Source organism: Sunxiuqinia sp. (assembly GCF_055140945.1).
On record NZ_JBSQYS010000013.1, the window covers coordinates 1 to 57,671 of the forward strand.

Annotated in this window: 50 protein-coding genes, 3 tRNA genes and 1 other RNA gene (1 of these 54 running past the window's edge); 31 read left to right on the forward strand and 23 right to left on the reverse strand. The window is 40.6% G+C overall.

The features are described from left to right. Positions 1–314 (reverse strand): hypothetical protein (locus ACTB00_RS07965; RefSeq protein WP_463299384.1); only part of this gene is annotated, 314 nt, incomplete at its 3' end. A 200-nt stretch (positions 315–514) separates the two neighbouring features. On the opposite strand from ACTB00_RS07965, the gene ACTB00_RS07970 reads away from it, so the two are divergent. The 3 genes from ACTB00_RS07970 (at position 515) to ACTB00_RS07980 (ending at position 3,083) form a co-directional block, all read left to right on the forward strand. Further along, positions 515–1,033 (forward strand): YybH family protein, encoded by a 519-nt coding sequence (locus ACTB00_RS07970; RefSeq protein ID WP_463299385.1) that lies wholly within the window; start codon positions 515–517, stop codon positions 1,031–1,033. Between the two features lie 415 nt (positions 1,034–1,448). Beyond that, positions 1,449–1,634 (forward strand): hypothetical protein, encoded by a 186-nt coding sequence (locus ACTB00_RS07975; protein WP_463299386.1) that lies wholly within the window; start codon positions 1,449–1,451, stop codon positions 1,632–1,634. A 117-nt stretch (positions 1,635–1,751) separates the two neighbouring features. Further along, a complete protein-coding gene (locus ACTB00_RS07980) occupies positions 1,752–3,083 on the forward strand; it encodes a sensor histidine kinase (protein ID WP_463299387.1) in 1,332 nt (443 codons plus the stop codon). A gap of 20 nt (positions 3,084–3,103) precedes the next feature. Here ACTB00_RS07980 and ACTB00_RS07985 read toward each other — a convergent pair whose 3' ends face one another. Further along, entirely contained in the window at positions 3,104–3,382 is a 279-nt protein-coding gene (locus tag ACTB00_RS07985; RefSeq protein ID WP_463299388.1) for a tetratricopeptide repeat protein, read from the reverse strand. Between the two features lie 185 nt (positions 3,383–3,567). Between ACTB00_RS07985 and ACTB00_RS07990 the strand changes: the two genes are divergently transcribed. Next, the gene (locus ACTB00_RS07990) at positions 3,568–4,161 is read left to right on the forward strand and encodes a nitroreductase family protein (protein WP_463299389.1); all 594 of its coding nucleotides are present in this window, start codon (positions 3,568–3,570) and stop codon (positions 4,159–4,161) included. 219 nt (positions 4,162–4,380) lie between these two features. Here ACTB00_RS07990 and ACTB00_RS07995 read toward each other — a convergent pair whose 3' ends face one another. Continuing rightward, positions 4,381–4,860: a glutathione peroxidase gene (locus tag ACTB00_RS07995; protein ID WP_463299390.1), complete on the reverse strand. Its 480-nt coding sequence runs from the start codon at positions 4,858–4,860 to the stop codon at positions 4,381–4,383. Between the two features lie 135 nt (positions 4,861–4,995). On the opposite strand from ACTB00_RS07995, the gene ACTB00_RS08000 reads away from it, so the two are divergent. Further along, a complete protein-coding gene (locus ACTB00_RS08000) occupies positions 4,996–6,021 on the forward strand; it encodes an aldo/keto reductase (RefSeq protein WP_463299391.1) in 1,026 nt (341 codons plus the stop codon). Positions 6,022–6,104: 83 nt separating this feature from the next. On the opposite strand, the gene ACTB00_RS08005 is transcribed toward ACTB00_RS08000, so the two are convergent. Continuing rightward, positions 6,105–8,735 carry a glycoside hydrolase family 3 C-terminal domain-containing protein gene (locus ACTB00_RS08005; RefSeq protein ID WP_463299392.1) on the reverse strand — a complete coding sequence of 877 codons (2,631 nt, stop codon included), beginning with the start codon at positions 8,733–8,735 and terminating at the stop codon, positions 6,105–6,107. A 90-nt stretch (positions 8,736–8,825) separates the two neighbouring features. Beyond that, positions 8,826–9,857 carry a hypothetical protein gene (locus ACTB00_RS08010; protein ID WP_463299393.1) on the reverse strand — a complete coding sequence of 344 codons (1,032 nt, stop codon included), beginning with the start codon at positions 9,855–9,857 and terminating at the stop codon, positions 8,826–8,828. Between the two features lie 567 nt (positions 9,858–10,424). On the opposite strand from ACTB00_RS08010, the gene ACTB00_RS08015 reads away from it, so the two are divergent. Both ACTB00_RS08015 and ACTB00_RS08020 read left to right on the forward strand, forming a co-directional pair. Beyond that, the gene (locus ACTB00_RS08015; RefSeq protein ID WP_463299394.1) at positions 10,425–11,726 is read left to right on the forward strand and encodes an acetylxylan esterase; all 1,302 of its coding nucleotides are present in this window, start codon (positions 10,425–10,427) and stop codon (positions 11,724–11,726) included. 251 nt (positions 11,727–11,977) lie between these two features. Next, entirely contained in the window at positions 11,978–12,349 is a 372-nt protein-coding gene (locus ACTB00_RS08020) for a YccF domain-containing protein (RefSeq protein WP_463299395.1), read from the forward strand. A gap of 51 nt (positions 12,350–12,400) precedes the next feature. Here ACTB00_RS08020 and ACTB00_RS08025 read toward each other — a convergent pair whose 3' ends face one another. Next, positions 12,401–13,111: a phosphoadenylyl-sulfate reductase gene (locus ACTB00_RS08025; protein ID WP_463299396.1), complete on the reverse strand. Its 711-nt coding sequence runs from the start codon at positions 13,109–13,111 to the stop codon at positions 12,401–12,403. Positions 13,112–13,424: 313 nt separating this feature from the next. Here ACTB00_RS08025 and ACTB00_RS08030 point away from each other — a divergent pair, with 313 nt between their 5' ends. Continuing rightward, complete coding sequence (locus ACTB00_RS08030; RefSeq protein WP_159518864.1) at positions 13,425–14,624, forward strand: saccharopine dehydrogenase family protein; 1,200 nt, start codon at positions 13,425–13,427, stop codon at positions 14,622–14,624. Positions 14,625–14,795: 171 nt separating this feature from the next. On the opposite strand, the gene ACTB00_RS08035 is transcribed toward ACTB00_RS08030, so the two are convergent. The 4 genes from ACTB00_RS08035 to ACTB00_RS08050 all read right to left on the reverse strand — a co-directional run bounded on the left by ACTB00_RS08035 (position 14,796) and on the right by ACTB00_RS08050 (position 17,682). After that, positions 14,796–15,215 carry an RrF2 family transcriptional regulator gene (locus ACTB00_RS08035; protein ID WP_463299397.1) on the reverse strand — a complete coding sequence of 140 codons (420 nt, stop codon included), beginning with the start codon at positions 15,213–15,215 and terminating at the stop codon, positions 14,796–14,798. Between the two features lie 18 nt (positions 15,216–15,233). Then, positions 15,234–15,770 carry a hypothetical protein gene (locus tag ACTB00_RS08040; RefSeq protein WP_463299398.1) on the reverse strand — a complete coding sequence of 179 codons (537 nt, stop codon included), beginning with the start codon at positions 15,768–15,770 and terminating at the stop codon, positions 15,234–15,236. Between the two features lie 109 nt (positions 15,771–15,879). Then, entirely contained in the window at positions 15,880–17,043 is a 1,164-nt protein-coding gene (locus ACTB00_RS08045) for a hypothetical protein (RefSeq protein WP_463299399.1), read from the reverse strand. A gap of 60 nt (positions 17,044–17,103) precedes the next feature. Beyond that, positions 17,104–17,682, reverse strand: coding sequence for a YceI family protein (locus tag ACTB00_RS08050; RefSeq protein WP_463299400.1), 579 nt, complete (start codon positions 17,680–17,682; stop codon positions 17,104–17,106). Between the two features lie 351 nt (positions 17,683–18,033). On the opposite strand from ACTB00_RS08050, the gene ACTB00_RS08055 reads away from it, so the two are divergent. Beyond that, positions 18,034–18,399 (forward strand): hypothetical protein, encoded by a 366-nt coding sequence (locus tag ACTB00_RS08055; RefSeq protein WP_463299401.1) that lies wholly within the window; start codon positions 18,034–18,036, stop codon positions 18,397–18,399. Positions 18,400–18,412: 13 nt separating this feature from the next. On the opposite strand, the gene ACTB00_RS08060 is transcribed toward ACTB00_RS08055, so the two are convergent. Further along, the gene (locus ACTB00_RS08060) at positions 18,413–19,867 is read right to left on the reverse strand and encodes an aminoacyl-histidine dipeptidase (RefSeq protein WP_463299402.1); all 1,455 of its coding nucleotides are present in this window, start codon (positions 19,865–19,867) and stop codon (positions 18,413–18,415) included. A 205-nt stretch (positions 19,868–20,072) separates the two neighbouring features. Between ACTB00_RS08060 and ACTB00_RS08065 the strand changes: the two genes are divergently transcribed. After that, entirely contained in the window at positions 20,073–21,278 is a 1,206-nt protein-coding gene (locus ACTB00_RS08065; protein ID WP_463299403.1) for an L-serine ammonia-lyase, read from the forward strand. Here ACTB00_RS08065 and ACTB00_RS08070 read toward each other — a convergent pair. Together ACTB00_RS08070 and ACTB00_RS08075 are read right to left on the reverse strand one after the other, a co-directional pair. Then, entirely contained in the window at positions 21,275–22,426 is a 1,152-nt protein-coding gene (locus ACTB00_RS08070) for a hypothetical protein (protein WP_463299404.1), read from the reverse strand. The two genes, ACTB00_RS08065 and ACTB00_RS08070, sit on opposite strands and share 4 nt — an antisense overlap. 84 nt (positions 22,427–22,510) lie before the next feature. After that, a complete protein-coding gene (locus tag ACTB00_RS08075) occupies positions 22,511–23,314 on the reverse strand; it encodes a phosphatase PAP2 family protein (protein ID WP_463299405.1) in 804 nt (267 codons plus the stop codon). A gap of 195 nt (positions 23,315–23,509) precedes the next feature. Between ACTB00_RS08075 and ACTB00_RS08080 the strand changes: the two genes are divergently transcribed. From ACTB00_RS08080 to ACTB00_RS08090, 3 genes are all read left to right on the forward strand, one after another. Further along, positions 23,510–23,941 carry a MarR family winged helix-turn-helix transcriptional regulator gene (locus ACTB00_RS08080; RefSeq protein ID WP_463299406.1) on the forward strand — a complete coding sequence of 144 codons (432 nt, stop codon included), beginning with the start codon at positions 23,510–23,512 and terminating at the stop codon, positions 23,939–23,941. A 185-nt stretch (positions 23,942–24,126) separates the two neighbouring features. Next, positions 24,127–24,759, forward strand: a complete 633-nt coding sequence (locus tag ACTB00_RS08085; RefSeq protein WP_463299407.1) for an NAD(P)H-dependent oxidoreductase — start codon at positions 24,127–24,129, stop codon at positions 24,757–24,759. 152 nt (positions 24,760–24,911) lie between these two features. Then, a complete protein-coding gene (locus tag ACTB00_RS08090; protein ID WP_463299408.1) occupies positions 24,912–25,490 on the forward strand; it encodes a pentapeptide repeat-containing protein in 579 nt (192 codons plus the stop codon). 36 nt (positions 25,491–25,526) lie between these two features. On the opposite strand, the gene mazG is transcribed toward ACTB00_RS08090, so the two are convergent. Next, positions 25,527–26,333, reverse strand: a complete 807-nt coding sequence (gene mazG / locus ACTB00_RS08095) for a nucleoside triphosphate pyrophosphohydrolase (protein WP_463299409.1) — start codon at positions 26,331–26,333, stop codon at positions 25,527–25,529. Positions 26,334–26,607: 274 nt separating this feature from the next. On the opposite strand from mazG, the gene ACTB00_RS08100 reads away from it, so the two are divergent. Then, positions 26,608–27,243, forward strand: a complete 636-nt coding sequence (locus ACTB00_RS08100) for a trimeric intracellular cation channel family protein (protein WP_463299410.1) — start codon at positions 26,608–26,610, stop codon at positions 27,241–27,243. A gap of 124 nt (positions 27,244–27,367) precedes the next feature. On the opposite strand, the gene malQ is transcribed toward ACTB00_RS08100, so the two are convergent. Continuing rightward, positions 27,368–28,918: a 4-alpha-glucanotransferase gene (gene malQ / locus ACTB00_RS08105; protein ID WP_463299411.1), complete on the reverse strand. Its 1,551-nt coding sequence runs from the start codon at positions 28,916–28,918 to the stop codon at positions 27,368–27,370. A 72-nt stretch (positions 28,919–28,990) separates the two neighbouring features. On the opposite strand from malQ, the gene ACTB00_RS08110 reads away from it, so the two are divergent. After that, positions 28,991–29,821 carry a CvfB family protein gene (locus ACTB00_RS08110; RefSeq protein WP_463299412.1) on the forward strand — a complete coding sequence of 277 codons (831 nt, stop codon included), beginning with the start codon at positions 28,991–28,993 and terminating at the stop codon, positions 29,819–29,821. A gap of 34 nt (positions 29,822–29,855) precedes the next feature. Beyond that, positions 29,856–32,087 (forward strand): type IA DNA topoisomerase, encoded by a 2,232-nt coding sequence (locus ACTB00_RS08115; RefSeq protein WP_463299413.1) that lies wholly within the window; start codon positions 29,856–29,858, stop codon positions 32,085–32,087. 58 nt (positions 32,088–32,145) lie between these two features. Here the strand turns inward: ACTB00_RS08115 and ACTB00_RS08120 are convergent, their stop codons facing one another. Beyond that, entirely contained in the window at positions 32,146–33,354 is a 1,209-nt protein-coding gene (locus ACTB00_RS08120) for an aminotransferase-like domain-containing protein (protein WP_463299414.1), read from the reverse strand. Positions 33,355–33,913: 559 nt separating this feature from the next. On the opposite strand from ACTB00_RS08120, the gene ACTB00_RS08125 reads away from it, so the two are divergent. The 8 genes from ACTB00_RS08125 (at position 33,914) to ACTB00_RS08160 (ending at position 41,523) form a co-directional block, all read left to right on the forward strand. Further along, on the forward strand, positions 33,914–34,465 hold the full coding sequence (locus tag ACTB00_RS08125) for an RNA polymerase sigma factor (protein WP_463299415.1): 552 nt from the start codon (positions 33,914–33,916) through the stop codon (positions 34,463–34,465). Then, positions 34,462–34,977, forward strand: a complete 516-nt coding sequence (locus ACTB00_RS08130) for a hypothetical protein (protein WP_463299416.1) — start codon at positions 34,462–34,464, stop codon at positions 34,975–34,977. Before ACTB00_RS08125 ends, ACTB00_RS08130 begins: the two co-directional genes overlap by 4 nt. A gap of 12 nt (positions 34,978–34,989) precedes the next feature. Beyond that, positions 34,990–36,087 (forward strand): hypothetical protein, encoded by a 1,098-nt coding sequence (locus ACTB00_RS08135; RefSeq protein ID WP_463299417.1) that lies wholly within the window; start codon positions 34,990–34,992, stop codon positions 36,085–36,087. Positions 36,088–36,382: 295 nt separating this feature from the next. Further along, positions 36,383–37,105, forward strand: coding sequence for a head GIN domain-containing protein (locus tag ACTB00_RS08140; protein WP_463299418.1), 723 nt, complete (start codon positions 36,383–36,385; stop codon positions 37,103–37,105). Between the two features lie 13 nt (positions 37,106–37,118). Continuing rightward, complete coding sequence (locus ACTB00_RS08145) at positions 37,119–37,622, forward strand: hypothetical protein (protein ID WP_463299419.1); 504 nt, start codon at positions 37,119–37,121, stop codon at positions 37,620–37,622. A 21-nt stretch (positions 37,623–37,643) separates the two neighbouring features. Then, the gene (locus ACTB00_RS08150) at positions 37,644–38,276 is read left to right on the forward strand and encodes a hypothetical protein (protein ID WP_463299420.1); all 633 of its coding nucleotides are present in this window, start codon (positions 37,644–37,646) and stop codon (positions 38,274–38,276) included. A gap of 166 nt (positions 38,277–38,442) precedes the next feature. After that, on the forward strand, positions 38,443–40,083 hold the full coding sequence (locus ACTB00_RS08155) for a SulP family inorganic anion transporter (RefSeq protein ID WP_463299421.1): 1,641 nt from the start codon (positions 38,443–38,445) through the stop codon (positions 40,081–40,083). Positions 40,084–40,233: 150 nt separating this feature from the next. Beyond that, the gene (locus ACTB00_RS08160; protein WP_463299422.1) at positions 40,234–41,523 is read left to right on the forward strand and encodes an NAD(P)/FAD-dependent oxidoreductase; all 1,290 of its coding nucleotides are present in this window, start codon (positions 40,234–40,236) and stop codon (positions 41,521–41,523) included. On the opposite strand, the gene ACTB00_RS08165 is transcribed toward ACTB00_RS08160, so the two are convergent. Both ACTB00_RS08165 and ACTB00_RS08170 read right to left on the reverse strand, forming a co-directional pair. Further along, entirely contained in the window at positions 41,520–42,647 is a 1,128-nt protein-coding gene (locus tag ACTB00_RS08165) for a sensor histidine kinase (protein ID WP_463299423.1), read from the reverse strand. The two genes, ACTB00_RS08160 and ACTB00_RS08165, sit on opposite strands and share 4 nt — an antisense overlap. Before the next feature lie 111 nt (positions 42,648–42,758). Then, positions 42,759–44,156 (reverse strand): aminopeptidase P family protein, encoded by a 1,398-nt coding sequence (locus tag ACTB00_RS08170; RefSeq protein WP_463299424.1) that lies wholly within the window; start codon positions 44,154–44,156, stop codon positions 42,759–42,761. Between the two features lie 178 nt (positions 44,157–44,334). On the opposite strand from ACTB00_RS08170, the gene ACTB00_RS08175 reads away from it, so the two are divergent. Next, the gene (locus ACTB00_RS08175) at positions 44,335–45,051 is read left to right on the forward strand and encodes a cytidylate kinase-like family protein (protein WP_463299425.1); all 717 of its coding nucleotides are present in this window, start codon (positions 44,335–44,337) and stop codon (positions 45,049–45,051) included. Between the two features lie 2 nt (positions 45,052–45,053). On the opposite strand, the gene ACTB00_RS08180 is transcribed toward ACTB00_RS08175, so the two are convergent. The 4 genes from ACTB00_RS08180 to ACTB00_RS08195 form a co-directional block, all read right to left on the reverse strand. Continuing rightward, positions 45,054–46,535 (reverse strand): 3-keto-alpha-glucoside-1,2-lyase-like domain-containing protein, encoded by a 1,482-nt coding sequence (locus tag ACTB00_RS08180; RefSeq protein WP_463299426.1) that lies wholly within the window; start codon positions 46,533–46,535, stop codon positions 45,054–45,056. Between the two features lie 60 nt (positions 46,536–46,595). Beyond that, entirely contained in the window at positions 46,596–47,933 is a 1,338-nt protein-coding gene (locus tag ACTB00_RS08185) for an MFS transporter (protein WP_463299427.1), read from the reverse strand. A gap of 87 nt (positions 47,934–48,020) precedes the next feature. Beyond that, entirely contained in the window at positions 48,021–48,974 is a 954-nt protein-coding gene (locus ACTB00_RS08190) for a glycosyltransferase family 2 protein (RefSeq protein WP_463299428.1), read from the reverse strand. Between the two features lie 14 nt (positions 48,975–48,988). After that, positions 48,989–49,540, reverse strand: a complete 552-nt coding sequence (locus ACTB00_RS08195; RefSeq protein ID WP_463299429.1) for a DUF4199 domain-containing protein — start codon at positions 49,538–49,540, stop codon at positions 48,989–48,991. A 200-nt stretch (positions 49,541–49,740) separates the two neighbouring features. Here ACTB00_RS08195 and ffs point away from each other — a divergent pair. The 5 genes from ffs to trxA all read left to right on the forward strand — a co-directional run bounded on the left by ffs (position 49,741) and on the right by trxA (position 50,796). After that, positions 49,741–49,840: signal recognition particle sRNA small type (gene ffs / locus ACTB00_RS08200), an RNA gene on the forward strand. A 2-nt stretch (positions 49,841–49,842) separates the two neighbouring features. After that, a tRNA-Thr gene (locus ACTB00_RS08205) sits at positions 49,843–49,916 on the forward strand. 27 nt (positions 49,917–49,943) lie between these two features. Beyond that, positions 49,944–50,026 (forward strand) — tRNA-Tyr (locus ACTB00_RS08210). A 66-nt stretch (positions 50,027–50,092) separates the two neighbouring features. Continuing rightward, positions 50,093–50,165, forward strand: a tRNA-Gly gene (locus ACTB00_RS08215). Positions 50,166–50,475: 310 nt separating this feature from the next. Beyond that, positions 50,476–50,796 carry a thioredoxin gene (gene trxA / locus ACTB00_RS08220; protein ID WP_463299430.1) on the forward strand — a complete coding sequence of 107 codons (321 nt, stop codon included), beginning with the start codon at positions 50,476–50,478 and terminating at the stop codon, positions 50,794–50,796. A gap of 35 nt (positions 50,797–50,831) precedes the next feature. Here the strand turns inward: trxA and ACTB00_RS08225 are convergent, their stop codons facing one another. Continuing rightward, positions 50,832–56,153 (reverse strand): hypothetical protein, encoded by a 5,322-nt coding sequence (locus ACTB00_RS08225; RefSeq protein WP_463299431.1) that lies wholly within the window; start codon positions 56,151–56,153, stop codon positions 50,832–50,834. Between the two features lie 214 nt (positions 56,154–56,367). On the opposite strand from ACTB00_RS08225, the gene nhaC reads away from it, so the two are divergent. Further along, positions 56,368–57,671 carry the 5' portion of a Na+/H+ antiporter NhaC gene (gene nhaC, locus ACTB00_RS08230; RefSeq protein WP_463299432.1) on the forward strand. 160 nt of this gene lie beyond the right edge of the window, so the window shows 1,304 of its 1,464 coding nt (coding positions 1–1,304); the start codon lies at positions 56,368–56,370; the stop codon falls past the right edge of the window.

Genomic DNA, 57,671 nt, shown 5'->3' on the forward strand with positions numbered 1-57,671 from the left:
GAGACAACATCGTCAGCAATATGCAAGACATCGCCAAGAGTAGAGACAACATCGCCGGCAATATGCAAGACATCGCCACGAGTAGGGACAACATCGCCGGCAATATGCAAGACATCGCCAAGGATAGAGACAACATGGTCAGCAATAAGCAGAACATCGCCGGAAATAGGGACCACCTGGTCAGCAATAAGCAGGACATCGCCGGGAATAGGGATCACCTGGTCAGCAATGAGTAAGACATCGCTGCAGATCGGAATCACCTGGTCATCAAAGCCGATTAAGCTGACAAAAATCCGTGTGCTCAAATAATCCATACTGTAAAATTCATTAACTTGTGCAACTGTGCTAAAAGCCTAGCGGAGAACCCACTCTCACCACCATTTAACACCGAAAATTTGAATTTTTAAGATTTTTCCTGTACTTTAAGTAGCCGTTGTAGCACATTCTCAAAACTTCAACTCGTTTTAATTTTGTAGCTTCAATCTACTATTATTAACCAATAAAATATAAGATTATGAAAGCAAAAATGATTTTTACACTTGTTATGATTTATGGAATTGTAATTACAGGATGCAAACAAAAAGAGGGAAAAGTGGAAATTGAGGAGGTTAAAATTGACCTCTTAAACGATGAATTTTCAGAAGCAAAGCAAGAAGTTAAATTGACTATGGATAGTATAGCTCAAAGTGTAAAAGATGGAGATTTAGACAAACTTATTTCCTTTCATGCATATAGTCCAAAATTTACTGAGTTTAAGAATGGAGAAGTTAGGAATAACGGAGAAGAAAACGAAAAGTATGAACGTGGCGTTTTTGGTTCAGTAACAGAAGTATTGAAATTCGATATGAATGATATGAAAATTGCAGTATATGATAATGTAGCAAATGTAACTCTTCATTCTGATTTCCATCTAAAATTTGGAGAAGACCTTGCCATTATAAATGAGCAGATGTCATTGCTGTTCCTTAAAACAGACAATGGTTGGAGAATTGTTCACGAACATCATTCACCTCTGAATAAACCTGAGGAGTAAAAAACGTACCGCCAGTCGAGTAAGCTAGGGGAATTTCACTCCTAACTTCTCACCGAACCGTACGTGAACCTCTAAATTCATACGGCTCTTATGATGCAGTCAACTTTTATCAGACTAATTGATAGCCTAAACTCCAATGATAAAAGAGGTTTAGATACGATTCATATAGCAGTAACCTCCCATTCGTGAGCAACGGTTTATAAGCTGCGCAGGATAATCAACCTGATCGGGATGAAGAAACTGTAGGAATATCTGGCAGTATTTTCCCTTATTTATGTTCATTATTTGATTCGTTTAAGCTATTTTTAGAGCTGCATTTAAAACCTTCCAAAAGTTTACAACTAACTTTCAGCCAAACCGGTTTTTAGACAGGCTGCCGTTATGGGCTATGCATCCAAAGAAAATTATAGATAGTATGGATAACCTAAGTACACTTGATATTGAATTATTGTATGCATTTCTTAAATCGGCCAATCACTTAATTATTGTCTCAAAAAGAGAAAGGCAGGCCGGATTACTGATCGACAGTTATGAAGTGCTGATTGCAAACCAGCATCAAGCTGATCCTATTATTGTTTTAAAACACATTAAACACCTTTAATAATCAGTACTATTGTAGATGTACAAATCAGTTGTCCAATAACAAGCAGCAATAATGACGGGAAGAGTATTTGCGTAAAGCTTACTAATTGCGCAAAACCAATGAAAGGGAAAGGATATGATTAATGCAGCAAAACAAAACACAACGCAGTACCCAACGACTGAATGGTCTGCAGAGTTCAATGAATTAAATGATAAATTCTTCCCCATTTTCGTTTACGGAAGCATCATCGGGGATATGGGCTTTAGTGTTTTCGACTATTATATGATTCCCGAACACTGGCAAAGCTTTCTAGTCATGAGATCGATAGTCTGCCTGACTGGTCTCGTTTTATTGTTTTTAAACAAAGCGAAAAAGCTATCCAATCAAACTGCATTCATTGCGTTTATGAGTGTTTTCTACCTGTTCTTTGCATATGGTGCTTCGGTACTTAAAACCGAGTTTCTATTGATATCCTGGAATTTGAATATCGTAGTAGCAAGCCTTTTCTGGCCATACTTTATAATGCTCGTCCGACAAAAAACTATTCTTCTTTTAAACCTGATTCTTATTAGTGAATACATTTTATTTTACTCTCTCTACAGTATTTTTGATATCGAAACCTTACTTGCTCAAGGTGGATTATTTTTTCTTTTCGGAATAGTCGTATCATTTCTGCTGGGCTATTCGCGATATTCAATCCATTATTCAAATTTTAAGTTGAAGCAAAATCTGTTAACGTCGAAAAAGAAACTAGAACACCTTAACGACGAGCTTCAGGAAGCAAATCGAATCAAGGATCGATTCTTTTCGATCGTCGCTCATGATTTGAAATCTCCATTCAATAATATTCTTGGATTTAGCGAATTACTGGTTGAATCGATACAGAGCAAGAACATGAAGGATAGTGAAGAGTACGCAAAAACATTGAATCAATCCGCCCAAGAAGTATACAAATTTATTATAAGTCTATTGGAGTGGGCCCGGGCTCATACCAACAGAACACTTTTTAAACCAGAACAGATTTACCTGAGAGATTCATGCGAAACAGTTATTGAACTCTACAAATCGACTGCTAAAGAAAAGCAAATATCAATAATCAACAAGGCAGATGAACAACTTGAGGTATTTGCCGACAAGCAAATGATAGCGACTGTTTTACGAAATTTAATTTCAAACGCCATTAAATTTTCTCATCATAATTCGGAAATTGTTGTGCATACAAAAAGAAACGATAAGGCTGTGGTGGTTTCTGTAAGCGATAGCGGAGTTGGTATTTCAAAAGACAACTTAACTAAAATACTGAAGATCGACCATTCCATAACAACAGCCGGAACGCAGGGAGAAAAAGGCACAGGCTTAGGATTACTGATTTGCAAAGAGTTTATCGATAGACACCATGGCGAAATATGGGCTGAAAGTGACATGAAAAACGGAACAACAATCGCTTTTTCCATTCCTATAGCCTAAGCCATAAGAAAAAATCATGATTAAGGATTAAACATATCGGGCGTGAAATACCCTAAGATATTTTTTGCCATCTCGATATTGGATTGTGCTTCCTTGTGGTCCGGGTTCAACTCCAACACTTGGTGATACGCATTGATTGCTTCACCCCATTTTTGTTGTCTGTAGTAAATCTGTCCAAGATAAAAATACAATGCTTCCGACGAGGAATCCACATCCAACGATTTCTGAATCAGCTTCTGTGCTTCATCTAATTTGTTTGATTCAATAAGATCTTTAACCTGTTCGAGTGAGCCATTCATAATTTTCTATCACTATAAGAGTTGCTCACAAAAATAGAGAAATTCTGCACTTAAATGGAAAGTCGTATTCAGATTGACGAAACTTCAGCGATTAACCCAACACCCGGTTTCATTGAAAGAGCTTTTTGTACTAAACCTGAAGGACGATTGCTTGTTTACTAAAACAAATCAGAAAAGCTACAAGCATGAAAGATTCACAAGAAATATCAGCATGGATAAAAAACCGGAAATCAACCTTTGTAAATGGATTAAAAGAAGGTGGTAAAATTGCCGATTCAATTATTGAGAAACTACTGGAAAATGCCACCTGGGCTCCATCGCATGGATTGGTGCAAGCCTGGCAGTTTAAAGTATTTGCCGATGAAGGGGTGAAGCGCTTTTTCAATGTCCAACAACAAATTTACAAAGAGATCACCCCAGCCGATAAGTTTTTCGATTTCAAGTATGCTGCATACAGCGAAAAGTGGAAACGGGTTTCCCATATCATTGCCATCATTGCAAAAAGAGATCCGTACAAACGCTTCCCGGTACAAGAGGATATCGTTTCGGTGGCCTGTGCAGTTGAGAACATCTATTTAAGTTTGGAGGCATTCAACATTGGCGGGTACCTGAGCACCGGAGATATTTGCTATTCGGAACAAATGCATAATTTTCTGGCATTGGAAAAAGAAGATACTCCAATTGGCTTTTTTATTTTAGGAGAGCCCGATGAAACTTTTAAACGCCCACCACGAACACGTATTCCAGTAGAAGAGAAAACAGAGTGGATTCGCAAGTAAAAAAAACCGTTAATTGCTACTCCAATTCGTCAACTAAGCAGTGCGAATAATTTAGTGTCATGTTTCGAGTCTTTAACAATTTGTGATAGAAGCGAAACCGAAAATATCAAATAGGTCCGTGACCTTAGCTTTTTCTTGATAGCTGAATTTCAGCTACCAAAACTATGTTCGCTTTTTCTGTCATTAGATCAGACTCTTGACAAGTCACCACAGAATAAGCTACAGTAATGCTTTTATGTCTTCTTCCATCTTCTCGGGCTTTGTAACCGGGGCAAATCGTTTTACGGGATTTCCGTTTCTGTCAATCAAAAATTTGGTGAAATTCCATTTTATACGGCTTCCTAAAACTCCGTTTAATTTATGTTTCAGAAACTTAAAAACCGGATGTGCCTGATTGCCATTCACCTCAACCTTTTTAAACATCTGAAATGTTACACCATAGTTTGCCAGACAGCCTTCTGCAATGTCCTTTTCAGTTCCGGGCTCTTGATTGCCAAACTGGTTGCAAGGAAAACCTAAAATGACCAAGCCTTGATCCTTAAACTTTTTATGGAGTTTCTCTAATCCTCCGTATTGAGGAGTAAATCCGCACTTGCTCGCTGTATTTACAACTAAAATAACATTCCCTGCATAGCTTGAAAAGTCAACTTCCTTTCCGCTCAACGAAATAGCCTCAAACTCATAAAAATTTGTTCCCATACCTCAATGATTTGTGTCTATTACATTACAACCAAAATATTAACGATTAGTTGAGTAGACTCCTCTTTTAACATCTTTTGATCAACCATCGTCCTGCTGAAATGTTGTACTAAAAAAACTATTAAAAGAAGTATTATGGAATACAATCAATTAGGAAATACCGGAATTTTAGTTTCTGAGTTATGCCTTGGAACAATGACATTTGGTGGAAAAGGTTTTTGGGAATCGATTGGCAAAGTACCGCAAGACGAAGTCAATAAATTAATGAAAACTGCGCTAGATGGCGGTATTAATTTTATTGATACTGCGAATGCTTATTCGGAAGGGCTATCGGAAAAGATGCTTGGAAAATCGCTTAACGATCTTGGAGTCAACAGGCAACAAGTTGTTGTTGCTACCAAAGTCAGGATTCGAATGGGCCCCGGGGCAAACCAAGTGGGGTTAACCAGGTCTCACATGATTGATTCGGTGAATGAAAGTCTGGAGCGAATGGGTTTATCGTATATTGACTTACTTTATATCCATGGGGTCGACCCGCTGACGCCACTTGAAGAAACAATGCGTGGTTTGGAAGATGTTGTCAGAGCCGGGAAAGTTCGATACCTGGGAATCAGCAATCATCCGGCTTGGATGGTTGCCAAGGCAAATGCCATTGCCGAAAGAAATGGATGGACACCGTTTTGCGCCGGTCAATATTACTACAGTTTGGCATCACGGGATATCGAACGTGAAGTAATTCCGATGATCGAGGATCAAGGTATGGGGCTTATGCCGTGGAGTCCACTCGCTGGTGGATTTCTGTCGGGGAAATATTCCCGGGAAAAAGAAAAAGCCGGAAATAGCCGACGAGATGATTTTGATTTCCCTCCACTAAATAAAGAAAAAGCCTATGACATTATTGATGTCATGCTAGAGATTGCGGAAAACCATCAAGTTTCGGCAGCTCAAGTTGCTTTAGCCTGGATGCTTCGTAAACCAGCAGTAACGAGCGTTATTATCGGAGCAAAAAAACTGGATCAATTGAATGATAACTTGGCTTCAACGAAGCTTCAACTTACAGGAGATGAAATCAATCAACTTGATGAGATTAGTGCATTAACACCTGAATACCCGGGATGGATGGTTCAGCGCCAGATGCATGATAGATTCATGAATCAATAGAGAAAGCGGACGAAAAAATCCCCATTAAAATAAATCCCGGTAATTCACAACTCCCGGGATTTTTTATTGTGTTAAAAATTTGTCTATTGTATTGACTTCACTTTTCCTTTCACCTGAAAACGACCCGAAATCGTTGATGTTGTTTCGGCATCGGTGTTCCCCTCAAACCCGGGTTGCTCGCCACCTACTGCAATGGTGAACCAACCAGGCTCAATAACCCGCTGATCTTTTTTATTGATTATTGACAATTGGCGAGGCTCCAAAGTAAATTGAACAGTCTGCGTTTCTCCTTTTTTCAGATGAATTCGTTTAAAACCTTCCAACTGGCGAATTGGCCTTGGTGTTGATGCTTTCTCATCTGTCAAATACAACTGAACTACTTCGTCTCCATCCATGTCTCCGGTATTGGTCACGTCCACGGTAATAGTAAAAGGTTCGTCTGCGTCGACCATATCGGACAAACTCAAATTACGATACTCAAAAGAGGTGTAACTTAATCCGTAGCCAAACGGGTACAAAGGTTCGCCCTTAAAATAACGGTAGGTACGGCCTTCCATCTCATAGTTTTCAAAAGCTGGTAATTGCTCAACCGATTTATAATAGGTAACCGGAAGCTTCCCCGCCGGATTATAATCGCCAAATAACACATCGGCAACGGCATTTCCGCCCTGCTGACCCGGATAACCGGCTGTTAAAATTGCGGGGACGTGCTCTGCTGCCCAGTTAATGGAAAGCGCACTTCCATTGATCAACACCAACACCACAGGTTTGCCGGTTGCCACAACTGCTTTCATCAAATCAACCTGTGTTTGAGGCAAGTTGAGATTTGTACGGTCTCCTTTATAAAATCCTTCCAACTCTACCGACATTTCTTCCCCCTCCAAACGTTCATTCAAACCCAAAGTCAAAACAACTGCATCAGCTTGTTGAGCAATACTCACAGCTTCTTCTAAGCGGTTTTCTTCCGGCACCGACCAGAGAAGTTGTGCGGTCGCATCGCCATAGTAATTTTGATATTCAACCAAAATTTTATAACGCTCACCTGCATTCATTTGAACAGTTACCGGCTTGATGTTCGCGTGATGAACATGATTACCCCCGGTTACTTCCGTTCCATTCAAGGTAATCTTCATATAAGGTTTTCCCCAATCACTAAAATGATATGATCCGGTTTTGGGAGCAACGACATAACCAGTCCAACGAATACTAAATTGTCCCGTTTCTAAACGAGGGTCGGGTGTTCCTAAATCCCACATAAAATCTACGTTATCATCAAGTTGTGTAAACAATGGCTCACCTTCCCAACTGCTGTTATCAAAATATTCACCTTTCAAACCTTGTTCACCATCCTTCGTTTGTAAATATATTGATGGGATAACCTCCATCGTAGGAATTCCTTCAGCCAAATCACTTCCCGGAGCATATAAGACTGTCGTACGTGGTTCCACTTTATTTTTGATGCCCTGTAAGACTGTGATGGGGTTAGATGGAATCCCATTGTAATTTCCCCAGAGTGATTGTACTTCATCTGCATTTGGTCCTATTACCGCTATGGTATTTAACGATTTTGACAAGGGAAGCGTATTTTTGTTTTTGAGCAGTACAATACTTGCTTGTGCAGCTTCACGGGCTAACCGATCATGAGCCGGATTATTATTTACCGCGTATGGAATTTGTGCGTACTCCACTCGTTCCACGGGATCGAACATACCTAATTTAAAACGGGCTTCAAATAAGCGTTTCACAGCAACATCTAAATCGTCTTCTGTTAAAATTCCTGACTCAACAGCATCTGTTAATGCTTCGTAAGTACTTCCGCAGTTTAAATCACACCCTCTTTTGATTGCAAGAGCCGCCGCAGAAGCAGCATCAGGCACAAGCTTATGATACTTCCAGATATCAGAGATCGCCCCACAATCGGACACCACATAGCCGTCAAAATTCCATTCGTTACGCAAAATATCAAAAAGCTCGGTGTTGGCGCAAGCCGCTTCTCCACGAAATCGGTTGTAGGCACCCATCACCGAATGCACTTCTCCATCAACTACTAAAGTTCGAAAAGCCGGCAAATATGTTTCCCGCAAATCTCGTTCACTAACACGAGCATCAAACACATGGCGTGAGGGTTCGGGACCCGAATGAACCGCATAATGCTTCGCCGTTGCCACCACTTTCAGATAATCGGAATCATCTCCTTGCAGACCAAGAACAAATTCTTTTCCCATCTGCCCTGTTAGATACGGATCTTCGCCGTAAGTTTCGTGACCCCTTCCCCACCGGGGATCACGAAATATATTGATATTAGGCGACCAAAATGTCAACCCCTGATATATGCCACGTTCCCCTTTACGGATAAACTCGTGATGCTTAGCCCGAGCTTCATCAGAAATAACCGAAGCAACCTTTTGCATCAATTCCTTATCCCACGAAGCAGCGATGGATATTGATTGCGGAAAGACCGTAGCATAACCAGCTCGTGCAACTCCATGCAAACATTCATTCCACCAATTGTATTTAGGAATACTCAGACGCTCAATAGCCGGAGATTCGTATAGTGTTTGATCTATTTTCTCCTGAATTGTTAATCGGGAAACTAAATCATCTACTCGCTTTGCAACCGGAAGATCTGGATTTTGAAAAGGATACTCATATTGAGCAAAAGAATTAAGAAACAAGCCTATAGCAAAGGCCAGCATTAAAGTTAGATTTTTCATCTTAGTTGGTTTTATCTGTTCTGTTCTGGTATGCAAATATAGCTATTTGCTTTGATTTATTCTAACAAGAAAAGCTAGCATGATACAGAATCACTTTTGTCTGATCCAAGCCGTTCGGCCAACCGTATCATATTCTTCTGAAAAATAAGGCTGAAAAACCAAGGTGGTATCTTCAATTCCGGTAAAAGTAAAAGTTGGCATTTTACCGACCGGCGAGACCATTTTTAAATAATCGATAGGATTTTCTTTACGAAATGTGAGCTGCTTTATTGATGAATTAAGATGAGTTAGAAATAAAGACCCATAAGTTAGTGCAAAAGCAGAATCATTATTTTCGATAACTTCCGGTTCAATTCCTATTATTATTTCGACCTCTTCTCCATTTTTCCATTTTTTCGCAATCTCGGTATATTGCCCCGGAATAACATTATACTTCACTCCTTTTGACGTTACAGAGGAGTTTGTTGCCCACTCAGGTATCCGGATATAAAGATCAAGATAGCGGGTATCCTGCAATTCAACTTTTATCGAAATCCGGTTATCGAACGGATAATCAGTTGCCTGAACCAAGCGCACACTTCCGCCTGTAGTATGCTCGTATTGAAGGCTGGAACTTCCGAACACATTGAAATAAATGCGGTCGTACAAACGGGTATAGTAAAATGATTTTAATTGCATTTTGGATATTTGATTATTGCCAACCGGATTGTAAGCGATGCGTTCCAAAGCATCGGCAAAGCGAACTTCCTGCGTATATTTCAATAAACTGTCATTTAACGTTACCCAGGCATTCACTTCGTCTTTCGACAAACGTTCAAAGCTCTGTGTTATCTTCTGATTCAGGATATTCCATTCATCCAACAACGCTTCATCCAGTTCCTTCTGCTCTTTCTTTATTACCTCCAAATTGGATTGCAGACTACGAATACTATCAGTAAAAAGCAATGAACTCGAATGAGCATGCTGATCGACCTGTTTCAGGTTAACAAACTCTGCGAGTACGCCTCCCAGCGATATCTGATCCGGGGGAATGGTTTGGGATTTGTTTATCGGGTCTTCGGTTGTTCTGAGAGTACAAGAAGCAATAATAAATACCAACGAAAGGGCAGCCAATTTTCTCATTTCTAATTTTTTTCTCTGTTGTAATGAACAGTAAAAAGCCTGTCAAGTTCATTCAAATTGAATTGATGTCGACATAAAAGCACAAAAATGAAATGTTTTCAAAAGGTTGGAGCATCGATGATAAACGCTGTCATTTTGATTTTCAACAAAAGAAGACTTTTCATGATGACTATTGTTCCCGCGCCGATCGTTGTTTATGCGCCCAAAAGCTGCTAAGGAAACTCTATCCGATCAGATTAGAACCATTATTTAAAAAATACAATAGTAAATTGCCTTTTTATCAAAAGTGAAAAGCAAGTAAAGCCAGATCTTTGTATCCCTATTTTTCGATAAGCGCACCATGAAATGAACCGTAAATATATAACCTCTAGCTCATATCTTCGCGTTTCAAATGCCTGGTTTTTAACAAAATGGTGTTGACACAATCATCTACACACACCTAAAAACCGCCTGTTTTGATCTTTTGATCAGAGCAGGCGCAGGTGAATCAAAATAAAAAAATAACATCCTCGCTTTTATATCAACACAGACACGCTATCTTCATTCAATATTGTATTTTTGTCTATTATGAAAAAGATATCGTTTCTCAGCCTCCTTTTGCTTATTATCTGCTCCGGATATGCAGAAAACTACCCTTATCGTAGTAACGTGTTATGGGTAACCACACCTAGCAACTCCAACTGGCTTTATCAATTAAATGAAGAAGCCAGAATAACCGTATCCCTGTACGAATATGGTGTATTGCAAGACAATATTGAAATTGGATACCACGTTGGCCCGGAACTTTTTCCGAGCGAAAAAAGCGGGACAGTCACGCTGAGAAACGGAGAAGCTGAAATACCAATAGGATCCATGTCAAAACCGGGATTTAGAGACTGTAAACTTGAGATAGAGCTGAATGGTGTGGAATATAAACATCATATCAAAGTAGGTTTTGCACCGGAGAAGCTAAAGCCTTACACTCAATTTCCAGATGATTTTGTCAGCTTTTGGAATGAAGCCAAAGACGAAGCAGCAAAATGCCCCATGGTATATGAGAAAACGTTTGTACCCGAATATTCAAGCAATAAGGTTGACTGCTATCTTATAAAACTGCAGGCCTTCAAAAAAAAGGAATATGTTTACGGATACCTTACTTTGCCTAAAAAAGAAGGGAAATTCCCAGTCGTATTTTCACCTCCGGGTGCTGGAATCAAACCCATGAATCCAATGAAAGATATTTTTTATGCTGAAGGAGGCTGTATTCGTTTCGATATGGAAATTCACGGTATTCGCCCGAATTTAGACCGTGAAACCTATCGCGAAATTAGTCAGGCTTTTGGCCAGGGGAATAATAGTTATTTGGTTAATGGCCTAGACAACAAAGATTCGTATTACATGAAAAAAGTGTACCTGTCCTGCGTTCGGGCTTTAGATTTTTTAATCAGCCTACCTGAATGGGATGGTAAAAACCTAATTGCTCAGGGAGGAAGTCAGGGCGGAGCGCTAGCCTTGATTACAACTGCACTTGACTCCCGAGTGACAGCATGTGCAGCCAATCATCCGGCGCTAAGCGACATGGCCGGATTTAAAGCCGGACGTGCAGGTGGGTATCCTCATTTCTCACTTTATTTTGATGGAATGGACACACCCGAAAAAATCAATACGATGGCTTATTATGATGTGGTCAATTTCGCGAAGCTGATTAATGTTCCTGTTTTTATGACCTGGGGTTACAATGATAATGTTTGTCCTCCTACAACCAGCTACATCATTTATAATACATTGAATTGCGATAAAGAAGCGTTAATCACTCCTATAAATGAACACTGGATTTCAACAACTACCCGTCATCAGATTTTAGACTGGATTAAAACTCAACTTCACTAAAAGCTAGTCCCGGATCAGTAAAAAAATGGCAACCAGTAAATATGAACCACAACTCCAAAATATAAAAAGACAGCTGTCCGCAAAGGTCGTTCATTTTTTGTAGAGAACTCTATTGCCTGGTCGAAAGCAAAAAAAGTAGCATGTAATTCATTCATCCAGAAATTTTCCCTGTTCACCGAAAAACTAATACTGGATCGAAGCAAAAAAACTACATTCGAATCAACAAAAAACCAAACATTCAAACAAAAAAGATGAGCACACTAGGTAATGTTATTTGGATTGTATTTGGAGGTTTCTTTATTTTTCTGGAATACCTGATTGGAGGACTTTTACTCTGCCTGACAATTGTTGGTATCCCGTTCGGATTGCAAAGCATTAAATTATCGTTGCTGGCTTTATGGCCTTTTGGCAAACGCATAGAATATATGGACTATGCTCCGGGCTGCCTTTCAACCGTTATGAATATACTATGGTTTTTTGTTGGTGGTATTTGGATTACCCTAACTCATTTGGCATTCGGGTTACTTTTTGCAATCACCATTGTCGGGCTTCCATTCGCCAAACAACATTTTAAATTGATGAGTCTGGCCTTGACCCCTTTCGGTCGTAGGATTATAGACTAAAAAAAGCAGGTCATCATAACCTGCTTGCAATATTTTAGTTGTTCACCATTTTTATTGATGTGTATGTAGTCCACATTCTTTCTTGGAGTTACTTTCCCACCACCAGCGTCCGGCTCTGAAATCTTCTCCTGGTTGAATTGCACGCGTACAAGGCGAGCAACCAATACTCACAAATCCACGATCGTGTAAAACATTATATGGCACTTGGTTTTCCTTCACATATGCTTTGCAATCTTCCAAACTCCAGTCCCGTAAAGGATTGTATTTTACAATTTCGTGCCCGCCATCCCACTCAAAAAGCAGCATCTCTTCGCGGTTATTCGATTGAGAGGCACGAATCCCGGTAATCCAGCATTCCATCCCATCAAGGGCACGGCCAAGTGGTTCTACCTTACGGATAAAACAACATTGCTTCCGATTTTCTACGGAAAGATAAAAGCTATTGGGTCCTTTTTCGCCAACAAAACTCTCCAATTCATCATGTTTTGGATAATACGGTTGAATGGGCTTTTGATACTTTTCCAGCGTTCGGTTATACACCTTGTAGGTTTCTTCAAACAAACGTCCGGTATCTAAAGTTACGACCTTAATATCAATTTCGTTTTTGAAAACATAATCGGTAATTACCTGATCTTCAATTCCAAAACTAGTCGTAAATACTACTTTCCCCGGAAACTGACTTGCTATATGTTTCAGTGTTTCAACAATTTTCTTTTCATTAAACTCAGCGTTCAGCTGATCTGCGGTCTGCTTTGTAACCATGCTTTGTCCTCTTTTTTTATTTCTTCTTTCTCGCTACAAAAATAATCATTTTCAAACAAGTTTAAATTTGAATCGTTACTCTAATAGCAAATCGCACTTAATTCGTTACAAAGAAATAGAATTAAATGCCTTATAAAATACGTTTTAACGCCCATTTTGTTTGAAGGTAAATAATGCATTCAAACAGAAAACACTAAAAAATAAGAATTTATAAAATCACTGTTTTAAAATAATTCGAATAAAAAGGGCTTTATTGATTTTAAAAAATTTAGTTCCTTTGAAAAGAATAACTTCATATAAAAAGAACATATTAATGGGAAAAGTTTTGATAATTGGTGCAGGAGGAGTGGCAACTGTTGTTGCTCACAAGATGGCTGCACTTCCAGAGGTTTTTACAGACATCATGATGGCTAGTCGCACAAAATCCAAATGCGATGAAATTGCAAATAAAATCGGCGGAAACCGGATTAAAACAGCTCAGGTTGATGCTGAAAACGTTCCACAACTCGTTGAACTGATCAGAAGTTTTAAGCCTGATTTAGTGGTGAATGTAGCACTTCCATACCAGGATCTACCAATTATGGATGCCTGCCTTGAAACTAAAGTTAGCTACATGGATACTGCTAACTACGAACCGAAAGACGAAGCAAAATATGAATACAAATGGCAATGGGCTTATCAAAACCGGTTTAAAGAGGCGGGAATTACAGCCATTTTAGGTTGTGGTTTCGACCCGGGTGTAACAAGTATTTACACTGCTCATGCGGCTAAGCATCATTTCGACGAAATACAATACCTGGATATTGTAGACTGTAATGCCGGCGACCACGGAAAAGCTTTTGCAACCAATTTCAACCCGGAAATCAATATTCGCGAGGTCACCCAAAAAGGGAAATACTGGAAAGATGGCAAATGGGTAGAAACAGAACCCCATGAAATTCACAAGCCTCTGGATTATCCAAACATTGGCCCAAAAGAATCGTATTTGATCTTTCATGAGGAATTGGAATCATTGGTTAAGAATTTCCCAACCATTAAACAAGCTCGCTTTTGGATGACCTTTGGGCAGGAGTACCTGACTCACTTGCGCGTGATCCAAAACATTGGAATGGCTGGAATTGAACCGGTGATGTATGAAGGGAAAGAGATTGTTCCGATCCAATTCCTAAAAGCTGTTTTGCCAAATCCGGGCGATCTGGGTGAAAACTATAAAGGACAAACATCAATTGGCTGCCGTATTAAAGGCTTAAAAGACGGAAAGGAAAAAACCTACTACGTGTATAACAACTGTGATCACGAAGTTGCGTTTGCTGAGACCGGAACACAAGCGGTTAGCTACACCACCGGGGTGCCTGCAATGATTGGTGCAATGATGTACCTGAAAGGACTTTGGAAGAAAGACGGCGTATACAATGTCGAAGAATTTGATCCGGATCCGTTTATGGAAGCGCTAAACCAACACGGACTTCCATGGCACGAAATTCACGATACTGATTTAGAAATGGAATACTAACAACAATAAAAGCTCAGCCTTATTTGGACTGGGCTTTCTTTTTCAAGAAGCAATGAACCAAGTCAATCATCGACTCAAGTTGCTACACACGGTAATTTGGATATTTTGTATGTCGGCGGTGTTCTTTTGGTACTGATTCGCTATTTCTATTTTTGAGCCAGCAATAGAAGTTTATTGGTCCAGATTTATGCGCCCTTTGCATAAATCTTCGAGGGTAACGCCTTTGAAATAGTCTACAACCATTCGATTCAGTTCTCCCCAGAAACCTTTAACGCGACAAGTAGTTTCGCGGTCGCAATGAAAGCTTTGAGCCAAGCAATCGATCACACAAATTCCAGGTTCAAAAGCGTTGTGAATATCCAGTATCGTAATTTCTGAAGGTTGGCGGGTTAAGATGTAACCACTCTTTTTTCCACGCAAATTGATAATCAGACCAGAAGCCTTTAAGGCATGAATAATTTGGTCTAAGTATTTGACAGAAATCTTCTGATTTGCGGCTATGTCTTTCTGGAAGACACCGCTTTGGGATTCGTCTTTCGCAATTTCAAGCATAGCGCGAATACCATACCGGGTTTTGGTACTGAATTTCAAAAGTTAGTTTTTTTGGTTCTACGAAAACAAGATTCTAAAACTAATAAATATTTCATTCCGAACCTTTACCAAACCTAAAAACTTATGAGGCGGCTCAATATTAAAATCGGTTAGTTTAAGCTTCAATTGTCCTGTCAGGCACCATTGATCTACAAAACAAGACGCTGAAACAGTTTCACATTGATACTTCTTCGTAAGTCCATTCATACTTAATTCGATGGTCTTCTTTCCCTCAGTATCTGGTGAAGCAAAGTCAATTTCATCCTTTGCAATTTCAATCGTGATGTTTGGATATTCGTCGGAGTTAATCAAATCAAGGAAGTCTTTCAGCATGATTTTAGAATCGGCTTCGACTTCTTCTGCCGGAATATTAATTTCTATCGTTGCCTCATCTGAACTAAATGTACTGGGCATCCTGCAGAATTCATCCTCCCGATACTCCATATGAAAATCGTTCACATTTGTTTTTCCGGTAATGTGAACCTGATCAAACATATACCGACTAAAAGTCTCTTTTCTGGCAGCCATCTGTCCGTCAACAGTTTGGATCACCATAAGTAAAAAGACTATGAAATATGTTGATCGAATTTTCATTAAATATGAAATAAAAAAGTGAAAAGCTGCCCTTTTTACCGGGGCAGCTTGATCTAACTAAACCAATTATTTAAAAGGATATGGCTGCTTCCAGCACTAATCCATTAAAGTTTCCACCGTCAATCGCTCCATGGGCAGGTCCTTCATACTCTTGATTCACGTAGTCAAGTTTAACCAACACGTTGTTAGTCATGTACCAACCACCACCAATGTTCGTGCGAGTTACCTTTGAGTCTTCATTGTCAGATACTTTATTCAAACGAGTACCAACATAGAAGCTTCCGATCCGGTAAATGGCTTGCAGTGCAGTTTGTGTGTAATGCTGATCCTCATCTCTTTTAACGCCCTTCATGTTTTCATAAATCCCAAATACTTCCAAACCATGAAATTTCACAAAAAGGTTAGCCATGTAGCTGTTCATTTCTGACTGCCCGCTGCCTGGACTCCAACGTCCTGAGCGGAAATTATCACCTTCGGCATCGGCTGTTTGCATCACATTGTAGTAACGCGCACCAGCACGGTCGCCATCCCACAAGTAAGATCCGCTGTGTCCTTCGCCAACGTGGTACCCAGAAAAGGATGCACGTATTCTTAGGTCTTCGTTGATATCAGTATCATAAGCCAGTTTCCAGTTGAAAACCAAGTCTTCACCAATATCATTACCACGTCCATAGTTCATACGGCCATTGTTGGTTCCAACCAATGCGAGGAAGCCTTTGTTACGGTACATGAACTCAATTCCAGGGTTAGTAGTGAAGTTGTCCATGATCCAGTTCCCTACGAATGGGTTGTTCAAAACTGCTGCATTGTTACTGCGGTAGAAATGAGCATCACCATAGTTTGGGTTCATTACACCTGCTTTAATGGTTAGGTATTCCATAATACTGTTGGCTGCAGGCAAGAATGGCAATTGATCAATTGTCAGGTAACCACCTTCAACCCACGCTTCGTTGTGGTGGCGAGAAGACAAATAGTTGTTCATGTACAACTGAATTCCAGGAGCCAATTTTGCAGTCAAACTCAAATTTGCAGTTGGTAAATTGAAATTATGATTAAGTTCGACTAATTCTACAGACGCCTCATGATCCAATGACTGAAGTTGAATAGCAAAATCTCCCCCTACTTTCACTTTAACACCGTCAAAATCCTTGGCAACCTTAGGTTGTTCGAAATTTTGACCAGACGCTATCACTGCCATAAATAATACGGCAAAAATCAAAGAAACCTTTTTCATTTTGATATAATTAAATTGATTAAATAATACTCGAAGCGGATTCGTTTTCAGAGCCCCGAGTTATTGCTGTTTAAAAACTAAATTGTAGTCAATTTTAACTTCGTCTCCCGTTTTTATGGTTCCCATTAAGGCAACAGGAGGTTCAACGTCATAGCTTGACATCTTTAAATCTAATTCGCCTTTAATCCTCATTTGTCCATCAGCTAGGCTTTCCAGCGTGAAGTCGTCAGATATTTGCTGTTTTTTTCCCGCAATGCTCAATGTGAATTTGGCAACCCCTTTTTCTCCTGTTACATTCACCTCATCTATCGACACTGTAATGGTTGGGTTTTTCTTAGACTTTAACGCTTCGTAAGTCTTTTTATTCATCAAACTACGATCACTTTTGATCGATTCTACTTCAACGCTGACTCGTCCATTTTTCAATGCCTGAAGAGAGCCAGCTTCGGCTAACTCAAAGCTCGCCTGAAGCTGCTCAACTTTCATTTCCCAATCATGTATTGTTGAAGTACCACTAACAAATACCGAACTTTTATTCCACTCAACTTTATATGTAACCTGAGCAAATGCCAGGCTATGAATAACCATTAAAAGCACAATTAAAGTGCTTACTCTCAACCTTTTAAATGTTGTTTTCATCTTATCCTACCTTTCCTACTGTTTTAGTAGTACAAACATAGGAACATTTTAATTTCTTCCAAACAACAAATGCAACAAAGGAATTAATTTAGAAACAGACCAAATTGTCTGTTTTTCATAACATTATAAACAACAGCCGAATAGCTCTTAAGCAAGAAGGGGCTAACGAACAATAATAGTTGTGAAAATATCTCACATTCCAAAGATTTAACTTTTTTTAGCTTTCCATCAACCTTCTAATATTCTCAGAGTTACCTCACATTAATAACATATATTCTATACATTTCTTTTTCATTCTAATGATTTTTACAAAAAATAGATACTTTTGCAATGCTTGAAACCGCGCAAAAAATGAATGTATTTAGTTTAGAAGAGAAAATGGGCATCATACATGCCTCTTTCTACGGGAAAACACCTTTAAGTGTATTTGAGGAATATCTTCAACATTTAAAAAAGATGGAGCTTTCGAGTAAGATTAAAATCTTGCACGACCATCAGCAATCGACCCCTGTTCTAAAACCGACAGAACTGGATTCACTTGCCGAGATCTATAATCACTATCTCGCAGAATTTAAGGAAATAAAATTAGCTTACGTCAGTTCCGACCCACTGGGAATTGCGTTGGCCATGCTCCTGAAAGACATCATGAAAGCACCCAAGTATAACATTAAAATATTCTCGGAGAAAGAAACTGCCATCAAATGGCTGAATACCTAAATTAAAAAAACCATCAGGATATATTCTCAAGAATATTGACCAAGTGTTCCCAAAATTTATCGACCGTTTTGATATTGATTTTCTCATCGGGAGAATGGGCTCCTTTTATTGTTGGACCAATAGAAACCATATCTAATTCCGGATATTTTTCCAAAAACAAGCCGCATTCCAAACCGGCATGAATAGAGCGAACAATTGGTTTCTCATTAAATAATTTGACATAGGAATCGACAGCCACTTTCACAATCGGGCTGGCAGGATTTGGAGCCCACCCCGGATAACCATCTGATGTTTTCACCTCAGCACCAGCCAATTCGAAAACAGATCGAACCATTTCCGATGCATAATACTTCCGACTTTCGATTTCACTGCGTTGGCTTGTTGTGATCAACAACCAGGTATCATCCAAAAACTTTACCGATGCCAAATTGGTAGATGTTTCAACCATGTCGTTCATTCGGGTACTCATTTCCAACACCCCGTGCGGACATGCGTATAGCAAATTGAGTAACTTTTGCTGACTGCCTTGTGTTAGTACTTTTGCAGGCAAAACCGTTGAACTTTGATCAACCACCAGGTTAGGCTCTGTGCGTTCGTACTCAAATTCAACATCGGTCGAAAACATATTGATTTCAGCCACCAACTGTTCTTTTTGCACATTCGGAACAATCACGGTTGCTGTTGCCTCACGAGCAATTGCATTGCGCAAATTCCCGCCATCGAAATCAGCAATTCGAACACCAAATTGACGAACAGCCTGCCACAAAAACCGCGTTAAAATTTTAATGGCATTTCCTCGTCCTTTATGAATATCATCGCCTGAATGTCCTCCCATCAATCCCTTCACCATAATTTTCATGGCAAATGATTTACCCGGAGTTTTTTCCCTTTCAACAGTAAAAGTACCCAGAGTATCAATTCCTCCGGCACAACCGATAAATAATTCACCGTCGTCTTCCGAATCCAGATTAAGCAGAATTTTCCCGGTCAAAAACCCGGGTTGCAAGGCAAATGCTCCGCTTAGCCCTGTTTCTTCATCAACCGTAATCAAACACTCTATCGGACCATGCGAAATATCCTTTGATGTTAAAATCGCAAGTTGAGCGGCAATACCAATTCCATCGTCAGCCCCCAGCGTTGTTCCATCAGCTTTCACCCATTCGCCATCAACGACAGGCACAATCGCATCGGTTTCAAAATTGAAAACTTTATCACTATTCTTCTCACAAACCATATCCATGTGAGATTGAAGAATAACCGTCGGAACACTCTCTTTCCCCGGAGACGCCAATTTACTAATCAATACATTTCCGATTGAATCAGTCTTTGCCGATAATCCATTTGCAGCTGCAAACTCAAGCAAAAACCTCCGAATTTTTTCTTCTTTTTTTGACGGACGTGGAACTTGACAAATTTCCTCAAAATAATTCCAAAGTGGTTGTGGCCTCAGGCCTTCCAGTTTCTTCATAGCTCAATTCTATTTTGATGTTGAAAAAAGCGATTTTCAATTTTAAAAACAATGACCAAAGTTAATAGATATTCACCAGACCTATTTTTAATCAATGAATAACTTGTAAAACAATTGTAATTTCGTCGAAACACTGACATTTATATAGTTCTATATTTTGAAAAAGGTTATTCTTTTGACACAAATTGACACAAACGAAAATCGCATGCATTCAATTCAGGATATATACAGAATAGGCTATGGCCCGTCGAGTAGTCACACGATGGGACCCCGCAAAGCAGCAGAAAAATTTCTCTCGGCCAATAAAACAGCAAAGCATTTTAAATGTACACTTTACGGCAGCTTGGCGGCCACCGGAAAGGGGCACCTTACCGATTTTGTTGTTGATGAAGTCTTTAAACAATACCCGCTCGAAATTACCTGGAAACCGGATGTGTTTCTCCCCACCCATCCGAATGCACTAAGCCTCGAAGCTTATTCCGAAGAAGGCAAAAAGCTCAACGAAAAAACCTACTACAGTGTTGGAGGTGGGGCTATTATTGAAGAAGGAGAGAATTTGGACACACAACGTTTTTATCCTCATGATAAACTGGATGATATTTTGAGTTGGTGCCGTCAGAATGGGAAACAGCTGTGGGAGTATGTTGAGATTCACGAGGGCAAAAAAATATGGGATCATTTGGCTGTCGTTTGGAAAACGATGGACGACTCGATAAAACGGGGAATGAAAACCGAAGGCACATTACCCGGAGGTCTGATGCTACCGCGTAAATCACCTTCATTTAAGTTGAAGGCTGCGAATTTCACCGGACCGTTTAAAAAGCGATCACAGCTATTTTCATTTGCACTGGCCGTTTCCGAGGAGAATGCCGGAGGTGGACTAATCGTAACAGCTCCAACTTGTGGGGCGTGCGGGGTTGTTCCTGCTATTTTAAAGTATTACCGAAAAGTGTACCGAACCGACTTAAAACAACTCTATCATGCACTTGCGACAGCCGGACTGATTGGAAATCTGGTGAAACACAATGCCTCCATTTCGGGAGCTGAAGTTGGCTGTCAGGGAGAAGTTGGAACGGCATGCGCGATGGCTTCGGCGGCGGCAACTCAGCTGATGGGTGGCAATTTAAAACAAATAGAATACGCGGCAGAAATGGGCTTGGAGCACCACCTGGGACTAACCTGCGATCCCGTTGCCGGTCTTGTTCAAATTCCTTGTATTGAGCGAAATGCATTAGCTGCCGAACGCGCTCTGGCTCACAATACCTATGCTTTAATGAGCGACGGCGATCATCGAATAAGTTTTGATGAAGTCGTGGAAACCATGTTTCAAACAGGTAAAGACCTCTCCTCTAATTACAAAGAAACCAGTAAAGGGGGGCTGGCTCGCTACCGTGCATTACCAAAATACTAGTTATATTTTTTGAAATAATTGGTCAGCCGACTTGTTAGCTGCTCGAAAATGGGTTGCGTAAACTCGACGAACAAATCTTGCGGAGCAGGAGGTGGAACTGCACGGTTATTTAAAATGTGAATCTGCTGATCCGTTAGCACACCTTCGTCTCCGACAAAAACGCCATATTGGTTTCGCCAAATAAACTCTCCGGGCACCTGTTCATTCAAAATAGTTCGTTGCGTCTGAAACTCTTCTATCCGAACATTTAAAGTTCCCTGGGAAGATACTTCGTCTGTAATTATTTTTATTTTCCCATTCAGGCGTTCTTGCCGTTTCTCAATCCGGGTTGAATCACGACTAACTTTCACTTCCACATTGCGCTCAACAACCCGGCTTAGTTTCTCAACATTTTCAAAATGAAGTGGCTTCCCGATAAAAAAATCGTAGAACTCCATTCGCACTACCATGTCAGGATATTTCAAGCCATTATCTTCAGCTTCATCCGGTGTGTAAAATGAAACAAAACCTGAGTTTGGAAAACTTTGTTTCATACGATTGATTAGCTGCTCGTAAAAAAACTCGGATGATAACTGATATCGTCTTGAAGGCAAAGGAATCGTTTCCAAAATCACATTCAATGTTGCCAACTCTTTTGCCTCATCAATCTTGCTCACAACATCTTTATACGATGAAATCAAATCATCAACCTGCCTAAATTGAAAATAGGCTTCCCGTGCATCTTCTCGTGAGCCGCGCTCCAATAGCTGCAAACCTGCCTGGTAGTGTTCTTCCGCAGCTCGCTTCTTTACATCTTCTAATTCTGACGTGTAAATCTTCAACGAACTAACCAACTTTCGCGCTGCCGGTATTCTGCGAATTTCTTCACTTAAATGATTGACTCGATACATCACATCTAAGGTATTGCTCCACTTTAACGGATCATTCCCACTCAAAGCCATATCAATTTCTTCCTGGTAATACTGAATCGCCAATGGATAACCTTCTTTGATCACCCGTTTCGCCTTTTTGTTATCCGAATCGTTGCTGAGCCGATTAGCTGCCTTTTCAATTGCAGAAATATAATCTCCTTTTTCCAACGCCCTTTGTCCCGACGAACATGCCATCGCAAACGAAGCAAGTGCAATTAAATAAATCCATTTTTTCATCTGATCAAATTGTTTGTTTTTAATGTATCACATGGAATATTATTGAGTCAATAGACCTTTCTGTCTAACTAATTTCAGTTGATCTTACAAGTTATATGCCAACTTAACTCCCTGCAGTCTGCCGGTCGAAAATGGAATCACGGCAAGTTTCTTATCTTTATTTTTTCGCCCACTAACCAAGTTGCCAACAGTTATTCCAATAGCCGCACCTGCCACCACATCGCTAAACCAATGCTTATTGTCGTAAATGCGCGATAAACCGGTTGCTGTTGCAATAGAATACGAAATAATTGGAACAATTAGATGATCACGATACTGATTAGCAATAACCGATGCCACTGCAAAAACAGCTGTTGTATGGCCCGACGGTAAACTGGTTCCATTAATCGGCCCTTCAAACTTAAATGCTGAAATATCAGGTTCTGCATCGGGTCGGGCTCGACCAATTAGCGTTTTGGGAACACGCACAATTAAGCTAGCCAAAATGAAACTCTCGGTTGCCAACAAAGCTGTCGATTGGCTTTTCTGATCCTTAGCTAACAAACCATACCCCATAAAACCACCGATTAAAGCAAGTGAATATTCTCCACCCCAAGGTTCCAAAAAATTAGCGGTGAACTTGTCGCCCGAACTCCCCCACTCATCATGCCAATCTTGAAAAACATCGCGCATGGGTTCATCAACCAAAAATAAACTGGCCGTTGAAGCGGTAACCACACCAAATGTCGTCCAATCGCGGCTATCCCAGTGAGCCGGAGCCGTAAACGCTGTTTTGGTATCTTGCCAGCACTTGCCGGCAAAGGAGCGATTGATACGCAATGTGTCAATTTGAGCCGACAAAACAAACGGCAAAAACATCAACAATAGAATAGATTGACTTTTCTTCACGGATGAATTATAATTGAGCTACAAGTATCTTAACTTTTAGCGACCTAAACAAGTCTATCATTACGAACGTAGCTAATTTCTTTTGCGCGATTTATTAAAGCAAGGTTAAATTATTCTTTATTTCATTTAATTTTTCACTATTATATTGTGCGCAATTTATATTCATATTATATTTGTCGCCTAAAGTACTCGGCCATGGATGAAATTTTAAATTTAAAAAGTCAGGTTTGTTTTCCTATTTATACCTTGTCTCGCGAGATTATTCACCAATACCGCCCGTTTCTTGATGAGCTTGACATTACTTATTCACAGTATCTGGTACTCATGGTGCTGTGGGAACAAGAACCTCAAACGGTGAACCAGATCGGCAAAAAGCTCTATCTCGACAGTGGCACACTCACGCCATTATTAAAGAGGTTGGAATTAAAAAAAATTATTACCAGAACACGTAAGCCTAGCGACGAGCGCGTGGTAGAAATCGGGCTTACTGAAAATGGTCATGAGTTAAAATCAAAAGCAATGCTTATTCCTCAAAAAGTAGCTGAAGCCATGGGAGTTAGCGGTGAAGAATTATTAGAGTTGAAGGAAATTGTAATGAAGATTTTAAATAAAACCAAGTGCTCGTAATACAACTTTTAGCCAGTGTGCTAACTGCAGCTGCTGGAGTACTATCACTCCTTTTTTAAGGATGTGTTAGCATTACCGGAATACATGGTGGATTAACGTGTTAAAAGAAAACTTTTGCTTGTGCAGGCAACACCTACTATTACATGCATAATTTTAGTTTTAGTATATAAAAAAAAGAGAAGAAAATGTCATTATTAGAGAATTTACAGTGGCGTTACGCCACCAAAAAGTACGACCCTACAAAAAAGGTTGCCCAAGAAGACGTCGATAAAATTGTTGAAGCTGCTCGTTTAGCTCCAACTTCATCAGGCCTGCAACAGTTCAGGGTTATTGTAATTACAGATCAGGAATTAAAGGAAAAAATCGTTCCGATTGCTTGGGGTCAGGACATTGTAGCCGAATGTTCGCATTTATTGGTTTTTGCTGCCTGGGATCGGTATACAGAAGAACGAATAGACAAGGTATACAATTACACAACTGATGAAAGAGGCCTGCCTCGTGGACGGTTTAGCTCATATACAGACAAGCTAAAAGCATCCTACTTGCCCCAAACCGCTGAGGAAAACTTTGTACACACCGCACGTCAGGCATATATTGGGTTTGGTCTATCAATGGCGCAAGCAGCTGAACTAAAAGTAGACTGTACGCCAATGGAAGGCTTCACTCCCGAAGAGCTGGACAAACTACTTGGCTTAGATAAAAAAGGACTGAAAAGTGTGACTTTATTGCCATTGGGGTATCGTGACGACAAATCTGACTGGCTGTCAAGCATGAAAAAAGTCCGGAATCCAAAAGAAGAATTTGTATTAGAGGTTTAATTTTTGCTCAGTCAAAATAAAAAGAGACTGTTCCTGTATTTCAGGGAATAGTCTCTTTTTCAATTTAGCAGGAGTAGTACACAACTATTTTGATTAAAAATCGAATATTGGTTTTATTGTTATCTAAATTTGCAGAAAAAAGGAAGACAAGCATGATTGACATTTCGAATGACGACAAAACATACAAACAAGTAGATTTTTCGCAGGAAAACCTTGCTGGTAAAGAATTTCAAAGCTGCCAGTTTGTTGAGTGTTCATTTGCGAATTGCGATCTTTCAGATTGTGAGTTCATTGAGTGCAAGTTTGAAAACTGCAACCTGGCAATGGTACAAACCACGAACACCGGCTTAAAAGATGTAAGATTTAAACAATGCAAATTGGTTGGTTTCGATTTTAGTCTTTGCCAGAATTTTTTGTTTGAAGTTGCATTTGACAATTGCCAGCTTGACTACGCTTTGTTTACTCAAAAGAAAATGAAAAAAGTACAATTTCGCGGTGGCTCATTAATTCAAGTTGATTTTTCAGAATGTGATTTAACCGAAGCCATTTTTGACAATTGCACACTTACGGGAGCTACCTTTTTTCGAACCAATCTTGAAAAAGCTGATTTTAGAACCGCTGTTGATTTTTCGTTTGATCCCGATCAGAACAGAGTCAAAAAAGCTCGTTTTAATGAAATTGGTTTGGCTGGGCTACTTCAAAAATACAACCTCCGAATAGAGCGGCATTAACCTGACGAAGTATACCAAAAGTACGTTTGGATGTCGTTAAGATTCCAGTTTTTTAGCTTCTTCCCAATATTTATCCATTTCGGCTAAGGGCATTTCTTTTAAGTCCTTCCCTTTTTTCAGGGTCTGACTTTCGAGATAATTAAACCGCTTAATAAACTTCAGGTTGGTGCGTTCCAGGGCAGCCTCCGGATCGACACCATACAGCCGGGCAGCATTTACCAATGAAAAAAACAGATCGCCAAACTCAGCTTCTATTTTATCCTTATCATTCGCCGTAATTTCATCCTGAAGCTCGTTCACTTCCTCTTTTACCTTATCCCAAACCTGCTCCGGACGCTCCCAATCAAACCCAACACCACTCACTTTTTCCTGCACACGATCAGCTTTTACCAAAGCAGGTAACGACGATGGCACTCCTTCCAGGACGGTTTTCTTTTTCCGGCCTTTCTCCTTCAGTTTCAAGCGTTCCCAGTTTTGCTCAACCTCGCGGGCATCATCCACATCAACATTTCCATAAATATGTGGATGACGATAAATCAATTTTTCATTCAATCCGGAAATAACATCTTGAATATCGAATGCATTTTTCTCTGACCCGATCTTAGCATAAAACACAATGTGCAGCAGCAGGTCGCCCAATTCCTTTTTAATCTCCTGCGAGTCAGCCTGCAAAATAGCATCGCCCAATTCGTAGGTTTCTTCAATCGTTAATTTGCGTAACGACTCAAAAGTTTGCTCACGATCCCACGGACACTTCTCCCGAAGTTCATCCATGATTTCTAACAACTTGCCAAAAGCTTCCAGTTTTTCATTCATCTGCATGGGGTAAATTTTTGAATCCATCAAAATTACAATCTTTATTGAAAGCAGCCAGAAGAATGCTCTAAAATGAAGTTCTTCAATTTGCTGCTTTAAACCGACTATATAAACCGATTCAAATTGAAAAACAATCAAGTTTTCACCCTTAATTCCCAAAAGGGAAGCATTGATTTTTCGGAATTCGGCCTTCAAAATCAAGATAAACAGGCTGGATAAAATTCATTTTCCGAAATCGCTCATAAGGGTTTTAGTAGTCAATTTTAAAATGCTTATCATTGTCTCCGAAAAAATAGATTTCATGGAACTTGCAGTCAACTACATCAGTTTTATTGGTTCGTTTGTTTTGGCTATTTCGGGTGCACTTACAGCCATGCACAAGCGTTTCGACCCTTTTGGAGTGCTAATTATTGCTTTTGCTACAGCTGTTGGTGGCGGAACAATTCGTGATATTTTACTAACCGGAAAATCAGTTTTTTGGTTAGAGCAAACTTCCTATATCTACTTTATTTTAGCTGGAACTATTTTCGCCATTGCGTTCAAATCACGTCTTTACAACATTAGCCGTCCGCTGCTATTTTTCGATGCCATTGGTTTAGGGCTCTACACAATTACGGGCGTACAAATCGGGCTTGAATATGATTTGGAGTCCATAAATTGTATTATTCTTGGAACAATAACCGGAGTATTTGGAGGTATTCTGCGTGACATTCTGGTCAATGAAGTGCCTGTTATTTTCAAAAAAGAAGTTTATGCAACTGTCTGCATTTTAGGTGCAAGCCTATATCTCGTTTTATTTCGATTAAATGTTGTGGATCCAATTCTTCAAATCATCCCGGTGTTATTCATCATTGCCCTGAGGTTAATTGTCATTCATTTCAACATTTCGCTTCCATCACTATATGCCAATGAAGGCAGAAAAAACCCTGCAAACTAACCAGTCGTGCTCTTTCGCCCGCCGAATGCACGCTCCAAGCAAAATAATATCATCAAAAAAAGGAGCCATTCCAAAATCGAATTAGAAATTTGGAATGGCTCCTTTATTTTTTAATATCTTCCAATTATGATCGGTTGTACCTTTTCGTTAACTCTTTTAAGTATTCCTTTTTCGAACTTTTCAACTGCTCCCACTTAAAACGCCATTCCCAATTGCCAACTGCGGTTCCCGGCACATTCATGCGGCCTTTCGAATCAAGAGCCAACAAATCCTGCATCGGAACAATTGCCATTTTTGCAACCGACGCCCATGCCGCCTCAATAATCCGATCCGACAGTTTTGCGATTCCCACATTAAAATAGTATTTGAGATTCTGGCGTTCGTCAATCGTGGCAGATTTTATCCATCCTACTGTTGTATCATTATCGTGCGTTCCGGTGTAAACCACAAAGTTTTCACCAAAGTTATGCGGTAAATGCTCGTTTGTCTCGTCCGACGCATAAGCAAACTGAAGGACTTTCATTCCAACTAATTCAAATTCATCCCGAAGATTTTCAACTTCAGGTGTTATAACCCCCAAATCTTCGGCAATAACCGGAAGTTCTCCAATCTGAGATTTCAGAAGTTTCAACAATTCTAAACCTTTCGCCGGCACCCATTCGCCCTTTATCGCTGTCTTCTCGTCGGCTTCTACTGACCAAAACGACTCCAAACCACGAAAATGGTCGATCCGGATTAAATCATACATTTTAAAGCTGAAGTGCAAACGTGCCATCCACCAGTCGAAATCACGCTCTGCCAATCGCTCCCAGTCAAATACCGGATTGCCCCACAGTTGACCAGTCTCGCTAAAATAATCTGGCGGTACTCCTCCAACATGAGTTGGGTTGCCCTTATCATCCAACAGAAAAATATCCTGATTTCCCCATACGTCTGCACTATCGAGCGACACATACAAAGGCATGTCGCCAAATAACTGCACATCATGATTGTTCGCATATTCTTTCAAATCAAACCATTGCTTGAAGAATATAAATTGAATAAAACGTTGGTAATTGATTGCCTCAGCGAACTCAAGGTGAGCCTTGTCAATAGCAAGCTGATCTCGTTGTTTTACCGGCTTTTTCCATTTATTCCAGATCAAATCCGGATCTTGTTCTTTCAAAGACTGAAAAAGAGAATAATCATCCAACCACCACGAGTGCTCGCCCAAAAAATTGAAGTAATCCTCTTTGTACAGATCAAATTTCTCATTGAACCGCTTAAAAGCCTTTTTCAACAAGGCGGTTTTAACCGGAGCAACTTGCTCGTATTCCACTTTCTTATCCGAAAATTTTGTCAAGTCAGCAAGCTCACTTTTCTTCAACAAATTATCTTTTACCAATCGATCCACTCCAATCAGCAGGTCACTTCCGGCAAATGCTGAATAACTCTGGTAGGGCGAATTTCCGAATCCTGTCGGTCCTAACGGCAAAATCTGCCAAAGTTTTTGATCTGTCTCTCGCAAGAAATCCACAAAGTCATATGCTTCTTCTCCTAAGGTTCCAACTCCGTACTTTCCCGGCAACGAACTGATATGTAATAAAATACCACTGCTTCTCGTCATATTACTTCTGACTTTTTCCAAATTAGGGTCAAAAATAAACCTTTTCTTCTGAACGCTATAGATTTCCATATTAAATCGAAAAGAAATTACTAATATTTCCTTTGAAAACGTACCTTTGCGACTAACTAAAAACACGGAGAAATGGCAGCGATTGGTTTAATGAACGAACTGGAAATTGTAAAAGAAGTTGATTTTGGTATTTATCTCGATGGTGGCCCACATGGAGAGATCCTGATGCCCAAACGCTATGTCCCTGAGGGTTCAAAGCCTGGAGATGTGCTGAATGTATTCATATATCTTGACTCTGAAGACCGACTTGTTGCGACCAATGAAACTCCCAAAGCAATGGTGGGAGAGTTTGCATTATTGAAAGTCGTTTCAGTAACAACTGTTGGGGCATTTTTGGATTGGGGCTTACCAAAAGATTTACTAGTTCCCTTTCGCGAGCAGCAACACCCCATGGAAGCCGGGCGTTCGTACTTGGTTTTCGTTTACTTAGACGATGAAAGTCAACGCATTGCGGCCTCTTCAAAATTGGATAAAAGCGTTGACAATATTCCGGTTGATTATGAAGTAGGCGAAGAAGTAGACCTAATTATAGCGGGCCAAACCGATTTGGGATATAAAGCCATCATCGACAACAGCCATTGGGGCATGATATACAAAAATGAAGTTTTTCAAAACCTAAAAGTCGGGCAAAAACTAAAAGGATTTATTAAGTCCGTTCGCGAAGATGAGAAAATTGACCTCTCGCTTCAAAAAGAAGGCTACGAAAAAATTGATGAGATTTCACAGGGAATTTTAAACAAGCTGGCTGCCAACGAGGGTTTTCTTCCTTTAACCGATAAAAGTTCGCCTGAGCTGATTAAAAGCACCTTTCAAATCAGCAAAAAGAATTTTAAAAAAGCCATTGGTGCGTTATACAAACATCGCTTGATCAGCCTGGAAGACGATGGCATAAGATTGCTCTAACAAATGGCTAACACCTAACAACCAACCACTTTTCATGAAACTTTGTATTGCTGAGAAACCAAGCGTTGCCAAAGAAATTGCTCAAATTATTGGAGCAAAAAGTCGGCGCGATGGTTATTTCGAAGGAAATGGCTACCAGGTGAGCTGGACCTTTGGCCATTTGTGTACACTCAAAGAACCACATGACTATACGGCGCGCTGGAAATACTGGAACATCAACGAACTACCGATGATCCCCAAACGGTTCGGAATAAAGGTAATTGATGACGCAGGGGTAAAAAAGCAGTTTTCTATTTTAGAAAATTTGATTGGCAAAGCTGATGAAATTATTAATTGTGGTGATGCCGGGCAAGAAGGAGAATTAATCCAGCGCTGGGTGCTGACAAAAGCCGGAAACAAAGCACCCATCAAACGACTCTGGATTTCATCGCTAACAGAAGAAGCTATTCGCGAAGGTTTTGAGAAGCTGCTTCCCAGTGAGGAATTTCAAAAGCTCTATGAAGCAGGTAGTGCTCGTGCAATTGGCGACTGGCTTTTAGGCATGAATGCCACTCGACTGTACACGCTAAAATACGGACAAAACAAACAGGTACTTTCCATCGGCAGAGTACAAACTCCCACCCTCGCGCTAATTGTAGAACGACAAATTGAAATTGAAAATTTCAAACCAAAACCCTTTTGGGAAATTAAAACCAATTACCGCGATGCCATTTTCGCCTCAACAACCGGGCGATTTGAAAACAAAGAGGAAGCACAAAAGGTACTGCAAGATATTTCGGAAAAGGATTTACACATCGGCAAAATTGCTACCAAAAAGAGCAAAGAACACCCGCCACGTTTGTTCGACCTAACCTCATTACAAATTGAATGTAACCGAAAGTTAAACCTCAGTGCCGACGAAACCTTGCGAACCATTCAGTCGCTCTACGAAAAAAAAGTAACCACGTATCCGCGCGTTGACACCACTTTCCTTTCGGACGATATTTATAAAAAAGTTCCCGCCACTTTAAAAAACCTGAAAGGTTACGAAGAACTAACCCAGCCATTATTAAGTGCCGGAAAAATCCGAAAATCGAAAAAAGTTTTCGACAACAAAAAAATTACTGATCACCACGCTATTATTCCAACCGGAGTGCATCGAATTGATTTAGCCGAAGCAGAACGAAAAGTGTATGATATGGTTGTGAAACGCTTTATTTCTGTCTTTTATCCTGATTGCGAAATTGCCAATACCACCGTTGAAGCAAGCATCGAAAAACACCAGTTTAAAGCAACAGGCAAACTGATTTTGAAACCAGGTTGGCGAGAAGTGTACAAGAATGATAAAAAAGGAGGCCAGTCGGACGATAATATTCTGCCTGCATTTACCACAGGCGAACACGGACCGCACAAGCCCGAGTTGCAGGAAAAACAAACCCAGCCCCCCAATTACTTTACGGAGGCAACACTGCTACGGGCAATGGAAACTGCCGGCAAAAACATGGACGACGACGAATTGCGCGAACTGATGAAAGAAAATGGAATCGGACGTCCATCTACCCGAGCCAACATTATTGAAACACTTTTCCGCAGACGATATATTCGCAAAGAACGCAAGCGATTGGTTGCCACACCAACAGGGATGGATTTGATCAATACCATTGAGAATGACCTGCTAAAATCGGCCGAATTAACCGGACAATGGGAGAAGAAACTTCGTGAAATTGAATCCGGCGAATTGGAGATCGCCCAGTTTATGGCCGACCTGAAAAACATGGTAACGGAGGTAATTTGGCAGGTGAAAAAATCGCAAAAAAAAGAGATCACAATTCTTGAAGACGAAGAGAAAAAAGCGCAGGCTGAAGAAAAAACCAATGCAAAAAAGAAAGTTTCAAGCAAAGCCCCCGATGAACTAACCTGCCCGCAATGTAAAAAAGGCAAACTCATGAAAGGCAAATCGGCCTTTGGCTGCTCCGAATGGAATAACGGATGCCACTTTAAAATTCCGTTTCAATGGTTTGACAAAAAACTAACCGACAAACAAATTTCAAGCTTGGTTGCCAAAGGTAAAACTCCACTGATTAAAGGCTTCAGCTACGAAGGTTTGAAATTAGATGGCCGACTATTGTTAACTGATGACCAATCCATCCAACTTCACCCTCAAATAAAAGACGACAGCACTTGCCCAAAATGCAACACCGGCAAAATCCTAAAAGGCAAAACAGCCTACGGATGTTCCAATTTTAGAAATGGATGCGATTTTCGGATTTCGTTTGAAATTGGATGAAGTGTTTTTTTCAAATCGAAAAATGCGGAGGTCAAAAAAACCTCCGCCTCACCAAACATCAAACAACCATACTTTTCATCATCTTCGCCATCTCCGCTCCCATAATTTTCACGCCCTTTTCAATGTCTCCAAAATCAGCATTCGTAAAATTTAGTCTGATGCGACTGCTTCCTTCTCCATTTGTATAGAATGAATTCCCTGGCACAAAAATTACCCCACGCTCCATCGTTCGGTGGATCAATTCGCCTGATTTTAATCCTTCGGGCAAGGTCAGCCAAATAAACATGCCCCCTTTGGGATCTGTTATTTGTACTTCCCCGGGCAAGTAGCGCTTCAGCATATCTTGCATAAAGCTGCATTGCTCTGCATAGCTCTTTCGAATTCGCGTCAAATGCTCTTCCAAATCAAAATGCGTTAAATAATGATGCAAGATGTATTGTGTCAGGTTATTGGGATTCAAATCGGTTGATTGCTTCGCTTTATCGAAATGGGGAACCAATTCAGGCGGCAAAACCACCCAGCCATTCCGAAACCCCGGAGCTACCATTTTTGAAAAAGACCCGGCCCAGGCCACATGATCCGGTGCATATTTTTTAACGGGCGCTGGAAATTGCTCCTCAAACCAGATTTCATTATACGGGTCATCTTCAACCAAAAACTGATTATAATTTTTCAACAGCATCGCCAAATCCTTTCGTTTTTCAACAGAATAACTTATCCCCGAAGGGTTTTGAGCATTGGTAACAGCATACATCATTTTGATGTTCCGGTTCAAGAAACACGACTCGACTTGTTCTAAATTGGCTCCATCGTTTTCCAAATCCACTTCACAGAAATGGGGTTGATAGGCCGACAATGCCTGGATTGCTCCCAGGTAGCTGGGCTTTTCAAGCAAAACACCATCGCCTTTATCGATAAATAACTTAGCTAAAATATCAATAGCTTGCTGAGAACCGTTAGTAATGACAACCATTTCAGGAGTAATATTCATGCTGTATTTATCACGATACCGATTGGCAATCCACTCACGCAACGGATAATAGCCCAACGAACCGGCATACTGCAAAATAGTACGTCCACTTTTTGCCATCACTGCCTGTGCTGATTCAGCCAACTCATCAACCGGGAAAAGCAATGGATTTGGCAAGCCTCCGGCAAAAGAGATTATTTCCTTTTTTCCGGCAACATTTAAAATACTTCGAACAAACGATACAGGGATGTTTCGGTATTGTCCGGATAACTTCTCTTCTAAAAAATGATTGTTCATGATTAGGTGTATTTAAGATTAAAAATGGCAAACAAAAAAATCCCTCCCCGGATGATCACACCGGAAAGGGATTTTGACAATGCAATACAGTCCCGCTCCTATGTGATCAATTTCACACGGACAAGTGCTGCGACTGCTGCGATATTAAATTTCTGAATAAAAATCATAAGCCTGTTTAAATAAAAAAAGCCATCCCCTGTTACAGAGAATGGCTTCAATTTATATTGATCTATCTTTTTAAATCCATACTCTTCCTTAGCTGCTCACGATGACCGCGACTGCCGCTAGAAGGACTATATGAATTGTATTTAACCTCATTTGATGAAACAAAGGAAATAATATTTCTTAATTCGCCCTCCTTTCTGTTCCGTTTTTCTTTACCTCAAACTAAAAAATTGAGTTTTAGTTAACTTCTAGCACTCTAAAGTTGGTATCTTATCAGTTTACTATTTGTACCGACAATCAAAAATGAGCTTCTTTCATTTTTATGTGATAATTTTACTTCAACTTGCAACCCTGTAGTTTATTTCTTGTCACGAATAGCGAAAACAGAGTAAAATTGGGCAAAGCGGCATTCATACATCAACACCTGATCGAGGACTGTAAGCGTGGTAGCGACCATGCACGGTTCGAGATTTATAAGCTGTACTCCAAAGCGATGTTTAACGTGTGTTACCGCATGATGAATAATCGCGAGGATGCTGAGGATCTGCTTCAGGAAGTTTTTCTGCAAGCATTCTCCAAGCTCGACAGTTTTCGCTACGAATCCAGTTTCGGCTCCTGGCTGAAAACCATTACTGTACGAACATGCATTAATGCCATTAATAAGCGAAAACTCGATTTGGTGTATTGTGATGAAGTTTGCGATCAACGTCCACCTGAGGAAGAATCGGATGCCGTAAAGCTCACGAGCAAAGACATCCTCAAAGCCATGGAGGAGTTACCCGAAGGTGGTCGGATCGTTTTCTCTCTTTACCTGCTCGAAGGGTATGATCACGGTGAAATTGCTCAAATCCTGGGCATCACCGAATCAACCTCAAAATCGCAGTTTATGCGGGCAAAACGCAGGGTACAGGACATATTAAGAAATCAGCAAATGAGAACAGCATGAAGAAAGATCGATTAGAAGAATTTGTGAGAAATAACCGGGAGGACTTTGAAATTCACAGTCCATCGCCCGAGGTGTGGGAAAAGCTGAATAAACAATTGACGCCACCAACGATAAAACAACCCAGAAACCTGAACTGGCTTAAAATTGCTGCCGTAATTGCACTCGCCATTATCGGTTCGGGGGTTGTTGTCACCCAACTGATGATGCCGGATCAACAATACAAGTTTGCGCAGGAAGTAGACCCTGAAATGAAAGAGCTGATTGAAGCTGAGGCTTATTACGCTCAACAAGTAGATGGAAAATTGAAAGAAATCAGGAAATGCTACCAACTCATTCCAGAGTTGCAAATGGAAGTAGAAGATGATTTGCAGGAATTGGAATCGATGTACAACAACCTGAAAACCGATTTAAAAGAAAATGTTTCGAACAAGGAAGTTATTGAAGCTATGATTGAAAATAACCGCTTTCGGATGAAACTTGTCGATCAGGTATTAGAACAAATTAATTGCTAAAAGTTACTGGATATGATAAAATCAAGTCGCTATATTTTATGGATTTTACTGCTGCTTGGCGGAGTGGGAAAAGCGCAGGCCCAGTTTTCTGAAACCCGGGAAATTCAGAAACGATTTGCGGTTACTCCAACAACCAGTATTGAGATTACCAACAAATACGGAAAAATTGAATTGTATACCTGGGATAAAGATTCGGTTGTGGTGGACGTTACCATGAAAGTGGAAGAAAAAAAGATGAACCGCCTGGATAAAACACTGGACAACATCGACTTCGATTTTACCAGCAGTGCACATTACCTCATTATCCGAACTATTGCAAACAAAAATCAAAGTCAGTTGGAAAGCGAGTTTCTAAAGTTTAAAGAGACTCTTTTACAAACTGATGGCTCCATCGAAATCGACTACAAAATATGGTTGCCAGCAGGCAATCCACTGAAAATCGAAAATAAGTTTGGCGACATTTATATCGATGATTACGATGGTACGATTGACCTTGATTTAAGCAACGGTAAACTGAAAGCACATGACCTGACCAAAAAGGCTAACATTCAGTTAAATTTTGCCGACGCTTCCATCAACTCCATGCCTAACGGACAAATTACGACCAATTACAGCGACTTCTATTTAAAATCGACTGACAACCTGCGCATCTCCAGCAAGTCATCCGAAATTGAAATCGTTGAGGCCAAGTCGTTGATCATCGATTCAAGGCGCGATAAATTCAGATTGCGCCGAGCAGATCAAATTGAAGCTGAAGGGAGTTTCACTTCATTCAGATTAAATCAATTAACAGACCGCGGAACGTTCCGGTTTAGCTACGGCGACCTGGAAATGGAGAAAATTGCCTCCAATTTCGCTGACCTTTACATCGAATCAAAAAACACCGATGTCAGCTTATATTTCAATCCAGAGAGCGTTTTCAATTTTGAAATAACAACAACAAAAGCCGATTTGTTACTTGGTCGGGAATTGGAAGTCGAAGACCAAGAACTTCTGGATGACAAAAACGACATCAACCGCCGCACAGGATACTTCGGGAAAAAGACAGCTGAAGATCAAAAGCTTAACATCAACGCTGTATCCGGAGAAGTAAGCATTTTCAGCAATTAAGAACCTGTGCAATCAGAACAAAATTTCAGCCAATGGGATTGCTGATTTTCACTCACCCAAGTGTAGTCGTGGGGAGCTCTTCTGTATTGAAACCTTCGCGCTGAAACATCAATCGTATCTTTCTGTCAACAGGTTGTCAGTCTTCCTTTCAAGGTGAAATGAAATCCCCATTCACAAGACAGTAGCCATAAAAAGCAACATTTTTCTATCCGATTTGCAACCCTGCAAAAAAAAGTTTGTCATTAAAAATAGAAAACGAAAACAAACTTTTTACTCATTCAGAAAACAGAGAACTATGAAAACAATTAAAACTCTCCACTGGACGTTTATCGTTATCGTATTGCTTAGTTTCCAGTCGTGCATTGAAGATATTTCGATTGTTGGCAACGGACATGCGGTAACCGAAGATCGTTATACCGCATCGTTTAACGAAGTAAAAATTAGTGGATCCTACGATGTGACAATTATATCGGGTGACGACTACGCCATTGAAATTACTGCCGAATCGAACCTTCTTCCATACATCGTCACCGATCTTGATGGTGATAAACTGAAAATACGCACGCGCGGCATTCATAGTTTACACAACAGCTTACCCATGCACATTTACATCACCACTCCACACCTCGAAGGGGTAACTCTAAGTGGCTCCGGCTATGTTTTGACTGATCATTTTTCATCCAACGAATTCAAGCTGGCACTTTCAGGATCGGGTCAAATTGAAACAGCCATCGATGCTCATGATTTAAGTGCCAACATTTCGGGCTCAGGACGAATAACGATTTCCGGCATTTGCACCCATTCTGACTTGCTCATTAGCGGCTCGGGAAAAATTGAATCCTATGGATTGGAGCAAAACACCTGTCATGCCACCATCTCTGGCAGCGGCGATTTATTTGTTGATGTTGAAAATTTGATTGATGTGAAAATTTCCGGCAGCGGCAGCCTTCGATATATCAATACCCCTGAAATCAGAAGCAGCATCTCCGGATCTGGACGAATCATTAACGATAACTAAGAAGTAACATCCTATGAAAAAACTTTTATTCATTAGTTTCGCGCTACTGATTTCCCTTTCGGCTTCTTCGCAACAATACGACCAGGCTGTTGGTATTCGCGGAGGCTATTCATCAGGTTTTGAATACCGGGCATTTGCCAATGAGTACGTGTCGTACAAAGCGTTATTGAGCACCCGAAAACATGGAATACAATTGACTGGGCTGAAAGAGTTTCACCAATACGGATTGTTCGATTTCTCCAATGATGTTGTCTTTATCTACGGATTTGGAGCTCATGTTGGATACGAAAAGTGGAATGCCTACGATCCGGATGACGTGTTATACCAGCCTTATTATTACGAAAAAAAGACAGGACCGGTAGCCGGGCTGGATGGATTAGTAGCCGTAGAATACACCTTGATGGATGTTCCGCTCACATTTGGGATTGAAGCAAAACCTTTTTTCAACCTGTTTGGAAAAAATTTCTTCCAACTCCACCCCTTTGATTTTGCCTTTACCATCAAATACATCTTTTAAATAACAATTAAACAACAGACAATGAACAAACTAATTATACTTTTCAGCATGATTTTAATTGCCGAAATGGCTATTGCGCAGAACTACACCCGCTATGAGGATGAGGATGAAATTCAAACCATTTTTTCGAAAAGAAGATCAAATGGCGGATATGGTGCAATCAGCGTTTCGTATACCGAAATCGATCATAAAGACGCTATTATAATGGGGGCGCGTGGCGCGTGGATTATCAACCACTCACTTGCCATCGGGCTGGGTGGTTACGGCTTTGTAAACGACATTAACTACGACAATGTATTCGATAATAATTTGGACTACAACTTAGCAGGCGGCTATGGCGGTTTATTTATTGAGCCCATTCTCGGATCGAAACTACCGGTACATCTATCATTTCCGGTATTATTCGGATTGGGAGGAATTGCCTATGTGGAGCATCATAACAACTGGGATTACTGGTGGTCGACCAACGACCGAAGCGATGTGTACTGGGTATTTGAACCTGCTGTGGAATTGGAGTTCAATATCATGCGGCACTTTCGAATGGCAGCCACTGCAAGCTATCGATTTACATCAGCTATTAACATGCGATATACCGACCCGGAGATTCTGGAGGGTTTAACTGCAGGATTGGTATTTAAATTCGGGAAGTTCTAGTCCGCTTTTACCAATATCAGTTGAAAGGTTATCGAAGAGTCGATGGCCTTTTTTATTGATCAAATGTTATAAACTCACGATTTTCAGAAAATATTCCGGTTCTCGGGAATAACCACAGCCATTTGTGTTTACATTTGTCGCTTCAAATTTAAATCCGGTTCATTTTATGAAGTATTTGTTTCATCCCAAACTTTATAGTGTATTGAAGCAAGGGTACAGTAAACAACAATTTTCGAAAGATCTTTTTGCTGGAATTATTGTAGGAATTGTGGCACTTCCACTTGCCATTGCTTTTGCAGTGGCATCAGGCGTATCGCCCGAAAAAGGATTGATAACAGCCATTGTTGCCGGACTAATTATTTCGGCTCTTGGTGGAAGCCGGGTACAAATTGGTGGCCCTACAGGAGCATTTATTGTCATTGTTTTTGGCATTCTGCAAACCCATGGGCTCGATGGTCTGATGATTTCAACAATGATGGCGGGCATCATCCTCATTTTGTTTGGATTGTTGCGACTGGGTTCTTTGCTCAAGTTTATTCCCCACCCTCTTGTGGTTGGTTTTACCAGTGGTATTGCATTGGTGATTTTCACAACTCAGATAAAAGATGCGCTAGGATTGACCATTGATAAACTGCCCGCTGAGTTCATTCCGAAATGGACAACTTACTTCACCCATCTTGAACTTGCGAATCCGTGGGCAATTGGCCTAACTACTTCAACAATACTCATTACCATTTTCTTTAAAAAAGTAACCACAAAAATACCCGGCTCATTTGTCGCCATCATTCTAATTACTGCCTTGGTTCAGTTTTTTGAATTGCCGGTTTCAAGCATCGAAACTGTTTTTGGTGACATCCCCAAAACGATAAAGCTATCGTTTCCAGCTATTGAGCTGACTCAGTTAAGCAACTACCTGGCTCCCGCGCTTACCATTGCTTTGCTTGGAGGAATTGAATCCTTGCTCTCGGCCGTTGTCTCTGACGGTATGATTGGTGGCAACCACCGTTCCAATACCGAATTAATTGCACAGGGAATTGCCAATGTAATTACGCCGATCTTTGGTGGCATTCCGGCCACTGGCGCCATTGCTCGTACGGCAACAAACGTTAAAAATGGAGGGCGCACTCCCATTGCAGGCATAGTGCATGCCATCACTCTTTTACTGATCATGCTATTTGTGGGTCAGTGGGCTAAGCTTATTCCGATGTCTTGTCTGGCAGGAATCCTGATTGTTGTTGCCTACAACATGAGCGAATGGCGATCGTTTGTCTCTATTCTGAAAGGATCCGGCTTCGACATTCTGATTCTACTGGTCACCTTTTTTCTGACCGTTTTAGTCGATTTGACTTATGCCATTGAAGTGGGTATCGTACTTTCGGCTCTCTTATTCATGAAAAGAATGGCAGATGCAGGAACGCAGACTTCCAATGAAATAGACAGCGACGTACTGGAGAATTACGGTTCACTCCCCGACGGATTGGCCATTTACGAGATCAGTGGCCCCTTCTTTTTTGCATCAGCCAAGCAGTATTGCTCCACCTTGAAAACGACCGGACAAAAATCGAAGGTACTGATCATTCGAATGCGCCACGTGCCATTTATTGATTCTACAGGCATTCACAATTTAAAGGATGTTATTAAGGAGTTGCACCAAGCTCATACTGTTGTAATACTCTCCGGCGTTCGTTCCGAAGTATTAAAAGAACTCAAGCAAAATAAAATCGTTGAATTACTTGACCGCGGCCTGATCTTGTCAAGCTTCGATTTAGCCTTACAAAAAGCGAATGAATTCTTTGAAAAACAATAGCAAAAAAAGCAACGACCAATATAGACTTCACTTAACAACGTTTGAAAGAGGAAGACAAATTTCCTGTAAACGAAGCGTTAAAAATCCTTTAAATTAAGGCATTCCCTTCAACAATATGAACAGGGCGTTGTTCTGAATCAAAAAAGTACGATGCCAGTAAATATACCAGAAACAGGAAAAAAACGAGTTGTTATTATCGGTGCTGGATTTGCCGGACTAAAACTTGCCCGGAAGCTCTATAAAAATGACTTTCAAATCGTGTTGGTTGATCGAAATAATTATCATCAGTTTCAACCCTTGTTTTACCAGGTGGCTACTTCCGGGCTGGAACCCAGTTCAATCTCGTTTCCCCTTCGAAAAGTTTTTCAGAAAATAAAAAATGTACATATCCGGATTGCTAACGTTGAACGTATTCGTACAGAAGAAAAGATCATCGAAACCTCGCTGGGAACCATGTGGTACGATTTTTTGGTAATCGCAACCGGAGCTACAACCAATTTCTTCGGTAATAAATGCTTTGAAGAAAATGGTGTTCCCATGAAATCGGTATCAGAAGCATTGTATTTGCGTAACCGCATTTTGCTGAACTTTGAAAAAGCAGTCACCATTCGTGATCCTAAAGAACTGAAGCAGTTACTAAGTGTGTTGGTTGTTGGCGGTGGCCCAACTGGCGTTGAGGTATGCGGAGCTCTGGCGGAAATGAAAAAATACATCCTGCCCAAAGATTATCCTGATCTGGATTTCAGCTCAATGGAGATCTCATTGATTGAAGCAAGTCCCCAGCTACTTGGCGGTATGAGTAAAGAGTCGGGCGCAAAAGCAAAAAAATACCTCGAAGATTTAGGCATTAAAGTAATGCTTTCGCATAGAGTCGTTAACTACGATGGGCAAACCGTTGAACTGAAAGATCATGAAAATTTCCAGACAGAAACTCTTATTTGGGCTGCCGGAGTTCAAGGGCAAATGCCGGAAGGAATTGAGGCCAACAAGCTTGTTCGGGGCAATCGAATAAAAGTAGACCGTTATAATCAGGTTGAAGGAATGGAAAATGTTTTCGCAATTGGCGACATTGCCTACATGGAGACCGAAAAGTATGCCAAGGGTCATCCGCAGGTTGCGCAGGTTGCGTTGCAGCAAGCAACGACCTTGTCAAAAAATCTGATCAACAAACAAGAATCAAAAAATTGGATAAAGTTCGAATACAAGGACAAAGGTTCGATGGCTACAATCGGACGTAATCGTGCAGTAGTTGATTTACCCTTCTTTCGGTTCAGCGGATCTTTGGCTTGGCTCACCTGGATGTTCGTTCACCTGATGTCGATTGTAGGAGTAAAAAACCGCTTGGTAATCTTCGTCAACTGGCTGTGGAAATACTTCACCTTCGACCAATCGCTGCGGTTGATCCTGAGAGCTTCATCCGAGAAACCAAATCGTCGTTAACTATCTTGCTTTAAATCAATATAAAACGAGGTTCCACCTTTGCGTGTCGACGTAAAGCCTACATTTCCTTTTAGGTACCGTTCGCCAAGTAATTTCATACTATAAGTGCCAGCTCCCCGGTTTTTTCCTTTAGTTGAATACGACCGTTGGAAAATTTGCAGTTGAATTTCCCGGGGAATATAGGTATTGTTATGAACGCTAAAACGAACGAACCCATTTTTATCTTCAGCTTTCAAGCCAATGCGTTCACCTTCCTCTATTGCTTCCATCGCATTCTTCATCATATTGACAAGCACCCGGATAAGGATCGTACGATCCGTTTTAATAATCTCAGAGTTAGTCTCGTCTACAAGGTCAATCTTTCTATTCCGGGCAACATCATTGAATCGAATTTGGCCAGCTAACTCATTCAATAAATTTTGAATATTAACTTCCTTAAGCTCAACCTCTAATTCTCCTGCTTCAGCTCTCAACATTTGCTGCTGCCCCTTAATCTCATCAACAATTTGGCCGGATAACAAGCGTGCAATATCCAAGTACTCCTCCTTCTCCTTATCTTCCAGCATAGGAAGAACTTCCAGCACGCCACTCAGTCCGCCAGCAATATTTAACACATCATGAAAAAATATTCGCTCCAATAAAGCTTTTCGTTTTGTTTCAGTCACATCTTTGATAGAAACAATCAGGTACTCTTTGTCAAAATGAATTGGAGTGGCTGTTATCTCAAAATCAAACTGCTGAGAGAGCCGTTCTTTTTTCGAAACTATCCGGCACTCGCGCACAATCTTCTCTTTTGTCTCCCAGGCATCATCAAATGAAGTTTTGGCTCCACAGTACTCACATTTTTCAGTTGTACCGCAACCGCCTGTACTATTCACCGCATTCACGCACTTAAAAACCTCTCCGGGGCGTATACCTATAATCTGTTTTTCCAGATCGAGGTTGTATTTCTCAAGCATGTTTTCGTTAGAAAAAACGACTTGATTATAGTGATTTAAAATGCACACAATTGAAGACATTGAGGCCAATAAATCTCTGATATACTCTACTTTACTAATCTCAACCTGACTTTTCAGAACTTGTTGAAGTGTCTCCCGGTAAGCTAATCTATTCTTTTCTTTCATATACAAACAAGCCTAAAAATCACGACAAGATACTAAAATTGCAATGATTTGTGGGCTTCTTCAAAAAAAAATGGAATCATTATAAACTAGAGACTTATGTACAGTATTACATCATTTAGCTCCTTCACAAACGATCTTTTCAACCTCCTCCGGATTGATTGGAATGCGATCTCCAATCAACTCGGCCCCATCGTTGGTAATCAATAAATCGTCTTCCAACCGAATGCCTCCAAAACTGGCATATTCCTCTAGTCGCTGGAAATTGATGAAATCAGCATTTACTTTTTCTGATTTCCATTTTTCGATTAAGGCTGGAATAAAATAAATACCCGGCTCATTGGTGATCACAAATCCTTCCTGTAGTCGACGCCCAAGGCGCAAAGCCGAAGTTCCAAATTGATTCACCGGTCTGATTTCATCGTCGTAACCAACATGAATTTGTCCGAGATCCTCCATATCATGTACGTCAAGTCCCATCATGTGACCAAGCCCGTGTGGCATAAACAAAGCATGAGCTCCCGCCTGAACGGCCTCATCAACATCTCCTTTCATTATTCCAAGCTGTTTTAGTCCATTAGCAATCACTTTGGCCACCTCAAGATGAATTGACAAATAACTGACACCCGGTTTTGACAACCCAGTTGCGCGATTATTTGCCGCTAAAACAAGCTCATAAATTTCGCGTTGTTTTTGGCTAAACTTACCGCCAACAGGAGACGTTCTTGTAAAGTCAGAAGCATAGTAATTACCGGTTTGCGATCCGGCATCAACCAACAAAAGTCTGCCTTCGTCCAGTATATTGGAATGAACGTGATTGTGCAGGGTTTGCCCGTTTTGTGATAGAATAATCGGAAAAGAAGGAGGATTTCCATTCGACAATGAGATTCCCTCAATAACTCCGGCTATATTCTGTTCCCACACCCCGGGGTGTGCCATTTTCATTGCAGCCACATGCATCTCGTAACCGCCAGCGGCAGCGTTTTTAAGCTCTTCAATTTCAAGCTCATCTTTTACCGAGCGTAAATCAACAATCGCTTTAATCAGTTCCAATGATGCCTTTTTTTGTAAATGACCAATTGAAACTCCGGTTAATTCGTGCAATAATAATTTATTATCGCCCCGGTAGGGCGGTGTAAAATGAATTTTTCGTCCTCTGGAAATAGCTTCCTGAACACTATCGAATAGCTTCTTAAAAGGCATGGCCTTTTTTACACCTACGTGCACAGCTTTCTCTTGCATGCTATCCTGCGGCCCCATCCAAATAATATCGTCCATTGTAAAATCATCTCCAAACAGCATTTCTTCTCCCGATTCCACATCGATTAAACCTACTAATCCCGGAAAATCTAAGCCGAAGAAATATATAAAATTACTATCCTGACGAAAATGATAGGTGTTGTCCGGATAATTCATGGAAGCTTCGTTATTTCCCAACAACAAGACAATTCCATCTTTTACCTTTGTTTTCAGCTTCTTCCTTCTTTCTATATAGACCTCGCGATTAAACATGATTACAAGTTTTTGGTTGAAATGTGAAGATATAAACTTAAACAGTCTGTTCTCATGATATTTTACACCTTAAACGCATAAAGTACAAAAAAGCAACTGAATTAATTAATATCGATAAACATATAACTGAAAGTAAACCCAGAACGTAAAAGAAAATAATCGGTAAAATTGATCAATAATGGAAAATTCGCTACTTAATTACATGAATAAGCGCTTTGGAGATACATCAAACCCAAAAGCCAAACTCACGCCCAATGCTGGACCGGTAATTACAATTTCGAGGCAGGCTGGCTGTGGTGGCCTGTACATCGCGCAAATGCTTGCCGAGTCTATGGATGACTTCGGCCTTTGCAAAGAATGGCAGGTAATCAGCAAAGAAATTCTTCAAAAAAGCGCACAGGAATTGGAGCTTTCTCCGAATAAAGTCGACCGCTTATTTACCACAAAAGAACACAATACCTTCGATGAAGTTCTGGAAGCTTTCAATACAAAAATGTACAAAAGCAATCGCGTTATCCTGAAAACTGTAAAAGAGGTAATTAAAAGCTTTGCGGTTGATGGATGCTGCATTATTCTTGGACGGGGTGGCGAGTTTATTACACGCGACATTGAACAGTCGTTGCATATTCGGCTGGAGGCACCTTTGAAATGGAGAGTTGATAAAATAGCTGCAAAAAGAGCGATCTCACGCGATGAAGCAAATAAACAGATAGCTGAAACAGAAATGAAACGACAAACTTATCGAAAACATTACCTGAACAAAAATCACCCTGTAGAAAATTACGATTTAACCATCAATGTATCGGCTTTTACTCCAAGCAACGTTGTTGAGCTGATTAAAAGATCAGTCGAGCTTAAAGGAATGATGGGAAATACACCATTGACACCCCAATAATTTCAACCGGTAATTTCAGCTGGCAAGCCCTTAGTCTGAACAGGTTTAGACCCATCTGGTTTTGGCAAAAACATATCTTTGTAAGTCAAACCCAATTTCTCTATCATTTCAAGACTATAGTCCAACCTTCCAAAATTAGGAGTAACATTATTGGTTCCGAATGAAAACTTCACCCCGGCATCTTTGGCTTTTTGTAATATCTTTTCTGAAGGTAATTTTAGTCGGCTGTTTATTTCAAGAGCAACATTGTTTTCAACAAGTACTTTCACGATTCGGTCAATGCGCTCGTCGGTCCAAAGCTCATCATATTTGGCCGCTATTTTTTCAGGCAGATAAGTAGGATTGACATAAATATCAATGGGTTCCTTCGAAACAATGGCCTCAATTTTACGAACTAGTTGCTCCATAAAATCTTGCTCATCATCAATAAAAACCTCCTCAGGAATCCACAATCTCATTCGCCTGCCCTTTTTATCTGTCCACGTCATCGCATCGGTAAACACATAATCAAACTCGGCAATCGCTTCAGCCGAAAATAAGGTAACCCACTCACGACCTTCAGCCTGCATTCCTCTGAATATCGGTTTCCCTTTCACTGTGTCCATGTAAGCGTACAACGATTCATCATCGGTAACCGGGAACTTCAACCCACAGTTTGGAGCTATTCCATAATTGATTCCCAGTTTCATCGAGTTTTCAACAGCCTGCTCCACCGTTAATCCCCCTTTTAAGTGCACGTGAAAATCGACAAGCGGAAAATTTGCCATTTGAAGCTTAGTCACCTGAGTATCCCACTCCTTATTAACCGAGGGTTTTAGCTTCTCACCATCAGGAAGTTCTTTCAGTCTAATATTTTTAAAAGATACGGTACTATTCGGATCATGTGCCTGCAATGCAATTTGTCCACGATCAATTACTTTATAGCTGTCATTTTTTACGCGGTACGGATTGTCGGGCTGAATATAATTGACGACTTGCTGCCCATCCACGAATATTTCAACATGATTTTCAACCACCTTAATTCTTAGATCAAACCACTCATTGTCCTTGGCTGATTGGTAGTACACATTTCTAAAGTTGTACAAGCTGCCTGTTTTCCGTAGTTCCGGGCTTTGTTCCGAACCAATATAGCTATTGTTCACTTGAACTTCATACCCCTTTAGCGGCCAACTTTTTTCTTGTTCTTTTGTATGAAAAAATACGCCTGAATTAGAATGAGGTTGTGTTTTCACTTTCAATTTAAGTTCGAAATTTTTAAAAATTCCATGATTTTCACCTCCGCGATAGTAAAGATGAGAGCGTTTCCCATGGCATACCAATTCACGATCGACAACCTTAAAAGACTCCGGATTTTCATGGGCGATCCACCCATCCAGATTTTGTTCGTTGAATAAGGTAATCCAATCGCTTTTGTTTTCGGTTTGACATGAATTAAAAAGGATAGACAGAAAAAGCACGACAAATAATCGGGAATAATTATTCATTAAATTAGGTTTTGTTGGTTGTTCGGTCAAAGATACAAACTCCTAACTTAACCCTGATATTTAAGCGGAGAGTTTTTCCTGTGGATTATCGGCTTTCAATGCTGCAAAAAAGTTGACCACGACAATGAACAAACAGATATATGCAGCCCATGAATACGCGCCCAAGCGAGTAAAGGAAAAACTGAACATTAATGGTCCAAGAGCGCTAAAAAAAACAAGCGCACTCATGGCAAATCCACTAATTGCACCCAAATGTTGACGACCATAAAACCGAGGCCAAACCACAGAGCTCAAGACACTAAAAAGTCCTCCAACAATACCATTTCCAATAATCAGAAATACATATGGAACGCCAGAAGATAGCAGAGCCAGGCTAACCATTGAAATCATCTGACCAACTAAAAAGACCAACAACAAATATTTCATCTTAATATGATCGCTTAACCATCCGCCCGCTAGTGAAATAAAAACAGAAATAACCGAAGTCGGCACAAAAACGGCTAAAGCAATCGTTTTGTCCATTGAGGCCGATTCGAATATGGATACGATATTGAAAGTAAAACCGGTGATGTACAAAGCTTGCATGGAGAGTGCGATAACTAAAACCCAAAAAGGAAATGAACGCTGTGCTTCCTTCAAGGTAAATTGCTTAACTGCTTTATGCTTTATCTTGCTTCGCCGTTCAGCTTGCTCAACACTTTCACCATCCGGTTCCAAACCACAATCTTCAGGATTATCCCTAAAAAAGACAAGCACAACCAAACTAAACCCAAAACCTGCAATTAATGCTAAAAAAATCCATGCCCACCGCCAACTGTAGGTTTCAATAAAATAATCGAACACCAACGGAGAAATGGCAAACCCTACCGAAACAAAGACACTGCTGATGCCATTGACCAAACCACGCTTTCGGTCAAACCATTTCATCATCATATTTCTGGAAAGCATGGTTAAAACTCCCTGACCGGAAAATCGTAATAAAAAGAACCCAAGCATAATGATGAAAAAACTTAGGTAGAACTGGAGATCTCCAATCTGAAAAATGCGCCCCAGGCTATATGCAATCCGATCGACCTGGCTCAAATAGATCAACACGCATCCTAAAGTAATTGTAATAATGCCGCCGAGCCACCGAGCTCCTATTTTATCGTACCATTTCCCAGCCTTTGTTAGCATGAACGAACTGCTGATTGTACCTAAAAGATAAGCCGTACTTAACTGGTTTCGGCTAAGGTTTAAAGCGTCAATCAAATGGTCGGTAAACGTAGAGACGCCCATCGTTTGGCCGGGAATACTCATGATAACCCCCAGCGTTCCCCACAGTATAATGAACCATCCATAAAACACCGGCGATTTTGCAGGGTCAAAAGGGAAATTGTTATGCCGCATTTTATTCATGCTGCAAAGCTATTGGTAATATGGCTGGTCGCTCGTGAAATAAAATTAATGCGAACACTATTCACAATTTCTTAAACAGGTGGGCAATCAATCCAAGACTTTTTCAACAAGGTACTTGTTTCGCTCAGCCGAATTTCGGGAAACTAATTCACCAATAAAACCGGCCAGAAAAAGTTGGGTTCCAATAATCATAGCGGTTAATGCCAGAAAAAAGTAAGGCGTATCGGTTACTTTTGGTGCAGGAACATGGTGTGACAAGGCTATTAATTTATTCACACCTACAACCAACGTCGCAATAAAACCGATTAAAAAAACCAAGGTTCCCAATACACCGAACAAATGCATAGGCTTTTTACTGAACCGTGAAATAAAAATAACAGAAAGCAAATCGAGTGGTCCGCGGATAAAACGTTCAACACCAAATTTCGTCACTCCATATTTGCGTTCCTGATGCTGCACAACTTTTTCACCAATCTTCTTAAATCCAGCCCACTTAGCTAGTATTGGGATATAACGGTGCATTTCTCCGTACACTTCAATCGATTTGATTACCTGTCTGCGATAAGCTTTCAATCCACAATTGAAATCGTGAATTTTAATCCCTGTTGCTCTTCGGGCAATCCAATTATAAAATTTACTGGGTATATTTTTTGACAGAATCGGATCATATCGTTTCTTTTTCCAACCCGAAACCAGATCAAACTTATCCTCGGTAATCATACGGTACATTTCCGGGATTTCCTCCGGGCTGTCTTGCAGGTCAGCATCCATGGTAATCACCACATCGCCTTTTGTTGATTCAAAGCCAGAATACAAAGCCGCAGACTTCCCATAATTCCGTTGAAACTTGATCCCTTTGACGTGGGGATTTGCAGCGTTTAACTCTTCGATTACCTGCCAGGAACGATCAGTACTTCCATCATCAACCAAAATAATCTCGTAAGTAAATTGGTTTGAATCCATTACTTTTTTTATCCAACCTGCCAATTCAGGCAAAGACTCCTCTTCGTTAAATAATGGGATTACAACAGAAATATTCATGGTTTGCTTGTCAATTAGTCTTCAGATTTTACATCTTCCATCGCTTCATCAAAAGCGTTTTCGTCTTCATTTTTCTTAATAAAAATTGAAGTGATCAAAGATATAATAAATCCAATGAGTGCGAAACCAAGCAAGCCTGAGATCATCATGATCGCCGGATTTTGAAACTTAGACATTATTTCGCCGGCCATCTCAATCTGTTCATCTGACATCCCTTGCTGCAGCATGGCCTCTTCCTGAGTAATACGCGCTTGCTCCAAAATACCTGGATCAAGTTTCATCAAAACCAAAGAAAAAACAGAATTCAAAATACCAGCAAAAAGCATAATCGCCACTCCAAACCCCAAGGCTTTGTTGTAATTGATGTAACCATCTAACTCTTTATCCCGGTAATTTAACTGACACCAATAAATACCTCCACCCATAATAACATAGGAAATAAGAGCCAATGTTCCATTAGTGGATTGTCCCATAACGTATAACACGACACTGTACAAGATGAGTGCAGCAGAGAGGTAAATACCATAGGTCATTGCCGACTTCCAGAAAGTTGATTTTTGTTCCATAATAAAAGCTACTCGATTAGTGATTGACAAATATATTGGATTTTTCAGAAGTACAGATGACAATGATGTAGTTTTGTTTGTACATTTTTTTTTGAAGAATGCACCTGATCGATAATTGGTTAGAAAAACCGAGTAAAAAAAAATCCTTCAGAGTGTCGATTTCGTTTGTGGGAAATACATTTTTTTCTACTTTTGTCGCCGGGTAAGTCCTGTGCGACCAGCTCCTGCTGAATCCCCCCAGGGTCGGAAGGCAGCAAGGGTAGGCGGTTGTAGCGGTGCGACACAGGTAGCTTACCCACTTTGCCGAATTAGCTCAGTTGGCCAGAGCACGTGATTTGTAATCTCGGGGTCCTCAGTTCGAATCTGAGATTCGGCTCAATAAAAAGTTCTTGAAAATATTGATGGGGAGATACCAAAGCGGCCAACTGGGGCAGACTGTAACTCTGCTGACTTATGTCTTCGTAGGTTCGAATCCTGCTCTCCCCACAAAATAGTTTTAAGTTTATTGCTTCAGAGTTTCACAACTCAAAAACGGTGTACTCAAAACGAATTGCGGGAGTAGCTCAGCTGATAGAGCATTAGCCTTCCAAGCTAAGGGTCGCGAGTTTGAATCTCGTCTCCCGCTCATTGAAGAGGTTGTCATTTAGTTGGCAACCTCTTTTCATTTTTGAGAGAATCTATCGGGCATCTTTTTTTTCTATCGATGTTTCACAACCAAACAATTCGGCTACTGTTACACTAAATAAATCGACATTTAGTCAATCCAAAAATCACCAAACTTAATCTTTATCAAAAGAGCTGCTTTTTCACAAGTTGTTTCACCAAGCTTGTAAAAAGACTTGCTAAAGCGTGTATAATAAACTGACTTCTAAAAAATGAGAAGTTTGAAATGGGAAAAGATATTAAAATGAGTTTAAGGAAATGAGGAACAAGTAATGAGTAAGCATTTTAAACGAATAATTGAATCTGATCGTCCGGTTTTAGTTAACTTTCACGCTGATTGGTGCGAACCTTGCAAGCAAATCCCCCCTATTTTAAAAAAGGTGAAAAACAACTTCAAAGAAAGCATTCGAATTATCAAGGTAAATGTAGATCAAAATCCTTTTATCGCTTCAGATTACCGGGTTAAGCAAATCCCAACGATTATCCTGTTTAAGAAAGGAAATGTGAAATGGGTCAGCGACGGAATGATTAGTCAATCTGAGTTAACCTCAATTCTCGAGCAACACGTTAATAAGCGCGTTGCATCATCATAATTACATTGCGTTTTTTCTTACCACACCTATCCCTTTTAATTCGCATCACTGCTACTTAAATTTTCTTTAATCGCGTTAAGTTGGTCTTTCGGATAATTCTCGTTGGGTTTTAAACCTAATGCCTTTTGATAATAAAAACGAGCTACGCTATAATTACCGGATGTCATTGCCTGATCTCCATCAGCAATCAACTGCTGATATTCTTCATTATCGGCATTCGCTAACTCCTGTTTTACCAAATCTGAAATCTCATTTAAACGAATTTTAGGATATTGCTCCTCTGGTTTAACCGAAAGTGACTGGTTATAGTAGCCCCTGGAAACGGCATAATGCTTCATGATAAATGCTTCATCCGCCTTGGCGATCAGGTCTTGGTATTTCTTTTCTTCTATTTGCGATAGCAACGAATTGGTCAAGCGCTGAATCTCTTGAATCTGATCTTTTGGATATTGTTCCCATGATTTTACGCCCAGTGCCTTGTAATAATAAAACTTAGCAATATTATATTGTTTTCCGGCAAACGCTTCATCTGCTTTTTTAATGGCACTATCGTAATCTGCCAACTCATTTTTATTCATCGACTGATTGATTTTGTCTGAAATTTCAGACAATCGTTCCTTCGGGTAGGATTCATCTGGTCGCTCGGTCAATGCTTTCTGATAAAAATATTGGGCTATTTTATAATCATCTTGATTATAACTCTCGTCAGCCGATGAAATAAATGAATCATATTGATCACTGGGACTTGACGACACAACCGGAACTCTTTCAACAACGGATTTCTCTTCGGGCTGCACTTGAGGAATCGCCGCTAAAGCCTCCCGTTCGGCAAGCAGTTTCTCAATTAAGACAAGCTGTTCTGTCGGGTATTTCTCGTTTGGTTTAATATCCAGTGCACCTTGGTAATTAACTTTCGCCTCCTCATAGTTTGTCGATCTAAACTCCCTGTCGGCTATATCAATCGCATTTTGGTAGCGTTGATCAATTTCCTGAAGTTGCTTTGCCGTTTCAGCTTGTTGAGCTCTTTTTGCTAACAGCGCATTAATTTCATCAATTCGTTTATCAGGATAGGTTTCTTCCGGCTTAATGGTTTTGGCATTCTCAAAACCTGCTATTGCCATGGTCAGCTGATCGTCCACAAATGCTTCTTCCGCTTTAGCAATTGCGTTCAGATAAGCCTGATCTTTTTGGTTAGCCTCTTGTTCAGCCAATTGAATTTGCGCTAATCGAAAGTCAATCTCTTTAATTTGATCAATCGGATATTGCTCTTGCGGTTTTAAAGCCAACGCTCTGTTGTACTTTGTTTTGGCTTCAACCCAACTTTCTGAACCAAATAATTGGTCGGCTTCCCGAATTGCTTCAGCATAACGGTTTTCAATATCGCCCAACTTATCGTTAATAAACTGTATACGCTCTTTCGGATAAGCCTCCTCCGGCTTATAGGTCAATGCTTCTTCATACCTCACCTGGGCATCATTCCATTCTTCCTGATTGAACAGCTTATCAGCTTCTTTTATGGCCGCAGCATAATTTGCTTCCAACGCCTGCTTTTGTCGCATTTTTTCCTGCACTTGATCAATCCGGGCATTAACAATTGGTGCTTTAGAAGGTAGAATCTCTTTTGCTTTACCAAAACTACTTACTGCGGATTCAAATTGTTCCTCTTCCTCCAATCGCTCGGCATCAGCAAAGGCACGCTCATAAGCAAGTTCTTGCACCCTTTTTAAAGAATCTTGAATTGCTTGTTGTTCCTGTTCTAATTGTGCCTGTTTTTGTTGCTCAATCAAAAGGTCAATCTGTTCAATTCGGTCTTTCGGAAATTGTTCGTCGGCAAAAACATTAAGTGCTTCAACATAAAAACCCCTGGCCTCTATATACTCCTGATCGTCAAATGCAGTTTGAGCATTGGCCAGCGCGGCATCGTACTTTTCTTGTTGGGCTTTCAAAATAGCCTGACGTTGTGCTTCTTCCTCGGCATTCAAACGCGCTAATTCCTCACGCTGAGCAATAATCGTTTTAATTTCGGGAATTCGTTTTTTCGGCAATACTTCTTCCGGCTTAAGTGAAGCCGCTTCTTCATATAATGACAAGGCATTTTGAAGTAGGTCGCTATTAAAAGCATTTTGTGCCTGACGAACCAACTGGGTATATTCCTGATCAATTTCTTTTCGTTTTTGAAGATCGGCAAGTAAGCTGTCAATTTTTGCGATTTGAGCTACCGGATATTCTTCGTCGGGCTTAATCGTACTTGCTTGTTCATACTTTCCTTTGGCCTCAACAAACTGGGAATTATTAAACAACAACTCAGCATCTTTAAGCTTTTCGTTATACTCCTTTTCCATCTTCAGGCGCTGCAACCGATCTTGAGCCAGTTGCTCCAATCGAGTTGTAATCTTTTCAATTTGAGCTAAAGCATACGGATCTTCAGGCTTAACTTTCAGTGCATCGTTGTAAGCGCTTTTTGATTCACTGTATGTTTCATTTTGAAATAGCTGGTCGCCTGAGGCAATCGCCTTCTGGTATGCCTGCTCTTTTTCCTGAGCCACGAGCCTGGCGATCTCAGCAATCTGCTCTTTCGGATAAGTTTCGTCAGGTAATAAACTCAGGGCTTCTTCATAGTCGAACCTAGCGGCTGAATATTCTTTCTGTGCCAGTTTTTGATCAGCTCGCTGAACAGCTTCTTCGTATGCCTTGCGAGTAACCTCTGCCGCGATCCGTTGTCGCTCCAATTCTGCTAAAATTTGATCTATTTCAGTTATCTTTTGCTTCGGATAAGTTTCTCCGGCTTTAATTGTTAAGGCAGCTTGAAATTTTGCTTTGGATGCCTCATATTCTTCGAGAACGAACAGAGAATCTGCGGCCTGAACTGCGGCCTGAAAATCGGCTTCCCTTTTTTTATCCGCGGCAATTTGTTCCAAAATTTCATCAATTTGCGCAATCTGACGTTTCGGATATTCTTCATTTGGAAGGTACTGTTGTGCTTCTTGGTATTTCTCTTTCGCTGACTCGTAATTTTCCCGTTCTGCCAATCTATTCGCCTCTTCAATGGCCTTATTATATGCCGCAGTTAACCGTTCCAACTGGGCAATCAGGCCTTCAATCGCTGCAATTTTTTCTTTCGGATAGCTCTCTTCAGGTTTGATTGACAATGCACTTTGATAAGCTGCTTTGGCTGGCTCATAGTCGTCAAGGTTCAACAAACTATCCCCTCTTTGAACGGCTGTTTCATAATTTCGCTGTCTTTCCCGCTCAAGTGCAGCCAATCTTTCTTGCTCTTCTTTTATTCGCTGATCAATTATCGATAGTTGAGTCTGAGGTAGCGTCTCATTGGGAAGAATCTCCAATGCCTGTTGATACAAAGCTTTTGCTTGCTCCAACTCATTTCTGTCAAAAGCTTGTGCAGCCTCGGCCATTACATCATCATACTGCTGTTTCTTCTGCACCTGAAGGATCATTTCTTCTGTTTGACTAATGCGATCCTTAACCAACTGGTTATTGGTTTTCAAGGCTAAAGCTGCTTTAAAAGCTTCCAAAGCTGAAAGATAATCTTCTCTTGCAAAAGCAGATTCCGCATTAGCCAGGGTTTCTTCAAACTGCTGTTCCAATTGCCTTTCAGCATCAATACGAGCCAACTCGTCGTTAATTTGCTCAATTTGCTGAGTCGGATACGCTTCATCTTTTAATGCCAGGGCTTCGGTATAAAGCGTTTTGGCAAGTTCATATTCTTCGTTTGTTTTGGACGCATCAGCACGTTTTAGCAAATCAGCATACTCATTATCCAGAGCGATACGGGCAAGCTGGCTTTCAACCTCCCCTAGTCTTTCCCTGACCGATGAATCTTCCTGGATCTGCAGCGCCTGTTCGAAAACCTGCTTGGCTTGCTCGTAATTTTTTGCAGCTAAAAGCTGGTCGCCCTGATTGACAAGCTGCTTAAACTGTTCCTGTAAGGCTAACTGCTGGTCGATCTCACTAATTTTTTCTTTGGGATAATCCTGATCAGGAATAAGAGACAAAGCTTCGGTATAAAGCGATTTCGCTAGCGCTAAATTTTCGTCGCGTAAAGCCTGATCAGCATTCACTATTTGTTCGTCATAGCGTTCTTTGGTCTCAATTTGAAGTATTATATTCTCAACCTCTCCGATACGCCCTGCTGCCAGTGAATCGTCTGGTTTATTATTTAATGCCTGACGGAAAGCAACCAAAGCTTCGTTATATCTTTCGCGACGCAAAGCCTTCTCTCCGTCGTCCATATAGCTATTGTACTGCTGCTCTTTTCGTGCTAATTCGGCCAAGCGTAAAACTTCATTGTCGACCTTTTGTATTTGGGCATTGATGTAAGCTGATTCTTCTGGCTTGAGCAGAAGAGCTTGTTGGTAAGATTCTTTTGCCCGATCAAACTCGCCCGTACTAAAAAAGTTTTCAGCATCGGAAATAGCCTGATTGTACTGCAAATCAATTTCGCGTTGCTTGATCATCTCATTCGCTTTCGCTATTTGCCCGAGCGAATAGGAGTCTTCCGGCTTCAGGATCAAAGCTTCATCGTAGGCCGCCTTAGCACGCTCATAAGCTTCCTGTGCCATCAAATTGTCAGCCTGCTCTATTTTGGCATAATATTCTTTGTCAGCCTCGCGGCGGCGTTGTTCGGCGATTTTCAGCGCATTTACTAAATCCTGTAGCTCGGCAATCCGATCACGTGGATATGGCCGTTCAGGAAATAAGCCTTTAGCATTCTGATATTTTGCAAGCGACTCCTCATATTTTCGAGCTTGCATTAAAGCATCAGCTTCTGCTATCGATTGTTTATAATCAGCTTCACGTTGAGCAAGTGCAGCACGTTGCTCTTCGGTAAGCTCTTGTTCTTGCGAACGAGCCGTTTCAGCTTGCTCTTCCAACTGAATATCGGAGAAAAACACTTCAGAATCAAAATTATCGATATTGGCATTGTAAAACACCCGCCCGGCCGCCTTATTAGTAAAACTTTTATCGACACCAGGAATTTCCTTTACCAGCGAAACCTCAATCTGAAAAGGAGGAAAATCGCTGTTTTCATCTAAAACCTCTTGCGGAACATGCGTTGAAACAACAATCGTCTTTTTATAATAGCCATCCTTAGAAAAGGTCACATCAAATTGGTTATTGTATTCAAATTCAAATCGAAAACGACCGCTCTTAGGTGGGGTAAAAAGCTGTTGCTCAATACCATTTTTAGTTATCCGAACCTGAATATCGTCATTATTGCCATCATCAGTACTTAAACGGCCGGTAACAACAAAAAAGTCGTCTGATTTTGCAAATACCTCCTGCGAAAGCACAACTGTTGACAATAGTAAAAAAGTATAAATGAAAAATTTATTCAATTTGATCCGCATAGTTTTTAATTCCTGAGTCACACCACCTATTTCTTAACGTTAATTCAGCCCTTTCAAAGATGTGACTTTTGTAACAAATCTGGAAATAATCCTCCAATATTAGTATATATCCCCCAAAGAGGCCTAAATGTTACCCCAAATTTCACAATTTTATCTTTTATTCCGTTATTTATAACTAATTAATGCCTCCCAATATTGTTTTATGAAAAGTACTCCCAACCTGGCTGAAGCCTTGCTTCCTATTATTTGTTTGATTATTCTACTCACCCTTAATGTATTCATTTTTGAAGATACACTTGCCGGATCGAACCAAATAGCCTTGTTGCTGGCTGCAACTGTTGCGGGTATAATTGTTAGGCGAAACGGACAAAAATGGGAATCGACAAGCAAGCAAGTTGTAAAAACGATTGGGTCTGCCATGCCGGCTATGCTCATACTTCTGCTTATTGGTTCGCTGGCAGGAACCTGGATGGCTAGCGGAATTGTACCCACAATGATCTACTACGGGCTGGATCTTATTAACCCAAAACTTTTTTTATTTACAGCGGTCGTCGTCAGTGGATTAGTTTCCGTTTCAACAGGAAGCTCATGGTCAACGATTGCAACAATTGGAGTGGCTTTGCTGGGAATTGGCAATGCCATTGGAATTGGCAACCCTGTTGTTGCAGGAGCCATTATCTCGGGTGCTTACTTTGGTGATAAAATTTCGCCCCTGAGTGACACGACAAATCTTGCTCCGGCCATGGCTGGAACCGACTTGTTTACCCACATCCGATACATGCTGTGGACCACCGTTCCAACCATGCTCATTACCCTGATTCTGTTTTTAGTTATTGGGTTTAATTACAATTTTAGCGAAACGGTTTCCGATGTTGAGCAAGTAAAATCAGTCATTGGAGAATCTTTCAACACAACGCCTTGGTTATTTCTAGTGCCAGTTATTCTTTTCGTTATCATTATTCTAAAGGTTCCGCCCATCCCATCGTTAATGATTGGAACTTTGTTAGGCGGAATGGCAGCTGTGGTTTTTCAACCGGCAATTATTCAGGAGATAGCAGGGCAAGGCATTGACTACCCCAAAGCCTCATATATCAGCTTTATGCAATCGATGTTTGGAGAAGTATCCATTTCAACTTCGAATGACAGTGTGAACCGATTGATGCACACCACCGGGATGCGCGGGATGCTCGACACTATTTGGCTGATCCTTTCCGCCATGGTTTTTGGAGGAATTATGGAAGCCGGCGGACTGCTTTCTCGAATTACCCGCCCAATTATGAAGATGGCCAAATCGACCGGTTCTTTGGTGGCATCAACTGCCGGGACTTGCTTGTTTTTTAATGCAACAGCATCAGACCAATATATTTCGATTGTTGTGCCCGGGCGAATGTACCGAAAAGCTTTTGAAGATAAAGGCTTGAAACCCGAAGTGCTTAGCCGAACGCTTGAAGATGCCGGAACGGTCACGTCAGTTCTTATCCCTTGGAACACCGGAGGAGCAACACA

Excerpts from the sequence above, each read along its gene's own strand:
- ACTB00_RS08195 (WP_463299429.1), bottom strand. The coding sequence starts at position 49,540 with ATGGAACAAAAATCAACTTTCTGGAAGTCGGCAATGACCTATGGTATT.
- ACTB00_RS07995 (WP_463299390.1), bottom strand. The coding sequence starts at position 4,860 with ATGGGAACAAATTTTTATGAGTTTGAGGCTATTTCGTTGAGCGGAAAG.
- ACTB00_RS08080 (WP_463299406.1), top strand. The coding sequence starts at position 23,510 with ATGGATGAAATTTTAAATTTAAAAAGTCAGGTTTGTTTTCCTATTTAT.
- ACTB00_RS07990 (WP_463299389.1), top strand. The coding sequence starts at position 3,568 with ATGAAAGATTCACAAGAAATATCAGCATGGATAAAAAACCGGAAATCA.
- ACTB00_RS08000 (WP_463299391.1), top strand. The coding sequence starts at position 4,996 with ATGGAATACAATCAATTAGGAAATACCGGAATTTTAGTTTCTGAGTTA.
- ACTB00_RS08040 (WP_463299398.1), bottom strand. The coding sequence starts at position 15,770 with ATGGTGATCCAAACTGTTGACGGACAGATGGCTGCCAGAAAAGAGACT.
- ACTB00_RS07970 (WP_463299385.1), top strand. The coding sequence starts at position 515 with ATGAAAGCAAAAATGATTTTTACACTTGTTATGATTTATGGAATTGTA.
- ACTB00_RS08020 (WP_463299395.1), top strand. The coding sequence starts at position 11,978 with ATGAGCACACTAGGTAATGTTATTTGGATTGTATTTGGAGGTTTCTTT.
- ACTB00_RS08155 (WP_463299421.1), top strand. The coding sequence starts at position 38,443 with ATGAAGTATTTGTTTCATCCCAAACTTTATAGTGTATTGAAGCAAGGG.
- ACTB00_RS08175 (WP_463299425.1), top strand. The coding sequence starts at position 44,335 with ATGGAAAATTCGCTACTTAATTACATGAATAAGCGCTTTGGAGATACA.
- ACTB00_RS08135 (WP_463299417.1), top strand. The coding sequence starts at position 34,990 with ATGATAAAATCAAGTCGCTATATTTTATGGATTTTACTGCTGCTTGGC.
- mazG (WP_463299409.1), bottom strand. The coding sequence starts at position 26,333 with ATGGATTCAAAAATTTACCCCATGCAGATGAATGAAAAACTGGAAGCT.
- ACTB00_RS08190 (WP_463299428.1), bottom strand. The coding sequence starts at position 48,974 with ATGAATATTTCTGTTGTAATCCCATTATTTAACGAAGAGGAGTCTTTG.
- ACTB00_RS08150 (WP_463299420.1), top strand. The coding sequence starts at position 37,644 with ATGAACAAACTAATTATACTTTTCAGCATGATTTTAATTGCCGAAATG.
- ACTB00_RS08115 (WP_463299413.1), top strand. The coding sequence starts at position 29,856 with ATGAAACTTTGTATTGCTGAGAAACCAAGCGTTGCCAAAGAAATTGCT.
- ACTB00_RS08140 (WP_463299418.1), top strand. The coding sequence starts at position 36,383 with ATGAAAACAATTAAAACTCTCCACTGGACGTTTATCGTTATCGTATTG.
- ACTB00_RS08110 (WP_463299412.1), top strand. The coding sequence starts at position 28,991 with ATGGCAGCGATTGGTTTAATGAACGAACTGGAAATTGTAAAAGAAGTT.
- ACTB00_RS08180 (WP_463299426.1), bottom strand. The coding sequence starts at position 46,535 with ATGAATAATTATTCCCGATTATTTGTCGTGCTTTTTCTGTCTATCCTT.
- ACTB00_RS08160 (WP_463299422.1), top strand. The coding sequence starts at position 40,234 with ATGCCAGTAAATATACCAGAAACAGGAAAAAAACGAGTTGTTATTATC.
- ACTB00_RS08070 (WP_463299404.1), bottom strand. The coding sequence starts at position 22,426 with ATGAAAAAATGGATTTATTTAATTGCACTTGCTTCGTTTGCGATGGCA.
- ACTB00_RS08090 (WP_463299408.1), top strand. The coding sequence starts at position 24,912 with ATGATTGACATTTCGAATGACGACAAAACATACAAACAAGTAGATTTT.
- ACTB00_RS08030 (WP_159518864.1), top strand. The coding sequence starts at position 13,425 with ATGGGAAAAGTTTTGATAATTGGTGCAGGAGGAGTGGCAACTGTTGTT.
- ACTB00_RS08015 (WP_463299394.1), top strand. The coding sequence starts at position 10,425 with ATGAAAAAGATATCGTTTCTCAGCCTCCTTTTGCTTATTATCTGCTCC.
- ACTB00_RS08045 (WP_463299399.1), bottom strand. The coding sequence starts at position 17,043 with ATGAAAAAGGTTTCTTTGATTTTTGCCGTATTATTTATGGCAGTGATA.
- ACTB00_RS08055 (WP_463299401.1), top strand. The coding sequence starts at position 18,034 with ATGAATGTATTTAGTTTAGAAGAGAAAATGGGCATCATACATGCCTCT.
- ACTB00_RS07975 (WP_463299386.1), top strand. The coding sequence starts at position 1,449 with ATGGATAACCTAAGTACACTTGATATTGAATTATTGTATGCATTTCTT.
- ACTB00_RS08185 (WP_463299427.1), bottom strand. The coding sequence starts at position 47,933 with ATGAATAAAATGCGGCATAACAATTTCCCTTTTGACCCTGCAAAATCG.
- trxA (WP_463299430.1), top strand. The coding sequence starts at position 50,476 with ATGAGTAAGCATTTTAAACGAATAATTGAATCTGATCGTCCGGTTTTA.
- ACTB00_RS08060 (WP_463299402.1), bottom strand. The coding sequence starts at position 19,867 with ATGAAGAAACTGGAAGGCCTGAGGCCACAACCACTTTGGAATTATTTT.
- ACTB00_RS08145 (WP_463299419.1), top strand. The coding sequence starts at position 37,119 with ATGAAAAAACTTTTATTCATTAGTTTCGCGCTACTGATTTCCCTTTCG.
- ACTB00_RS08165 (WP_463299423.1), bottom strand. The coding sequence starts at position 42,647 with ATGAAAGAAAAGAATAGATTAGCTTACCGGGAGACACTTCAACAAGTT.
- ACTB00_RS08025 (WP_463299396.1), bottom strand. The coding sequence starts at position 13,111 with ATGGTTACAAAGCAGACCGCAGATCAGCTGAACGCTGAGTTTAATGAA.
- ACTB00_RS08065 (WP_463299403.1), top strand. The coding sequence starts at position 20,073 with ATGCATTCAATTCAGGATATATACAGAATAGGCTATGGCCCGTCGAGT.
- ACTB00_RS08130 (WP_463299416.1), top strand. The coding sequence starts at position 34,462 with ATGAAGAAAGATCGATTAGAAGAATTTGTGAGAAATAACCGGGAGGAC.
- ACTB00_RS08050 (WP_463299400.1), bottom strand. The coding sequence starts at position 17,682 with ATGAAAACAACATTTAAAAGGTTGAGAGTAAGCACTTTAATTGTGCTT.
- malQ (WP_463299411.1), bottom strand. The coding sequence starts at position 28,918 with ATGGAAATCTATAGCGTTCAGAAGAAAAGGTTTATTTTTGACCCTAAT.
- ACTB00_RS08085 (WP_463299407.1), top strand. The coding sequence starts at position 24,127 with ATGTCATTATTAGAGAATTTACAGTGGCGTTACGCCACCAAAAAGTAC.
- ACTB00_RS07985 (WP_463299388.1), bottom strand. The coding sequence starts at position 3,382 with ATGAATGGCTCACTCGAACAGGTTAAAGATCTTATTGAATCAAACAAA.
- ACTB00_RS08005 (WP_463299392.1), bottom strand. The coding sequence starts at position 8,735 with ATGAAAAATCTAACTTTAATGCTGGCCTTTGCTATAGGCTTGTTTCTT.
- ACTB00_RS07980 (WP_463299387.1), top strand. The coding sequence starts at position 1,752 with ATGATTAATGCAGCAAAACAAAACACAACGCAGTACCCAACGACTGAA.
- ACTB00_RS08170 (WP_463299424.1), bottom strand. The coding sequence starts at position 44,156 with ATGTTTAATCGCGAGGTCTATATAGAAAGAAGGAAGAAGCTGAAAACA.
- ACTB00_RS08010 (WP_463299393.1), bottom strand. The coding sequence starts at position 9,857 with ATGAGAAAATTGGCTGCCCTTTCGTTGGTATTTATTATTGCTTCTTGT.
- ACTB00_RS08100 (WP_463299410.1), top strand. The coding sequence starts at position 26,608 with ATGGAACTTGCAGTCAACTACATCAGTTTTATTGGTTCGTTTGTTTTG.
- ACTB00_RS08120 (WP_463299414.1), bottom strand. The coding sequence starts at position 33,354 with ATGAACAATCATTTTTTAGAAGAGAAGTTATCCGGACAATACCGAAAC.